Source organism: Streptomyces sp. NPDC031445 (assembly GCF_055581365.1).
Map to the genome: position 1 here is coordinate 282,602 of NZ_JBVIJO010000013.1, position 49,067 is coordinate 331,668.

At 72.4% G+C, this 49,067-nt stretch carries 39 protein-coding genes, 1 pseudogene and 2 riboswitches (1 of these 42 cut by a window edge); of the genes and pseudogenes, 20 read left to right on the forward strand and 20 right to left on the reverse strand.

Annotation, left to right across the window (positions count from 1 at the left end; translation table 11 throughout):
• The 9 genes from ACZ5DC_RS30790 to ACZ5DC_RS30830 all read right to left on the reverse strand — a co-directional run.
• On the reverse strand, positions 1–564 hold the 5' portion of the coding sequence (locus ACZ5DC_RS30790; RefSeq protein ID WP_468658076.1) for a M1 family metallopeptidase. It extends 828 nt beyond the left edge of the window; the window shows 564 of its 1,392 coding nt (coding positions 1–564); its start codon is at positions 562–564; its stop codon lies off the left edge, out of view.
• Positions 565–662: 98 nt separating this feature from the next.
• A complete protein-coding gene (locus tag ACZ5DC_RS30795; protein ID WP_468658078.1) occupies positions 663–2,453 on the reverse strand; it encodes an ABC transporter ATP-binding protein in 1,791 nt (596 codons plus the stop codon).
• Entirely contained in the window at positions 2,450–3,544 is a 1,095-nt protein-coding gene (locus ACZ5DC_RS30800; protein WP_366753810.1) for an ABC transporter ATP-binding protein, read from the reverse strand. Before ACZ5DC_RS30800 ends, ACZ5DC_RS30795 begins: the two co-directional genes overlap by 4 nt.
• Positions 3,541–4,548: an ABC transporter permease gene (locus ACZ5DC_RS30805; RefSeq protein WP_171152614.1), complete on the reverse strand. Its 1,008-nt coding sequence runs from the start codon at positions 4,546–4,548 to the stop codon at positions 3,541–3,543. Before ACZ5DC_RS30805 ends, ACZ5DC_RS30800 begins: the two co-directional genes overlap by 4 nt.
• Positions 4,549–4,620: 72 nt before the next feature.
• Positions 4,621–6,372: an ABC transporter substrate-binding protein gene (locus ACZ5DC_RS30810; RefSeq protein WP_468658081.1), complete on the reverse strand. Its 1,752-nt coding sequence runs from the start codon at positions 6,370–6,372 to the stop codon at positions 4,621–4,623.
• A 57-nt stretch (positions 6,373–6,429) separates the two neighbouring features.
• Positions 6,430–7,428, reverse strand: a complete 999-nt coding sequence (locus ACZ5DC_RS30815) for an ABC transporter permease (RefSeq protein ID WP_468658083.1) — start codon at positions 7,426–7,428, stop codon at positions 6,430–6,432.
• Positions 7,429–7,777: 349 nt separating this feature from the next.
• A complete protein-coding gene (locus ACZ5DC_RS30820; protein WP_225813401.1) occupies positions 7,778–8,563 on the reverse strand; it encodes an enhanced serine sensitivity protein SseB C-terminal domain-containing protein in 786 nt (261 codons plus the stop codon).
• A gap of 196 nt (positions 8,564–8,759) precedes the next feature.
• The gene (locus tag ACZ5DC_RS30825) at positions 8,760–9,551 is read right to left on the reverse strand and encodes an enhanced serine sensitivity protein SseB (protein ID WP_468658085.1); all 792 of its coding nucleotides are present in this window, start codon (positions 9,549–9,551) and stop codon (positions 8,760–8,762) included.
• Positions 9,552–9,617: 66 nt separating this feature from the next.
• A complete protein-coding gene (locus ACZ5DC_RS30830; RefSeq protein WP_468658087.1) occupies positions 9,618–10,286 on the reverse strand; it encodes an AAA family ATPase in 669 nt (222 codons plus the stop codon).
• A gap of 179 nt (positions 10,287–10,465) precedes the next feature.
• Positions 10,466–10,561: riboswitch (glycine riboswitch) on the forward strand.
• Positions 10,562–10,674, forward strand: a riboswitch (glycine riboswitch).
• A gap of 42 nt (positions 10,675–10,716) precedes the next feature.
• Here ACZ5DC_RS30830 and gcvT point away from each other — a divergent pair.
• The 6 genes from gcvT (at position 10,717) to ACZ5DC_RS30860 (ending at position 17,225) form a co-directional block, all read left to right on the forward strand.
• Positions 10,717–11,835 carry a glycine cleavage system aminomethyltransferase GcvT gene (gene gcvT, locus ACZ5DC_RS30835; RefSeq protein ID WP_468658089.1) on the forward strand — a complete coding sequence of 373 codons (1,119 nt, stop codon included), beginning with the start codon at positions 10,717–10,719 and terminating at the stop codon, positions 11,833–11,835.
• 137 nt (positions 11,836–11,972) lie between these two features.
• Entirely contained in the window at positions 11,973–12,350 is a 378-nt protein-coding gene (gene gcvH / locus ACZ5DC_RS30840; protein ID WP_468658091.1) for a glycine cleavage system protein GcvH, read from the forward strand.
• Between the two features lie 14 nt (positions 12,351–12,364).
• A complete protein-coding gene (gene glyA / locus ACZ5DC_RS30845; RefSeq protein WP_366753803.1) occupies positions 12,365–13,630 on the forward strand; it encodes a serine hydroxymethyltransferase in 1,266 nt (421 codons plus the stop codon).
• 62 nt (positions 13,631–13,692) lie between these two features.
• Positions 13,693–15,060, forward strand: a complete 1,368-nt coding sequence (locus ACZ5DC_RS30850; RefSeq protein ID WP_468658093.1) for an L-serine ammonia-lyase — start codon at positions 13,693–13,695, stop codon at positions 15,058–15,060.
• Positions 15,061–15,608: 548 nt separating this feature from the next.
• Positions 15,609–16,631, forward strand: coding sequence for a phosphatidylinositol-specific phospholipase C domain-containing protein (locus tag ACZ5DC_RS30855; RefSeq protein ID WP_468658095.1), 1,023 nt, complete (start codon positions 15,609–15,611; stop codon positions 16,629–16,631).
• Positions 16,632–16,667: 36 nt separating this feature from the next.
• The gene (locus ACZ5DC_RS30860) at positions 16,668–17,225 is read left to right on the forward strand and encodes a glycoside hydrolase family 25 protein (protein WP_468658097.1); all 558 of its coding nucleotides are present in this window, start codon (positions 16,668–16,670) and stop codon (positions 17,223–17,225) included.
• A gap of 32 nt (positions 17,226–17,257) precedes the next feature.
• Here the strand turns inward: ACZ5DC_RS30860 and ACZ5DC_RS30865 are convergent, their stop codons facing one another.
• Complete coding sequence (locus ACZ5DC_RS30865) at positions 17,258–17,920, reverse strand: NADPH-dependent F420 reductase (RefSeq protein ID WP_468658099.1); 663 nt, start codon at positions 17,918–17,920, stop codon at positions 17,258–17,260.
• A 184-nt stretch (positions 17,921–18,104) separates the two neighbouring features.
• Between ACZ5DC_RS30865 and ACZ5DC_RS30870 the strand changes: the two genes are divergently transcribed.
• Both ACZ5DC_RS30870 and ACZ5DC_RS30875 read left to right on the forward strand, forming a co-directional pair.
• Positions 18,105–18,299: a hypothetical protein gene (locus tag ACZ5DC_RS30870; protein WP_468658101.1), complete on the forward strand. Its 195-nt coding sequence runs from the start codon at positions 18,105–18,107 to the stop codon at positions 18,297–18,299.
• Complete coding sequence (locus tag ACZ5DC_RS30875; RefSeq protein ID WP_468658103.1) at positions 18,296–19,120, forward strand: ABC transporter ATP-binding protein; 825 nt, start codon at positions 18,296–18,298, stop codon at positions 19,118–19,120. Before ACZ5DC_RS30870 ends, ACZ5DC_RS30875 begins: the two co-directional genes overlap by 4 nt.
• 74 nt (positions 19,121–19,194) lie before the next feature.
• On the opposite strand, the gene ACZ5DC_RS30880 is transcribed toward ACZ5DC_RS30875, so the two are convergent.
• Positions 19,195–19,407, reverse strand: a complete 213-nt coding sequence (locus ACZ5DC_RS30880) for an EF-hand domain-containing protein (protein WP_366753877.1) — start codon at positions 19,405–19,407, stop codon at positions 19,195–19,197.
• 194 nt (positions 19,408–19,601) lie between these two features.
• On the opposite strand from ACZ5DC_RS30880, the gene ACZ5DC_RS30885 reads away from it, so the two are divergent.
• Positions 19,602–20,255: a GNAT family N-acetyltransferase gene (locus ACZ5DC_RS30885; RefSeq protein WP_468658105.1), complete on the forward strand. Its 654-nt coding sequence runs from the start codon at positions 19,602–19,604 to the stop codon at positions 20,253–20,255.
• Here ACZ5DC_RS30885 and ACZ5DC_RS30890 read toward each other — a convergent pair.
• The 6 genes from ACZ5DC_RS30890 to ACZ5DC_RS30915 form a co-directional block, all read right to left on the reverse strand.
• Positions 20,222–21,409: a YncE family protein gene (locus ACZ5DC_RS30890; RefSeq protein ID WP_468658107.1), complete on the reverse strand. Its 1,188-nt coding sequence runs from the start codon at positions 21,407–21,409 to the stop codon at positions 20,222–20,224. The two genes, ACZ5DC_RS30885 and ACZ5DC_RS30890, sit on opposite strands and share 34 nt — an antisense overlap.
• The gene (locus ACZ5DC_RS30895) at positions 21,409–22,197 is read right to left on the reverse strand and encodes a polysaccharide deacetylase family protein (RefSeq protein WP_468658109.1); all 789 of its coding nucleotides are present in this window, start codon (positions 22,195–22,197) and stop codon (positions 21,409–21,411) included. Before ACZ5DC_RS30895 ends, ACZ5DC_RS30890 begins: the two co-directional genes overlap by 1 nt.
• A 70-nt stretch (positions 22,198–22,267) precedes the next feature.
• The gene (locus ACZ5DC_RS30900; RefSeq protein ID WP_468658111.1) at positions 22,268–22,876 is read right to left on the reverse strand and encodes an ATP-binding protein; all 609 of its coding nucleotides are present in this window, start codon (positions 22,874–22,876) and stop codon (positions 22,268–22,270) included.
• A gap of 194 nt (positions 22,877–23,070) precedes the next feature.
• Positions 23,071–23,838, reverse strand: coding sequence for an enoyl-CoA hydratase/isomerase family protein (locus ACZ5DC_RS30905; RefSeq protein WP_468658113.1), 768 nt, complete (start codon positions 23,836–23,838; stop codon positions 23,071–23,073).
• Between the two features lie 80 nt (positions 23,839–23,918).
• Positions 23,919–25,154 (reverse strand): L,D-transpeptidase, encoded by a 1,236-nt coding sequence (locus tag ACZ5DC_RS30910; protein ID WP_468658115.1) that lies wholly within the window; start codon positions 25,152–25,154, stop codon positions 23,919–23,921.
• Between the two features lie 158 nt (positions 25,155–25,312).
• A complete protein-coding gene (locus ACZ5DC_RS30915) occupies positions 25,313–26,536 on the reverse strand; it encodes a L,D-transpeptidase (protein WP_468658117.1) in 1,224 nt (407 codons plus the stop codon).
• A gap of 229 nt (positions 26,537–26,765) precedes the next feature.
• Here ACZ5DC_RS30915 and glgX point away from each other — a divergent pair, with 229 nt between their 5' ends.
• The 5 genes and pseudogenes from glgX (at position 26,766) to ACZ5DC_RS30940 (ending at position 32,361) form a co-directional block, all read left to right on the forward strand.
• Positions 26,766–29,009 (forward strand): glycogen debranching protein GlgX, encoded by a 2,244-nt coding sequence (gene glgX / locus ACZ5DC_RS30920; RefSeq protein ID WP_468658119.1) that lies wholly within the window; start codon positions 26,766–26,768, stop codon positions 29,007–29,009.
• A gap of 113 nt (positions 29,010–29,122) precedes the next feature.
• The gene (locus ACZ5DC_RS30925) at positions 29,123–29,629 is read left to right on the forward strand and encodes a SigE family RNA polymerase sigma factor (RefSeq protein WP_468658121.1); all 507 of its coding nucleotides are present in this window, start codon (positions 29,123–29,125) and stop codon (positions 29,627–29,629) included.
• A gap of 10 nt (positions 29,630–29,639) precedes the next feature.
• Complete coding sequence (locus ACZ5DC_RS30930) at positions 29,640–30,224, forward strand: hypothetical protein (protein ID WP_468658123.1); 585 nt, start codon at positions 29,640–29,642, stop codon at positions 30,222–30,224.
• A 158-nt stretch (positions 30,225–30,382) separates the two neighbouring features.
• Positions 30,383–31,099, forward strand: a pseudogene (locus ACZ5DC_RS30935) (dolichyl-phosphate beta-glucosyltransferase); the annotation flags it as partial.
• Between the two features lie 23 nt (positions 31,100–31,122).
• Positions 31,123–32,361: a hypothetical protein gene (locus tag ACZ5DC_RS30940; protein WP_468658124.1), complete on the forward strand. Its 1,239-nt coding sequence runs from the start codon at positions 31,123–31,125 to the stop codon at positions 32,359–32,361.
• A gap of 34 nt (positions 32,362–32,395) precedes the next feature.
• Here the strand turns inward: ACZ5DC_RS30940 and ACZ5DC_RS30945 are convergent, their stop codons facing one another.
• Together ACZ5DC_RS30945 and ACZ5DC_RS30950 are read right to left on the reverse strand one after the other, a co-directional pair.
• Entirely contained in the window at positions 32,396–34,276 is a 1,881-nt protein-coding gene (locus ACZ5DC_RS30945) for an ABC transporter ATP-binding protein (RefSeq protein ID WP_468658126.1), read from the reverse strand.
• Positions 34,273–36,075: an ABC transporter ATP-binding protein gene (locus tag ACZ5DC_RS30950; protein ID WP_468658128.1), complete on the reverse strand. Its 1,803-nt coding sequence runs from the start codon at positions 36,073–36,075 to the stop codon at positions 34,273–34,275. The genes ACZ5DC_RS30945 and ACZ5DC_RS30950 overlap by 4 nt, the downstream gene beginning before the upstream one ends.
• A 206-nt stretch (positions 36,076–36,281) precedes the next feature.
• Here ACZ5DC_RS30950 and ACZ5DC_RS30955 point away from each other — a divergent pair, with 206 nt between their 5' ends.
• The 5 genes from ACZ5DC_RS30955 to ACZ5DC_RS30975 all read left to right on the forward strand — a co-directional run bounded on the left by ACZ5DC_RS30955 (position 36,282) and on the right by ACZ5DC_RS30975 (position 44,627).
• Positions 36,282–38,081, forward strand: coding sequence for an ABC transporter ATP-binding protein (locus ACZ5DC_RS30955; protein WP_468658130.1), 1,800 nt, complete (start codon positions 36,282–36,284; stop codon positions 38,079–38,081).
• Positions 38,078–39,838 carry an ABC transporter ATP-binding protein gene (locus tag ACZ5DC_RS30960; RefSeq protein WP_468658131.1) on the forward strand — a complete coding sequence of 587 codons (1,761 nt, stop codon included), beginning with the start codon at positions 38,078–38,080 and terminating at the stop codon, positions 39,836–39,838. Before ACZ5DC_RS30955 ends, ACZ5DC_RS30960 begins: the two co-directional genes overlap by 4 nt.
• A 248-nt stretch (positions 39,839–40,086) precedes the next feature.
• Positions 40,087–42,141, forward strand: a complete 2,055-nt coding sequence (locus tag ACZ5DC_RS30965; RefSeq protein WP_468658133.1) for a M4 family metallopeptidase — start codon at positions 40,087–40,089, stop codon at positions 42,139–42,141.
• 251 nt (positions 42,142–42,392) lie between these two features.
• Positions 42,393–44,033: a M4 family metallopeptidase gene (locus ACZ5DC_RS30970; RefSeq protein ID WP_468658134.1), complete on the forward strand. Its 1,641-nt coding sequence runs from the start codon at positions 42,393–42,395 to the stop codon at positions 44,031–44,033.
• Positions 44,034–44,105: 72 nt separating this feature from the next.
• Positions 44,106–44,627 carry a DUF1990 domain-containing protein gene (locus tag ACZ5DC_RS30975; RefSeq protein ID WP_468658136.1) on the forward strand — a complete coding sequence of 174 codons (522 nt, stop codon included), beginning with the start codon at positions 44,106–44,108 and terminating at the stop codon, positions 44,625–44,627.
• Positions 44,628–44,655: 28 nt separating this feature from the next.
• On the opposite strand, the gene ACZ5DC_RS30980 is transcribed toward ACZ5DC_RS30975, so the two are convergent.
• Positions 44,656–47,274, reverse strand: coding sequence for a glycosyltransferase family 1 protein (locus ACZ5DC_RS30980; RefSeq protein ID WP_468658138.1), 2,619 nt, complete (start codon positions 47,272–47,274; stop codon positions 44,656–44,658).
• Between the two features lie 677 nt (positions 47,275–47,951).
• Between ACZ5DC_RS30980 and ACZ5DC_RS30985 the strand changes: the two genes are divergently transcribed.
• Positions 47,952–49,067, forward strand: a 1,116-nt coding sequence (locus ACZ5DC_RS30985) for a maltotransferase domain-containing protein (RefSeq protein ID WP_468658140.1), incomplete at its 3' end; no start/stop codon positions are given.

Consider the following 49,067-nt stretch of genomic DNA (forward strand, 5'->3'; position numbering starts at 1 on the left):
AGCCTTGATCCGGATGTCGTACGTGGCCTTGTCGGAGGGGTGGTCGCTGGACGGGAACCAGGTGGAGGCGGCGTTGGGTTCGCAGGCGACGAAGACGCCGTCGGGGGTCTTCATCCACCCGTAGTCGGAGCCGAAGATGATCGGCCCGCCGAGGGCCCGCGGTACGCCGCCGTAGGTCACGGAGACGGTGAAGTCCCGTCCCTCGGGGAGCGGGTGGCGCGGGGTGACGGTCATCTCGTCGCCGTCGCGCGTGAACCGGGCCGGTCTGCCGTCGACCCGGACGCCGGTGACCTCCAGCTGCTGGAGGTCGAGGTCGAAGGAGGAGAGCTCCTGGGTGGCGCGGGCCCTGAGGGTGGTACGGCCGTCCAGGCGGCCGGTGTCCGGGGCGTAGGCGATGTCCAGGTCGTAGTGGCGGGCGTCGAAGCCGCCGTTGCCCAGCCGGGGGAAGTAGGGGTCGCCGATGCCGGGGGCGCCGGGGGTGGGAGCGGAGGAGGCGGCGACGACGAGAAAGGAGGCTGCCGCGGTGGCGACAGCCCCCAGACGTGCCGAACGGGAGAGTGCCATGTGTCGTCCCTTTCGAGCGTGCCGATCAGTGGTCGGACACGGACGACTCTGCACTCCCCCGCTCAGGCATGTACATGACTTTGCCTAGTTGTCATGCGCTACTTGCCGGTTGACTCCTGGGAGTCTGCGCCGGACGCCTCGCCGGTGGCCTCGGCCGCACGGCCGGTCTCCTCGGCGACGGCCACGCTGTCGCCCGAGCCCTCCGCCGGGGCGTCGGCCGCGGCGCCGGTGGCGGTGGACGCGGAGGGCTCCTCGGCGGGGGCGTCGGCCGCGGGCGCGGGCTTCCCGGCCGAGACCTTCGCACCGGGACCGGTCTTCACACCGGAAGCCGCCGCCTCGCCCTTGCCGGCCGCGTCCTCCTGGGAAGCCGCCTCGCCCTCGGCGGGCTCTTCGTCAGAAGCCGCAGCCTCGGAAGCCGGCTCGCCCTTGGCGTGCTCTTCGGAGGCCGCCTTGCCGGAAGCCGGCTCCTTGGGGGCCGCCGCCTCAGAAGCCGCCTCCTCGGAGGCCGCCTCCTTGGGGGCCGCCGCCTCAGAGGCCGCCGCCTTGGGAGCCTTGCCCTCGGAAGCCGCCGCCTCCTCGGACGCCGCCGCCTCAGAAGCCGCCGTCTCCTCGGACGCCGCCTCCTTGGAAGCCTCGCCCTCAGAGGCCGCCTCGTCGGGAGCCGCCTTCTCCTCGGACGCCGCCGGCTTCTCCGAGACCGCCGTGTCGGCCGCCGCCGTCTCCGTCGCCGTCGCCGGTTCCTCGCCGGCCGCGCCCTCGGAGAGCACCGTGTCCGGTACCAGCTCCGACGCCTCCTTCGCCGCCGTCAGCAGGACCGTGTCCTGCGGGGCCTGGTCGGCGAAGTTCTCGGGGTGGTGGCAGGCGACCCGCTGGCCCGGCCGCAGCTCCACGAGCTGGGGCTCGGTGGTCTTGCAGATCTGCGTCGCCTTCCAGCACCGGGTGTGGAAGCGGCAGCCGGAGGGCGGGGCGATGGGCGAGGGCACATCGCCGCGCAGCAGGATGCGCTCGTTCTTCTGGCCCCGGCGCTTCGGGTCCGGCACGGGCACGGCCGACATCAGCGCCTTGGTGTACGGGTGCATCGGCGACTCGTACAGCGAGGTGCGGTCGGCGAGTTCCACGATCTTGCCGAGGTACATCACCGCGATGCGGTCCGAGACGTGCCGGACGACCGAGAGGTCGTGCGCGATGATCACGTATGTGAGGCCCAGCTCCTGCTGGAGGTCGTCCATCAGGTTGACGACCTGCGCCTGGATCGACACGTCCAGCGCGGAGACCGGCTCGTCCGCCACGACCAGCTTCGGCTTCAGGGCGAGCGCGCGGGCGATGCCGATGCGCTGGCGCTGACCGCCGGAGAACTCGTGCGGGTAGCGGTTGTAGTGCTCGGGGCTGAGGCCGACCAGGTCGAGGAGCCGCTGGACCTCCTTCTTCACCCCGCCCTCGGGCTCCACGCTTTGGAGCCGGAAGGGCGCCGAGACGATCGAGCCGATGGTGTGCCGGGGGTTCAGGGAGCCGTACGGGTCCTGGAAGATCATCTGGATGTCGCGGCGCAGCGGGCGCATCTGCCCGGTGCTCAGCCGCGTGATGTCCTGGCCCTCGAAGGTGATCCTGCCGTCCGTCGGGTCCTGGAGGCGGGTGATGACCCGGCCCATGGTCGACTTGCCGCAGCCCGACTCGCCGACCACGCCCAGGGTCTCGCCCTTGCGCACCTCGAAGTCGATGCCGTCGACGGCCTTCACGGCGCCGACCTGCCGCTGCAGGAGGCCCTTCTTGATCGGGAAGTGCTTGGTCAGCCCCTCGACCTTGAGCAGCACGTCCCGCTCCTCGGGAGCCGACGCCTGCTTCGGGACCACGGCCTCGGCGACGGTGTCCGTCTTCTTGGTCTCACTCACAGCTTGGGCGCAATCTCTTCGGTCCAGATCCGCTGGCGGTCCTCGGCCGAGAGGTGGCAGGCGGACCAGTGCCCGGTGCTCACCTGCTCCAGCTCGGGGCGCACCGTGCGGGTGACGTTCCCCTTGGGGATGTCCGCGTACGGGCAGCGGGGGTGGAAGGCGCAGCCCGAGGGGACGTTGATGAGGCTCGGCGGGGAGCCCTTGACCGGGATGAGCCGTTCGGAGGTCTCGCGGTCGATGCGGGGCATCGAGCCGAGCAGGCCCCAGGTGTAGGGGTGCTGCGGCTGTTCGAAGACCTCGCCGGCCGGACCGCGCTCCACGCACCGGCCGCCGTACATCACGAGGACGTCGTCGGCGATCTCGGCGACCACGCCGAGGTCGTGAGTGATCATGATGACCGCGGAGCCGAACTCCTTCTGCAGGTCACGGATCAGGTCGAGGATCTGCGCCTGGACGGTCACGTCGAGGGCGGTGGTCGGCTCGTCCGCGATGAGCAGTTCGGGGTTGTTCACCAGCGCCATGGCGATCATGGCGCGCTGGCGCATACCGCCGGAGAACTCGTGCGGGTAGCCGTCGACGCGCTTGGCGGGCTCGGGGATGCCGACGCGGTCGAGCATCTCCACGGCCCGCGCGCGGGCGACCTTCTTGCTGACGTCGTGGTGCACCCGGTAGGCCTCGACGATCTGGTCGCCGACCTTGTAGTAGGGGTGCATCGCGGACAGCGGGTCCTGGAAGATCATCGCCATCTCGCGGCCGCGGAGCTTGCGCACCTCGTCCGGGGCGGCGGATACCAGTTCCTTGCCGTCCAGCCAGATCTCACCGGACATCTGCACGTTCTTGCCGCGGGTGCCGAGCCGGTGCAGGCCCATGATGGCCTGCGAGGTGACGGACTTGCCGGAGCCGGACTCGCCCACGATGGCGAGGGTCTTGCCCTTCTCCAGCGAGAAGCTGAGCCCGTCGACGGACTTCACCAGGCCGTCGTCGGTCGGGAAGTGCACCTTGAGGTCGCGGACCTCCAGGAAGGCTTCGGGCGCCTTGCCGGACTCGGTGGGCTCGCCCACCGCCGCGCCGGTCTTGGAGAGTTCGGTCACGAGAGCCTCACCCGCGGGTCGGCGGCGGCGTAGAGCACGTCCACCACGAGATTTGCGATCACGACGAAGAAGGCGGCGAGCAGCGTCACGCCGAGGATCTTGGGCAGGTCGTTGTCGGTGATGCCCTGGACCGCGTACTGACCGACGCCGCCCAGCGAGAAGACGCTCTCGGTGATCACGGCACCGCCGAGCAGCAGACCGAGGTCCATGCCGAACACGGTGATGATCGGGGTGAGGGCCGCGCGCAGTCCGTGCCGGACCACGACGTTGCGCTCGCGCAGACCCTTGGCGCGGGCCGTGCGGATGAAGTCCTCGTTCATCGTCTCCAGCATGCCCGAGCGGGTGAGCCGCGCGTAGATGGCGGAGTACAGCAGCGCCAGCGAACACCAGGCGGGGAACAGGGTGTTGGCCCACTGCTCGGGGTTCTCGGTGAACGGGACGTAGTCGCGTCCGAAGATCGGCCAGTTGAAGACGAAGAGCAGGATCGCCAGGTTCCCCGTGAAGAACATGGGCAGCGAGACGCCGGCGAGCGCGATGCCCATGAAGGTGCGGTCGAAGACCGAGCGTGGCTTCAGCGCGGAGATGACACCGATGACCACACCCGAGACGAGCCACAGCACGGCGGCGCCCGCGGCCAGCGACAGGGTGATCGGAATGCGCTGGGTGAGCTGCGGCCAGACCGCGACGTGGTCCTTGAAGGAGTAGCCGAAGCAGGGTACGTCGCAGTGCACCGTAGTGGGCCCGAGGTTGTAGTCGGCGCCGGCCACGATCCCCTTGATGAAGTGCCAGTACTGGACGTAGACGGGCTGGTCCAGACCGAGGTTGTGCTTGACCGCGACGATGTCCGCCTTCGACGGGCTCTTGCCGATGTACTGCTGCGCCAGCTGATCCGCTGTCTGGCCGGCGAGCCGTGGCAGCAGGAAGAAGATGGCAAAGGTGACCGCGGAGACGACCAGCAGCAGGATCACTGCCGCGAACGTCCGGCGGAGGATGTACGAGATCACGGGGATCGGCGCTGGTGCCCGCGGGCCGCGAAGCCCGCGGGCACCAATGCCTTCACCTGCCTTCCGGGGCTGCTACTTCGACGCGACGCCGATGTTGAGGTAGTCGTACTGACCGCTGAAGGCCGCCGTGGAAACCAGGTTGGTGTAGTTCTGCGGGCGGGCCAGCAGGACCTTGAAGTAGGTCAGCGGGACGAGCACGGCGTCGTCCATGGCCTTCTTGTCGATCTGCGTGTAGAGGCTGTTGCGCTCGTTGGTGTCCTGAGTGCCGATCGCCTTGGACAGCTGGGCGTTGACGTCCTTGTTGTCGTACTGCGACAGGTTGGTGTTACCGGACTGGCTGATCGCCTTGCCGTTCAGGATCTGCTGCAGGAAGCCGTAGCCGGAGGGCCAGTCGGCGCCCCACTGCATCATCTCCAGGCCGATGTTCTGCTTCTTGGTGAACTTCGGCACGCCGGCGTAGTCGGTGAAGTACTTGCCGGACGGGTACTGCTTGAGGGTGGCGTTGATGCCGACCTTCTTCAGCGAGTTGATGATCGCCGTGGCGGCGTCGATCTCCTGCGGACGGTCCGAACGGGCCGAGATGTTCGTCGAGATCGAGGACTTGCCGCAGGCCTTCAGCTGCTGCTTGGCCTTGGCCGCGTCACCCTTGCTGTCCGTGGTGGCGTAGACGTCGGACTTGGCGTAGCCCGGGATGTCCGGCGGGAGGACCGTGGAGGCGATCTCACCGCGGATCGGGCCGCCCTCGGCGGTCTGCACCGAGACCTTGTCGATGGCGTACTGGACGGCCTTGCGGCACTCGGCCTTGTCGAACGGCGCGACCTGGGTGTTGATCGCCATGTAGACCAGGCGGCCACCGTAGGTGTTGTCCGTGTTGGCCTTCTTCGACGGGTCGGTGATGACCTGGGCCTGCGTCGCGGCCTGGACGCCCGTGCCGCCGAGGTCGATCGCGTTGCCCGCGAGGACGTCCTTGTCGATCGTCTCCGGGTTGACCTTCAGCTTGACGACGATCTTGTCCGGCAGCTGCTTGCGCAGCGGGTCCGTCTTCGCGTCCCAGTTCTCGTTGCGGACGAGGACGGCCTGCTGGCCCTCCGCGTAGCTCTGGAACTTGTACGAGCCCGAGGAGACGATGTGCTTGACGTAGTCGACGCCCGTGTCCTTCGCCTTGGGCACCGGGGCCGTCTGCGGGGCGGCGACCAGGTAGTCGAACTCCTGGAAGGCCTGCTTCAGGTGGAAGACGATCGTGGTGTCGTCCGGGGTCTGGATGGAGGACAGGCCCTTGTCGCTCTTGTCCTTGTACGGGCCCTTGTACTTGTCGCCGCCGGCCAGGAACTGCTGGAAGTAGTTCGGGCCGAGGGAGAGCACGTCACGCGCGAAGTTCGAGCGCTCGACGGCGTACTTGACGTCCTTCGAGGTGATCGGCGAGCCGTCCTCGTACTTCAGGCCCGAACGCAGCTTGTACGTCCAGGTCTTGCCGCCGTCGCTCGGGACGCCCTTGCTCGCGGCGAGGTCCGGGACGAGGGCGTTGCCCTCCTGGCCGGCGCCCGGCTTGAAGGTCATCAGCGGGCGGGCCCACAGCCGGCTGAGGTTGTACATGTACGCGTAGTACGTGTTGCCCGGGTCGAACGAGTCCGGGACGTCGGACAGCTCGTAGGTGAGCGTGCCGCCCTTCTTGTCGGACGCGTTGACGACGCCCTTGGTCGCGGCGTTGGCCCCGGCCGACTTGGTGCCGTTCTCGTTCTTGTTGTCATCGGCCTTGCTGCAACCTGCAAGAAGCAGGCTGGCGGAGCCGATGGCCGCGATCGCGGCCAGCGCTGACCTTCGCATGATGGGCGCTTTCCCCTCCATTGATCGGAAAAATTTTCGGGCTCTCCGCGGCAGGCGTCAGCGGCTGCGCGGGTCGAGAGCGTCGCGGAGACCGTCACCCAGCAGGTTGAACGCCAGGACGGTGATGAAGATGGCGAGACCAGGGACGATCATGAACATCGGGTCGACCTGGTAGAAGTTGACCGCCTCCCGGAGCATGCCGCCCCAGGACGCCTGCGGGGGCTGGATGCCGACGCCGAGGAAGCTCAGGGACGCCTCGAACAGGATGTTGGTCGGGATGAGCAGCGTCGAGTAGACGATGATCGGGCCGACCAGGTTGGGCATCAGCTCCCGGAACAGGATGTACGGGGCCTTGGCGCCCATGCCCCGGGAGGCGTCGACGAACTCGCGCTCGCGCAGGGCGAGGGTCTGGCCCCGGACGATCCGGCCCAGGTACGGCCAGTTGAAGAAGCCGATGACGAAGATCAGCACGCTCAGGTGGAGCGGCAGACCGTCCAGACCGAACGCGCCGCCCTGGAGGGTGGCGGAGATGGAGATGGCGAACAGCAGGAGGGGGAAGGCGAGGAACGTGTCCATCAGCCGGCTGATGATCGAGTCCACCCGTCCGCCGTAGTAGCCCGCGATCACGCCCATGATGGCGCCGATCACGTTGGACAGGACCGTGGCGCCGAAGGCGACCACCAGCGACACCCAGGAGCCCTCCAGGATGCGGGTGGCGATGTCCCGGCCGAACTTCGGGTCCACGCCGAGCGGGTGATCCGCGCTGATGCCGCCGAAGCTGCCCTTCGGCAGCGAGGTGTCCGGGCTGATCAGGTCCTGGTTGAAGGCGTTGGGGTCGAGCCCGAACGCGGCCTGGATGGGGCGCGAGAGGATCGCGACGAGGATCAGCAGGACGACGATGACGCCGCCCGCGACGGCGACCTTGTCCTTCTTGAACCGGGTCCAGGCGATCTGGCCCAGGGAACGACCCTCGATCTGCCCCTTACCGGCACCCTCCAGCACAGCCTCCGGCTGTGCCTCGGCTGCCGCCCCGGTGGTCTCGATCGGTGCGGTCACGGTGAGCGACCCCTCTCGCCGGTGGTGACCGGCCTGAACTGCCGCGGATTGCGGCTTTGTCGACTTGCCATCGAGCATGAGGTCTCAACCTCATGTCTGAGTCGGGAGTCTTCAGCGTCTCCGCGATCACCCGCCAGAGCTGACGGCGAAAGTATGCGCAACCGTGATGCAGTCCAGGGGATTCCGTTATCCGATCAGTGGGTAACGGGCATCGGACGTGGGCCAGTTGGGACAGAACGGTGAATCTACGCGGTTCGGGGCGATCGGGCGATGTCTACGCGCGCAGAAGTGTGGTGCCCGTGTGAAATCTGCGACCCGGACTCAGAAAGCCTGCCGCGCAGTCCGGTTGTCAGTAACCGCCGTGCACGGGCGGGTAGCCGTACCCGCCGGCCGGGGCCTGCGGCGGGACCGGCGCCTGAAGCTGCGGCTGCGGCGCGGGGGCGTGTGCCTCGCGGTCGTAGAACGGGCGCGCGTTGGCCCGCATCCACATCACCACCGGGTCGTAGCCGTCCGTCATCGCGACCGTCGAGACCGGCAGCCCCTCCGGGACCGCCCCGATGGACTGCTGCATCATCGCGCGCACCGAGTCGACCGCGGCCGGCGAGGTCTCGTACACGTCCAGGCCGATGGCCAGATACGGCGCCCCGAGCGCGGGCTGGACCCAGGCGCGGCGCAGGGAGCGCAGCGCGGGGGTGCGGTGCGCGTTCTGCGCGAGCAGGGCGTAGAACTGCGGGATCTCGATGCCGGGTTCCGACAGGCGGAGCGGACCGGCGGGCTGGCGGTCCAGGCCGGTGGCGATGCGGCGCAGATCCAGCCAGGGGATGCCGACACCGCCGCCCGGGGAGTGCGGATTGAGCCAGAGGCCGTAGTGGTCGGGATAGAGGGTGCGGGCCACGTCCAGGCCGTCGACCACTTCGTACGAACGGTTCCAGCCGCTGGCCGACAGCTCCTGGGCGGAGGTGACGCAGGGGGCGTAGTGGCAGCCGTCCACCTCCATGTCCCCGTACTGGGCGTCCGGGGAGCCGGCCTGGCCGTGCCACAGGAGCATCCAGATCTGGCCGGAGGAGGGGGTGGCGAGGGCGCGGAGCAGGGCCTCGTAGGCGTCGTAGCGTCCCGGGGTGACCTGGCGCAGCATGTGCTCGACGCTGCCGCTGTGGCTCGCGCTCACCTGTTGTACCGGCCCTTCTGCTCCGTGCCCCGCGTTTGGAGACAGCTTAAGCGCCCGGAGGCTCGGGGCCTCGGGTTCGTACGCGGGTGCGGGTCGTCCGTGGCCGGCCGCGCCCCGCGGCGGAGCCGCGTAGCGGATGCGGCCCCGCGCCCTTTGGGTGCGTTCAGTGGCCGTACTGGTAGAAGGGCCGGACGTTCGTCTTCAGCCAGTCGGAGACCGGGTCCTCGGCCACGTCCATGAGGATCAGGTTGACCGGCCACGCGACCGGGACCGTGCCGAGGGCCCGGCCGAGGGCGTCCAGGGGCAGGTTCCGGACGTCGCCCTCCCACTGGGAGAGTTCCACGCCCACGAACATCACCGGGTCGGCCGTCTCGATGACGGCCAGGCAGCGGCGGGCGGTGAGGACCACGCCGGTCCCCGCGAACTCGGCGGAGGCCGCGGCGAGGAAGTCGACCGGGTCGTCCTGCCAGTCGGGTTCGAACAGGCGGACCCGGCCGCCGGCGCCGGGCCCGTCGAGCGGGGTGCGGCCGGCGCGGCACAGCTCGGCCACGGCGTCGGGCGGCAGCGGGATGCCGACCACACCGCCCGGGTTCACCGCGATGCCCGCCTGCGGCGGCAGGCCGCGCGCGAACTCCACGGCGGGGGCGATGGTGTACGACATGTGGGAACCGGTCGCCTGGCGCAGCTGCTCCTCGGAGCTGAACACCGGGACGTACACCTGGCCGTCGATCTCCAGCGTCGGCAGGTCCAGCGGGCCGCTGTGCGGGCCCCCGCCGTTGGGCAGCGGTATCCACAGGAAGCTGCGCCCGAGGACCTCGACGATCCGGCCGCCCGCCGAGGGGATGCCGAGGGAGGCCGACAGCACCTCCTCCAGCTCGTTGCCGGGCCAACCGCCGTGCGGGTGGGGGTGCGCCTGTGCCGGGAAGTCCGCGGGAACGTCCGCCGGGAAGTCCATGTGCCTACCGCCTGCTGGGAACCACTGCTGGGAGCAAGAAGGCTAGCGGGTGGCCGTGACAGTGCCTCACCGCGCGAAGCCGACCCGGCCGAGGACGTCCGCCGCGTCCCGGTCCAGCAGCACCGCCGCGCCGCAGCCGGCGGGCAGCTCCCCCTTCTCCACCGCGCGCAGCAGCCGGGCGGTGGTGCGGCGGTGGCGGCGGAAGGCGTAGCGGGAGACGCCCCGGCCGCGCTCGCGCTGGCCCGCCCGGGCGGTGTCGGGGCTGACGTCGAGGAGGAGCAGGTGCAGGGTGGCGCCGCGGCGCCGGGCCTCGCGGGCCAGCCAGGCGCGCACCCAGCGCTGGGTGCCGCAGTCGTGCACGACGACGCCCTCGCCGGTGCGCAGCGCCCTGCGCAGGGCGGCGTAGTGGGCGAGGCGGACCAGGGGGCGGTAGAGCGCGTAGGGGACGCGGCGGGGGACGCGGGCGTCCCAGCGGTCGCGGGTGTCCTGGGAGTCGACGCGGTGGCCGGTGACCGCGCGGTGCATCAGGGTGGACTTGCCGCTGCCGGGCAGGCCGGTGATCACCACCAGGTCACCGGGGCCGAAGAGCAGGGCGTGCGGGCTGCGGCCCGCGCGGTCGCGCAGGTCGCGGACGACCGGGGCGGGACGGTCCGCGCGGCGGTCGCGGGCCGGGGCGGAGGGCTGTCCCGGCACCGCGATGCCGGCGTCGGCGGCGTAGGCCGATGTCCTGTTCACCGTGATCGTCCTCCCCAGGGGGCTCGGTCATCCCCATGCCCGTTCTGTGTAAAGAGAAGGTAATGGGCAACGGTAGAGGGTTCGTGTGCGTTCTGCCACAGCCCGGTCACAAGGAGCACGCTCTGGATGGGCGGGGAGCGGCGTGCAATGATGTGCCCGCCAACTGCATACCGGCCGCTTGAATCCGCGCGGGAGAGTTCCCAGCCCCGGGCTGGGACGCCGAAGGAGCAAGTCCCTCCCTTGAATCTCTCAGGCCCCGTTACCGCGCGGGCGAGGCACATCTGAAAAGCGGGCCGCTGTGTCAGTGGCTCCACCCAAGGTGCAAGCCGTGGTCGTCCCCGTGGCGGTCGTGGCGAACCTCTCAGGTTCCGATGACAGATGGGGAGGAACGATCCTCGCCTGTCCGCTCGCCTTGGGAGACGACCGTCCGATGAGCAGCACTGAACTCCGCCACACCGCGCTCGATGCCGTGCATCGCGCGCTCGGTGCGACGATGACCGACTTCGCGGGCTGGGACATGCCCCTGCGCTACGGCTCCGAGCGCGACGAGCACCTCGCCGTGCGGACCAGGGCCGGTCTCTTCGACCTCTCCCACATGGGCGAGATCACCGTCACCGGCGAGCAGGCCGCCGCGTTCCTGAACCACGCCCTGGTCGGCGACATCGCCTCCGTCGGCGTCGGCCGCGCCCGCTACACGATGATCTGCCGGGCCGACGGCGGCATCCTGGACGACCTGATCGTCTACCGGCTCGCCGACACCGAGTACATGGTCGTGGCCAACGCCTCCAACGCCCAGGTGGTGCTGGACGCGCTGACCGAGCGCGCCGAGGGCTTCGACGCCGAGGTCCGCGACGACCGGGACGCCTACGCGCTGATCGCCGTGCAGGGCCCGGAGTCCCCCGGCATCCTGAAGTCCCTCACCGACGCCGACCTCGACGGCCTGAAGTACTACGCCGGCCTGCCGGGCACGGTCGCCGGCGTCCCGGCGCTGATCGCCCGCACGGGTTACACCGGCGAGGACGGCTTCGAGCTGTTCGTCGCGCCGGAGCACGCCGTCGAGCTGTGGCAGGCGCTGACCAAGGCGGGCGAGGGCGCGGGCCTGGTCCCGTGCGGGCTGTCCTGCCGGGACACGCTGCGCCTGGAGGCGGGCATGCCGCTGTACGGGCACGAACTGACCACCTCCCTCACCCCGTTCGACGCCGGGCTCGGCCGCGTGGTCAAGTTCGAGAAGGAGGGCGACTTCGTCGGGCGCGAGGCGCTCGCCGAGGCCGCCGCCCGGGCCCAGGAGAACCCGCCGCGGGTCCTGGTCGGCCTGGTCGCCGAGGGCCGCCGGGTGCCGCGCGCCGGGTACGCCGTCGTCGCCGGCGGCGAGGTGATCGGCGAGGTCACCTCCGGCGCCCCCTCCCCCACCCTGGGCAAGCCGATCGCCATGGCCTACGTCGACGCGGCGCACGCGGCGCCGGGCGCCGAAGGCGTCGGCGTGGACATCCGGGGCACCCACGAGCCGTACCAGGTCGTGGCGCTGCCGTTCTACAAGCGCCGGAAGTAGACACTGGGCGCGGTCGCGCCCGCCGGGGACCCCGGTCCCGTGGCCGGGGCGTGACGCTGCGCACATTCGCCCGCTCACCAGCGGTTTTCGCAGTCCCCCGTCATCAGCACCCTCGCGTGTACAGGAGAATTCAGGCCATGAGCAACCCCCAGCAGCTGCGCTACAGCAAGGAGCACGAGTGGCTGTCGGCCGCCGAGGACGGCGTCGCGACGGTCGGCATCACGGAGCACGCGGCCAACGCGCTCGGTGACGTCGTCTTCGTGCAGCTCCCCGAGGTCGGCTCCACGGTGTCCGCGGGCGAGACCTGCGGCGAGCTGGAGTCGACGAAGTCGGTGTCCGACCTGTACTCGCCGGTCAGCGGCGAGGTCACCGAGGTCAACGAGGACGTCGTCAACGACCCGTCGCTGGTGAACTCCGCCCCCTTCGAGGGTGGCTGGCTGTTCAAGGTGCGCGTCGCGGAGGAGCCGGCCGACCTGCTCACCGCCGACGAGTACACCGCCTTTTCCGCCGGCTGAGGAGTCGTAGCCGTATGACTGTCCTGAACACGCCCCTGCACGAGCTGGACCCGGAGATCGCCGCCGCGGTCGACGCCGAGCTGCACCGCCAGCAGTCGACCCTGGAGATGATCGCCTCCGAGAACTTCGCGCCGCTCGCGGTGATGGAGGCGCAGGGCTCGGTCCTGACGAACAAGTACGCCGAGGGCTACCCGGGCCGCCGCTACTACGGCGGCTGCGAGCACGTCGACGTCGCCGAGCAGATCGCCATCGACCGGGTCAAGGAGCTGTTCGGCGCGGAGTACGCCAATGTGCAGCCCCACTCCGGCGCCTCCGCGAACCAGGCGGCCCTCTTCGCGCTGGCCCAGCCCGGGGACACCATCCTCGGCCTGGACCTGGCGCACGGCGGCCACCTGACCCACGGGATGCGGCTGAACTTCTCCGGCAAGCAGTTCGACGTGGTCGCCTACCACGTGGACGCCGAGACCGGCCTGGTCGACATGGCCGAGGTCGAGCGGCTCGCCAAGGAGCACCGCCCCAAGGTGATCATCGCGGGCTGGTCGGCGTACCCCCGGCAGCTGGACTTCGCCGGGTTCCGCCGGATCGCCGACGAGGCCGGCGCGTACCTGTGGGTCGACATGGCGCACTTCGCGGGCCTGGTCGCGGCCGGTCTGCACGAGAACCCGGTGCCGTACGCCGACGTGGTCACCTCCACCACCCACAAGACGCTGGGCGGACCCCGCGGCGGCATCATCCTCGCCCGGAAGGACTTCGCGAAGAAGCTGAACTCCTCCGTCTTCCCGGGCTTCCAGGGCGGCCCCCTGGAGCACGTGATCGCGGCCAAGGCGGTGTCCTTCAAGGTCGCGGCCTCGGAGGACTTCAAGGAGCGCCAGCGTCGTACGGTGGAGGGTGCCCGCATCCTCGCCGAGCGCCTGACGGCCCCGGACGCCCGCGAGGCCGGCGTGAACGTGCTGTCCGGCGGCACGGACGTGCACCTGATCCTGGTGGACCTGCGCGCGTCCGAGCTGGACGGGCAGCAGGCCGAGGACCGGCTCCACGAGGTCGGCATCACGGTCAACCGCAACGCCGTCCCGAACGACCCGCGGCCGCCGATGGTCACCTCGGGTCTTCGGATCGGCACGCCGGCCCTGGCGACCCGCGGCTTCACGGCCGAGGACTTCGCCGAGGTCGCGGACGTGATCGCGCAGGCGCTGAAGCCGTCCTACGACGCCGAGGCCCTGAAGGCGCGCGTGAAGGCGCTCGCCGACAAGCACCCGCTGTACCCGGGCCTGAACAAGTAAGTCCCCGGTGGGGCACCCGCCGAGGGTGCCCCACCACCCCCCTGCTGTCTTGAGGAGTGACCGTGGCCATCTCGGTCTTCGACCTGTTCTCGATCGGCATCGGTCCGTCCAGCTCCCACACGGTCGGCCCGATGCGCGCGGCGCGGATGTTCGCCCGCCGCCTGCGCAACGAAGGCGTCCTGGAGCAGGCCGCCGCCGTCCGCACGGAGCTGTACGGCTCCCTGGGCGCGACCGGGCACGGCCACGGCACCCCCAAGGCCGTCCTGCTGGGCCTGACCGGCGACTCACCGCGCACGGTGGACGTGGAGACGGCGGACGCGCGCGTGGAGGCGATCAAGGCGCAGGGGCGGATCCGGCTCCTGGACGAGCACGAGATCGCCTTCGACTTCGACCGGGACCTGGTGCTGCACCGCCGCAAGGCGCTGCCGTACCACGCCAACGGCATGACGCTGTGGGCCTACGACGCCGACGGCGAGGAACTGCTCACCAAGACGTACTACTCGGTGGGCGGCGGCTTCGTCGTCGACGAGGACGCGGTGGGCGCGGACCGGATCAAGCTGGACGACACGGTCCTGAAGTACCCGTTCCGCACGGGCGACGAGCTGCTGCGCCTGACGAGGGAGACGGGCCTGTCGATCTCCTCGCTGATGCTGGAGAACGAGCGGGCCTGGCGCACCGAGGAGGAGATCCGCGCGGGCCTGCTGGAGATCTGGCGGGTGATGCGCGAGTGCGTGCAGCGGGGCATGTCACGCGAGGGCATCCTGCCGGGCGGTCTGAAGGTACGCCGCCGCGCGGCCGTCTCGGCCCGCCAGCTGCGCGCCGAGGGCGACCCGCTGGCGCACGCCATGGAGTGGATCACGCTCTACGCGATGGCGGTGAACGAGGAGAACGCGGCGGGCGGCCGTGTGGTGACCGCGCCCACGAACGGCGCGGCCGGCATCATCCCGGCGGTCCTGCACTACTACATCAACTTCGTGCCCGGCGCCGACGAGGACGGCGTGGTCCGGTTCCTGCTGGCCGCGGGCGCGATCGGCATGCTCTTCAAGGAGAACGCCTCCATCTCCGGCGCCGAGGTCGGCTGCCAGGGCGAGGTGGGCTCGGCCTGCTCCATGGCGGCGGGCGCCCTCGCCGAGGTGCTCGGCGGCTCCCCCGAGCAGGTGGAGAACGCGGCCGAGATCGGCATGGAGCACAACCTCGGCCTGACCTGCGACCCGGTCGGCGGCCTGGTCCAGATCCCGTGCATCGAGCGCAACGGCATGGCCGCGGTGAAGGCGGTCACGGCCGCGAAGATGGCGATGCGCGGCGACGGCTCCCACAAGGTGTCCCTGGACAAGGTCATCAAGACGATGAAGGACACCGGCGCGGACATGAGCGTGAAGTACAAGGAGACGGCCCGGGGCGGGCTGGCCGTGAACATCATCGAGTGCTGACCCGGCCACCCGGCACCGGGGGCACGCTGCGGCGGCCTGCCCGCCGGAGGGGGCCGGCGGGGCTACACGAGCACCCCGGCACGGGGCCGACGAAGCCGCCCCTCGACCCCGCTCCGGCCACCCGACCCCACCGCGCGGTGGACCCCGCCGCGCGATGACAGGCCCCCGTCCGTCCCAGCCGCCTCCCCCGGCACACAGCCGCCCCGCCCACCGAACGGGGCGGCGCGTCACGCCCGGCGGACCACGCCCCTCGACCCAGCTCCGGCCACCCGACCCCACCGCGCGGTGACCCCCGCCGCCCCCTGACGGGCACCCGTCCGTCCCCGCCGTCCCGCCCACCGCACGGGGCGGCGCCGTCACGTCCGGCCGGCCCCCGCGCCGTGAGCCGGTGACCCGCCCGGCAGAGGGGGCCGTACCACCGGCCCGGCGCCCGGTCGGCGGTGCCGCGGCTCTCCTGATGTTCCCTCAAGGGCTACCGCACAGTAACCGCTTGGCCCTACGCTGCCGCCAACTCGACGGCTGCGAAAGGGAGTTCGGTGATACGCGGGATGAGACGGCTGGTGGCGCTCGTGGGGGCCGCCGCTTCGTTGGTGGTGGTGCCGGGCAACGCGCACGCGGCGTCGCCGAAGTTCTCCGAGACGACGGCCATCGGCACGCACAACGCGTACGACAAGGCCAAGTACACCTACTTCGCCCAGGCGCTGGACTCCGGCGCCTCGCTGCTGGAACTGGACGTCTACGTCGACAGCATCAGCCACCGCTGGCGGGTCAGCCACAGCAACCCGCTGGGCAACGACAACAACTGCGAGGCGGCGAAGACCCCGGGCGAGCTGTACAGCAAGAGCCGCAACCAGGACCTCGGCAGCTGCCTGGACAACATGGCCGCCTGGAACCAGCTCCACCCCGACCACCCGCCGATCGTCGTCAAGGTCGAGATGAAGGTCGGCTTCAACGACAAGGCGGGCCTCGGACCGGACGAGTTCGACACGCTCGTCGCGCAGAAGCTGGGCAGCAGCGTCTACAAGCCGGCCGACCTGCTCGGCGGCACGTACGGCACACTGGACGCAGCCGCGAAGGCCAACGCCTGGCCCGCCCGGGACGCCCTCAAGGGCAAGTTCCTCTTCGACCTGATCCCGGGCACGGTGGAGCAGTCCAACCCGTTCGACAGCTACTGGACGGACGAGGAGTACGGCGACCACCTGCGCGACCTGAAGGCGGCCGGGAACATCTCGGCGGCCCAGGCCTTCCCCGTCGTCCTCGGCGCGGCGAACGGCGACCCGCGCACCAGCCGCTACGACGCCTCGATCCGCCCCTGGTTCGTGTTCTTCGACGGTGACGCGGCCACGTACGTCGACAACGGCTACGACACCTCGTTCTACTCCGCGAACCACTACATCCTCATCACCACCGACGCCCACAACGTGTCGCCGGCCATCTCCTCCACCACTCCGACGGACGCGGAAGTCGCCGCGCGCCTCGCCCTGTTGGCCGAGAACCACGCCAGTCTGATCACCTCGGACTGGTCGGCGAAGTCCGCCTCCGCCCTGAGTTCGGTGACCACCCGGAGCTGAGGTTCCACAACGGCGCCCACGGGGGACAACCTTCACATGCTGCATGGCATCGACGTGAGCGCCTACCAGTCCTCCTCCTACGCGACGAGCGGTCTCTCCTTCGTCTTCATCAAGGCGACGGAGGGCCGTTCGTACGTCAATCCCAGACTCGCGGCCCAGGCCAAGCACGGCCGTGACGCGGGCCTGGTCGTCGGCTTCTACCACTTCCTGTGGCCCGGAGACCTCACCGCCCAGGCCGAGTACTTCCTCAGTCACGCCCCGGACCGCCGCGGCGATCTCCTGGCCGTCGACTGGGAGACCACCGGCGACGGCACGCACGCGAGCAACGCGGAGAAGGACCGCTTCATCCGCAAGCTGAAGGAACTGCGGCCGGACAACCGGGTGGTGCTCTACTGCAACCGCCACTTCTGGCTGAACGTCGACACCACCTCCTACGCCGGGGACGGGCTGTGGATCGCCGACTACGTCACCGCGGGCAAGCCCCGGATCAAGGCCAGGTGGCGGTTCCACCAGTACACCAGCGAACCCCACGACAAGGACGTGGCCGACTTCTCGAGCAAGGCGGCGCTGAAGGAGTGGGCCACGAGCGCGTGACGCGCTCGTGGCCCCTCCCGCCTCACCGCCGGTCAGCCCCGGAAGTCCGCCGGGCGCTCCGGGGACGCCTCCGCGAGGGCCTTGCGTACGGCTTCCACGCCGGCGCGGAGGCCGTAGACGGGGGTGCCGGGCTGCTGGCGCCAGGAGTCGTCGATGCCGCCGGCGTCGACGGTGTCGAAGCCGAGTTCGTCGATCAGGTCGCGCACGACGCGCTTGGCCGCCTCGTCGTCGCCGGCGACCGGGAGGGCCATGCGCTCGGGGTCGCCCGAAGGGCGCGGCCGGTCCAGGATGTCCTGGGCGTAGGTGCCGTTGAACGCCTTGACCACCGGGTGGCCGAGGTGCCGCTCGGTCCAGCGGCTCTCGGTGAGGCCCTCGTCCTCGATGGCCGTGATCCGGCCGTCCCGCTGCTGCGGGTAGTAGTTGCCGGTGTCGATCACCGCGACGCCCTCGGCCGCGCCGTCCAGCAGGCCGGCGGGCAGGTCCGGAACCGCCTTCAGCGGCACCGTGACGACCACGACCTGGGCGTCCTTGGCGGCGTCCTCGGCCCGGACGGGGGTCGCGCCGGTCTCCTCCGCCAGGTCGCGGAGCGTCTCGGGGCCGCGGGAGTTGGCGACGGAGACGTCATGGCCGAGGGCGGTGAGCCGCCGGGTGAGGTTGCCGCCGATGTTCCCCGCGCCGATGATGCCGATCTTCATGGCTGACCCTCCGGATGGTCTATGCGCATGCATGGGATGTTCTCCGGACAACCTCACCGGGTCCCGGCCTATTCCGCGCCGTGCGCCGAATCGGTGACGGCCGTCCGGCCGGCGCCCTGGGCGCCCGCCGGACGTGGAGGGCCGCCTGTCCGGCAACGGTGAGCGCACCGGTAACGTCGACCGGGTGACCCTCGCCCCGAACCTCCACGCCCGAGGGGCCGGCCCCGTGGCCGGCCCCGGCGACACCTGGCCCTGCGACCGGCTTCCCGCGCGCCCGCGGCCCCCCTACGCCGGGGAACCGGTCCCCACGGCGTTCTCCGCCGGCCCGCTGACCGCCTTCGCGATGCTGTCCGCGGGGAAGCGGGCGGTGCGGCGATGACGGAGACGACGACGGAGGTGCTGCGCGCCGAGGACGTGCACGTCGTCCGGGACGGGCGGCCCATCCTCCAGGAGGTCTCGCTGACCGTCCGGGCCGGTGAGCACTGGGCGCTGCTCGGCGCCAACGGCGCGGGCAAGTCCACGCTGCTGGGGCTGCTCGGCGCGGTGGTCCATCCGACCCGGGGCGCGGTGGAGGTGCTCGGGCACCGGCTGGGCCGGGTGGACCTGCGCGAGTTGCGGACCCTGGTCGGGCACGTCGACCCGCGCCATCCGCTGACCTCGCCGCTGCGGGTACGGGACGTGGTGCTCACGGGGGCGACGAACTCGGTCGAGCCGGTCCCCCGGTGGCGGCCCACCCCGGAGCAGACGGAGCGGGCCGAGGCGCTGCTGGCCACGCTGGGGCTGGGGGCGCTGCGGGACGCCCGGTGGCCGACGCTCTCGCAGGGGCAGCGCGGCCGGACGCTGATCGCGCGTGCGCTGATGCCCGAGCCGCGGCTGCTGCTCCTGGACGAGCCGGCGACCGGCCTCGACCTGCCCGGCCGGGAACAGCTGATCGACGCGCTGGAGGAACTGCGGGCGGCTCATCCGGCGCTGGCGACGGTGCTGGTCACCCATCATCTGGAGGAGCTGCCGGCGGGCACCACGCACGCCGTGCTGCTGCGCGACGGACGGGTGCTGGCCTCGGGGCCGGTCGCGTCGGTGCTCACCGGTGACCAGGTCGGCAAGTGCTTCGACCTGCCGTTGACGCTGGAGCGGCACGAGGGGCGCTGGAGCGTGCGCATCCGGCGCGGGGCGCGACGGCACGACGGCACGAGTGCGTGACTGCGTGCCTGCGTGCCTGCGTGACGAAGGGGGTGCCCGGGCCGCTCGGGGCGGGCACCCCTGTCGCCGGCGGGTCACTTGTTCAGGTAGGCCCAGAACTCGTCGAACGACAGCACCTTGTCGCCGTTGAGGTCACGGGTCTTGATGACGGCCTCCGCGACCGTCTCGGTGACGTTCCAGTCACCCTGCTGCGCGAGGGCGGACTTGAACTCCGCTGCGGTGATGAATCCGTCACCGTCCGCGTCGATCCGCTGGAACTGCTTGCGTGCTTCCTCGATGTCCGCCACCGATCCGCCCCTTTTGTTCGTGTTTCTCATGCCGTGCTGGCGTACTGACGCTGGTCAGGTTAACGGCCCGCACGAAAGCGGAGTGCGGCGACCACCCAGGCGCGGTCCCCGCCGACGCTGAGAACCCCGGTGCCGTCCTCGATCATGTCTGCGAGTCTGGGCCTTTCAGTGGGCGGCGACTCAAGGAGCGGGCCTTGGAGACCTTGCGGGACATCCTCGACGCGGCGGCGGCCGGTGTCTTCCCGCCGGCGGACGGCGGTACGACGGTCGTGGCGCAGCCCTCGCCGCGGGACGCCGGGGTGCTGTCCTTCACCGCGCACTCGGTGGTCGTCACCGACGAGGACCCGGGGTGGGTGTACGAGACGCTGCGCGGCCTGGACTGCGATCCCCTGGCGGCCACGCTGAACCCGCGCTTCCTGACCGCCCTCCTGGACCGGACCGGACGCCGGGCCGAGACCGTCGACGCGGTGCTGGTGGGCGACCCGCTGCCGGGTGGACCCCCGCTCGCGCTGACGGAGATCGAGGACGCCGGGCACCCCCGGATCCGGTACGCCCGAGGGCGCCGGGACGAGGTGCGGGCCTGGGTGGCCGACGGCGGGGTGCTGGTCATGGGGCGCGGGTTCGCCGGGCGGCTGGAGGTGTCGGTCGAGGTGGCCGAGGACGCCCGGCACCGGGGGCTCGGACGGCTGCTGGTGACCGCCGCCCGGCAGCTTGCCGCGGAGCCGCTGTGGGCCCAGGTGGCGCCGGGGAACGCCCGCAGCCTGCGGGCGTTCCAGGCCGCCGGGTACCGTCCGGTGGGCGCGGAACTGCTGCTTCAGCGGAAGATGCCGGTGTGCCCCAGTGAGTAGCGGCCCGGCTGGGGGTAGACGGCGAGGCCGTGCGGGCCGCTGCCGACCTTGATGCGGGCCACCTGCGCGCCGGTGCGGGTGTCGATGGCGTACACCTCGGCGTTGTAGCGGCCGGAGAGCCACAGGACCTTGCCGTCGGCGGAGACCCCGCCCATGTCGGGGCTGCCGCCGCCGGGCAGGCGCCACTTCTTGGTGAGCCGGTTCCGGGTGAAGTCGAAGATCGAGATGGTGCCCTCGCCCCGGTTGGAGATGTACATCTCGCGGGAGTCGCGGCTGACGTAGAGGCCGTGGGCGCCCTTGCCGGTGGCGAGGAACCGGGGCCGGGTGAACTTGTCGCCGTCCAGGATCCACAGGCCGTCGGCCATCATGTCGGCGATGTAGAACAGCTTGCCGTCCGGGGAGATCTTGACGTCCTGCGGCATGGCGCCTTGGAACGGCAGCTTCTCCTGGGCGACGACCTTCATCCGTGCCGTGTCGACCTTGAGGATCTCGCCGCTGAACTCGCAGGAGACGATGAAGTAGCGGCCGTCGATGGAGAAGTCGGCGTGGTTGACGCCGTAGCAGCTGACCGGAAGGGCCTTGACGACCTTCATGGTGTGCGCGTCGCGGAAGACCAGCTGGCGGTCCATGGAGGCCATGACGACGGCGTACTTGCCGTCGGGCGTGAAGTACAGGTTGTACGGGTCGTGCACGGCGACCGGTTCGCCGGCCCGGCCGGTCCTCGGGTCGATCGGGGTGAGGCTGTTGCCGAGGTCGTTGTTGACCCAGAGGGTCTTCAGGTCCCAGGACGGCACGACGTGCTGGGGCTGGCGGCCGACCGGGATGGTCTCGACGATCCGGTAGGTGGCGGGGTCGATGACGGTGACGGTGTCGGAGTTGGTGTTGGGGACGTACACCCGGGAGGGGAAGCCCTTGACCGCGGGCGAGAGCCGGTTCGGCCGGTCGGCGGCGTAGAGGTCGGCCGGGTCGTCCACCGGTGGCATCCCCGGCAACACGTCGACCAGCGGCTTCTTCACCTTCGGCTGGACCGGCGCCTTGCTGCCGGCGGGCTCGTCCGCGTGGTCGTGGGACCCGCCGCCGCACGCGGAGAGCAGGGTCAGGGCGGTGACGGCGGCACCGGCGGCCAGCAGCCGGGCGGCTTTCGTGGTTCGCATCAGCTCAGCAGCTCCGTGGTGGTGACCGCGCGCAGTCCGCGGCGGCCGAGTTCGGTCAGGACGTCGGGGAGGGCGGCGACGGTGTCGGGGTATCCGAAGTGCAGGCTCACCACCGATCCGTTGCGCGCGCCGGCGAGGACCTCGCGGATGACGGCGGCGGCGCCGGGGCGGGTGTAGTCGAGCGAGTCGACGTCGTACGACAGCACGTGCGGGTAGCCGGCGGCGCGGGCCAGCCGGGCGACGAGCGGGGAGGCGGCCGGGGCGCGGGAGGGGCGGAACCAGGTGCCGATGGAGCCGGTGAGCCGCTTGAGCCGCGTGGCGCAGTCGGTGATCTCCCGGCGGGCCTCCGCCTCGGGCAGGGTGTTGACGCCGATGTGCCGCTGGGTGTGGTTGCCGAGGTCGTGGCCGCCGTCGAGGATGCGGCGGGCGAGGTCCGGGTGCTGGTCCAGCCAGGTGCCGACGGCGAGCACGGTGAGCCGCGCGCCGCGCCGTTCGGCGGTGTCGAGCAGGGCGCGGGCCAGGGCGGGGTCCCCCTGGCCGTGGAAGGTGAGGGCCACCTGGGGGCGGGTGCGGGGGCCGTGGGTGATCTGGGCCGGGAGGCCGGGGTAGGCGCGGGGCCCCGGCGGCGGTTTCGGCGGGGATTGCGACGGGGACGGCACGGGGGCGGCCGGGACGGGGGGCCGGGCGGCGTGTCCGGTGCCGCATCCGGCGGCGAGCGCACCGCCGGCGACGATTCCGGCGCCGGTGCGCAGCACATCACGGCGGTGGGTGGGGGTCACCTGCACCATTTAAGGGGCGATCGGTAAGAAACCGGGCGATTGGCGCCGCGGATGGCGCAACCGGACGCCCCGCCGGGTCTCAGCGGTCGGCGACCCGCATCTCGAACCACGTCGTCTTGCCCCGCGGCAGCAGGTCCACGCCCCAGCGGTCGGCCAGTTTGTCGACGAGGAACAGTCCGCGTCCGCTGACGTCCAGTTCCTGGACCGGCATCAGGCAGGGCAGCCCGCGCGAGGGGTCGCGGACCTCGACCCGGATCCAGCCGGTGCGGCGGCGCATCCGCAGGCCGAAGACACGGGCGCCGGTGTGCCGTACGGCGTTGCCGACGAGCTCCGACACGAGCAGGACGGCGTCCTCGGCCAGTTTGGGGGTGAGCCGCCAGGTGCGCAGGACGACGACCTGGGCGAGCCGGCGGGCGGTGGCCGCGGACTCCGGGCGGGACGGCAGCGGGACCTCCGCCTCCGTCGGGTTCCCGAACAGTTCGAGCGCCTTGAGCCCCTGTTCGTCCTCGACCGCGGGTGACCAGCGCGCCGCGGCCGCACGGCTGTCTCCCCGCGGCTGTTCGATGCCCTCCAGCCCCGCCATGCCCCCATGATGGCCGTCCGGAGCCGTCTTGGGGGCCGTTCCCGAGGAATACGCCCCCCGCACGCCCCCGCCCCGCACCCGCCGTTCGGCATATGCCGTTGGCATGTCGATGTCTGGCACCGCCCGGTTGACCTGCGGCGACGATTCACTTCCGGGCAATCGTCGGACCCCCTCGACGAGGCAGGCTCAAGGTTCCGTCAAGGCTCCCATAAACCGCCCCATCGAGGGACCCGAATGAGACGACGCGTCAATTGCAAGACCCCGCGCGAAAGTCGGCGGGGTGTTCACTCGGTTGACGGTCAGACGAACTTGGCCTTGCCCGGCCCCTCCTCCACGAAGCTGCGCATGCCGCGCTCGCGGTCCTCGGTGGCGAACAGACCGGCGAACCAGTTCCGTTCGACGGCGAGCCCGGTGTCGATGTCGGCCTCCAGGCCGGTGTCGACGGCCTCCTTGGCCGCGCGCAGCGCGATGGCCGGGCCCTGGGCGAGCCGCGCGGCCCAGGCGTGCGCCTGCTCGTACACCTCGGCGGCCGGCACGACACGGTCCACCAGGCCGATGGCGAGGGCCTCGTCGGCCTTGACCTGACGGCCCGTGAAGATGAGGTCCTTGGCCTTGGAGGGGCCGATCAGCCGGGGCAGCCGCTGGGTGCCGCCGGCGCCCGGGATCAGGCCGAGCAGGATCTCGGGCTGGCCGAGCTTGGCGTTGTCGGCGGCGATGCGGTAGTCGGCGCACAGGGCCAGCTCGCAGCCGCCGCCGAGGGCGTAACCGGTGATGGCCGCGACGACGGGCTTGGGGATGCGGGCGACGGCGGTGAAGGAGTCCTGGAGGGCTCGGGAGCGCCGGACCATCGCCGCGTGGTCCATGGCCTGCATCTCCTTGATGTCCGCGCCCGCCGCGAACACCCGCTCGCCGCCGTAGATCACCACGGCGCGCACGTCGTCGCGGTCCGCGGCCTCCTCGGCCAGCGCCTTCAGCCGGTCCTGGGTGGCGATGTCCAGCGCGTTCATCGGCGGCCGGTCGAGCCGCAGGGTGCCGACGCCTTCGGCGACTTCGAGAGTGACGGTCATGGGGGTCAGGTTAACGGCCACTAACGACAATGGGCCCGGTGCCGTAGGTCACAGCTCCGGGCCCGTGTGTCGGACGGGGCTCACTTCTTCCAGTCGGCCCACGACATGTTCCAGCCGTTGAGGCCGTTGTCGGGAGCCACCGTGGCGTCGTGGGAGTTCTTGACGACGACCACGTCACCGATCATCGAGTGGCTGAAGAACCAGGCGCCCGGGACGGACCTGTCGGAGCCGCCGCGCACGTCGCGCAGGCCGACGCAGCCGTGGCTGGCGTTGTAGTGGCCGGGGGCGTCCGGTGCCCAGTAGTTGCCGTGGATGAAGGTGCCGGAGTTGGTGAGGCGGATGGCGTGCGGGACGTCCTTGATGTCGTACTCGCCGCCGTAGCCGACGGTCTCGCCGTTCATCCGGGTGACGGTGAGCTTCTCGCTCATGACCATCTGGCCGTTCCAGGTGTCGTAGCCGGGCTTGCCGGTGGTGACGGGGAGCGTCCTGACGACCTTGCCGTCCTGGGTGACCTTCATCGTGTGCTTCTTGGCGTCCACGACGGAGACCTGGTTGCGGCCGATGGTGAACTTCACGGTCTTGCGCTGCTTGCCGTAGACGCCGTCGCGGCCCTCGACGCCGTCCAGGTCGAGGTCGACGGTGACCTTGGTGCCTGCCTTCCAGTACTTCTCGGGGCGGAAGTCCAGGCGGTCGTTGCCGAACCAGTGGCCCTCGACGTCGACGGCCGGCTCGGTCTTGACGCGGATGGCCTTCTCGACCGCGTCCGGGCTGGTGATGCCCCGGGTGAAGCGTATGGAGAACGGCATCCCGACGCCGACGGTGGAACCGTCCTCGGGGGTGAAGTAGCCGACGAAGGTGTTCTTCGGGGTCAGCGTCGTGAAGGTGGAGTCCTCGGCGGCCTCGCGGCCCTCGGCGTCCTTGGCGACCGCGTGCACCGTGTACCTGGTGCCGGCGGCCAGATGGGTCGACGGCGTCCAGGAGGCGCCGCCGCCGGATATCGCGCCCTCGACCTTCCCGCCCTTGGCGTCCTTGACGGTGACCTCGGTCAGCTTGCCCCGGGCGACGGCGACCTTGAGCGCCCCGCTGGTGTCGACGCCGGTGGCACCGGACGCGGGCGCGATGCTGACCGCGGCCGTGGACTGCGCGCCCTTGCGGCCGCCGGCGTCCTTGCCCTTGCCGTCCGCCGAACCGGAGCCCGAGTCGTCGCCCCCGCCGCACGCGGCGAGCGACAGCGCCAGGGCGCCGGCTATGACCGCCAGTACCCCACGGCCTCGTCGCCCCCGAGCCGACGCCCCCGCCACAGGCCGCGTGTTCACGTTGTTCTCCCCTCCAGCGGCCCTGGTCAGGCCCGCTCCCCACCACGTTGTGCGCGCATATTAACTGCCAGGATTTGAGCGGGGTGTCAGGCGAATGTCACCGTTCCGTCGCAACTTCCGCCCGGCACCCGCGCCGCGCGCCCCGCCCCCTCACCCGGTTACTTCACCGCGCCGCCCGCCTTCCATTCCTTCCAGCCCATGTTCCAGCCGCCGAGGCCGTTGTCGGGGGCGACGGTCTTGTCCTTGCTGTTGACCACCTCGATGACGTCGCCGACGAGACTGCGGTCGAAGAACCAGCCCGCCGGGGTGTCCGAACTGCCGCCCTTGACGTCCATGAGGCCCACGCAGCCGTGGCTGACGTTGACCTGTCCGGGGGCGTCCGGCGCCCAGTAGTTGCCGTGCAGGAAGGTGCCGGAGTCGGTGAGCTTCATGGCGTGCGGGACGTCGGGGATGTCGTACTCGGCGCCCAGCCCGACCGTCTGGCTGTTCATGCGGGTGACCTCCAGCATGTCCATCACCACCATCTTCCCGTTGTACGTCGGGTGCTTGGGCGCGCCCGCGGTGATGGGGACGGTGGCGAGGAGGTGCCCGTCGCGCCGGACGTCCATGGTGTGCCGGGCCGCGTCGACCACGGAGACCTGGCTGCGGCCGACGGTGAAGGAGAACGTCCTGTCCTGGAGGCCGTAGATCCCGCGGGCGCCCTGGACGTCCCGCAGGTCCAGGTCGACGGTCACCTCGGTGCCGGGTTTCCAGTACCGCTCGGGACGGAAGTCCAGGCGGTCCTTGCCGAACCAGTGCGGGCGGATCTCCACCGGGGGCCGCGCGCTGATCCGGACCGCGCGCTGGACGGCGGCACGGTCGGTGATCTGCTGGCTGAAGGCGAGCGAGACGATCATGCCGGTGCCGACGGTGGCGCGGTTCTCGGGGCTGACGTAGGCGATGAACCGCTTGTCGGGGACGTAGGTGGTGAACGTGGTGTGCCGGGCCGAGCGGCGGCCGTGGGAGTCCAGCGCGACCGCGTCGACGGTGTACCTGGCGGCCAGCGCCAGCCGGTCCTCGTCGGGCCGCCAGGTCAGCCCGTCCTCGCTGATGCGCCCCGGGACCGGGGTCTGCTGCGCGTCCTGCGACCTGACCACGGTCACCTTCTCCAGGCGCCCGCCGGGCACCCGTACCTGTAGCCGGTCACCCGGACGCACGGCCTTGCTGCCGTCGTCGGGGGTCACCCGGATGACGTCCTCGGGGGCCGGGGGCCTGCCCGGCTGCCCGCCCATGCCCAGGGGGCCCGAGCCGTCCATGGAGCAGCCCGCGAGCAGCCCCGCCCATGTCAGTACGGCGGCCAGCGCGGCCCCCGCGCGCCGTGCGCGTCCAGTTGCGTGCCTCACGCGAGACCCAACGACCGGGCCCGCTCCGGGGAAACGTGAGTGCGAGCCACGCGCTGGGCAGAACAGAGGGAAGGACGACACATGGGGGGTCTCCCCGCAGGGGATCCCCGGCCCGCGTCGGAGCCGTCGGGGCGCGGCCGGACCGGGTGGCCGGGGTGCCGGGAGCGCCCCGGCCACCCGGCGCGGCCGGCCGCGCCCCTCGGGCGAGCCACTGGGAAGAGGGGCGACAGTGACGAGCGCAGCCGAGCAGCGGGCACCGGCCGGGGTGCCGGCCGCGGGGAGCGGGCAACCGGCGGCGGTGAACGGCGCCCGGCGGGCCGTACCGCCCGTCCCGGCCGTGTGGCCGGGTGCGCCGACCCCGCTGGGGGCCCGGTTCCGGGTCGGCCCGGACGGGGTCGCGGGCACCAACTTCGCGCTGTGGGCGGCCGGTGCGGAGGCGGTCCGGGTGTGCCTCTTCGACGAGGGCGGCCGGGAGACGCAGATCCCGCTGACCGAACTGACGCACGAGATCTGGCACGGCTTCGTGCCCGGTGTGATGCCCGGCCAGCGCTACGGCTACCGGGTGGACGGCCGCTGGGACCCGTGGACCGGCGCTCGCTGGAACCCGGCGAAGCTGCTGCTGGATCCGTACGCGCGCGCGGTGGACGGCGAGTTCGGCCTCCCGCCGGAGGTGTACGGGCACGTGCGGGACTGGCCGGACCAGTCGGTCGCCGACACCGTGCGCGACGAGCGGGACTCGGCGCCGCACGTCCCGAAGGGGGTCGTCGTCCACGACGACGACGACTGGTCCGACGACCGGCGCCCCAAGACGCCCTGGGCCGACTCGGTGATCTACGAGCTGCACGTGCGGGGCTTCACCAAGCTGCACCCCGGCATCCCCGAGGAACTGCGCGGCACCTACGCGGGACTGGCGCACCCGGCCGCGATCGACCACCTCGTCGGGCTCGGCGTCACGGCCGTCGAGCTGCTGCCGGTGCACCAGTTCGCGCACGAGGACCACCTGCTGCGCCGGGGCCTGAGGAACTACTGGGGCTACAACTCCATCGGCTACTTCGCCCCGCACGCGGCCTACGCGGCCTCCGGTACGACCGGCCAGCAGGTCGGCGAGTTCAAGCGGATGGTGCGCGCGCTGCACGCGGCCGGCATCGAGGTCATCCTGGACGTGGTCTACAACCACACCGCGGAGGCCGGCGAGCTGGGCCCCACGCTGTCCCTGAAGGGCATCGACAACCGCGGCTACTACCGGCTCCAGGACGACGCCCGCCGGTACGCCGACTACACCGGCTGCGGCAACACCCTGCACGTGGTCCGCCCCCACGTGCTGCGCCTGATCACCGACTCGCTGCGCTACTGGGTGACGGAGATGGGCGTGGACGGCTTCCGCTTCGACCTCGCGGCGGCACTGGCCCGCTCGATGCACGACGTCGACATGCTCTCCCCGTTCCTGGCGGTCATCGCCCAGGACCCGGTGCTGCGCCGGGTGAAGCTGATCGCGGAGCCGTGGGACATCGGCTCCGGCGGCTACCAGGTGGGCGCCTTCCCGCCCCTGTGGACCGAGTGGAACGACCGCTACCGCAACGCGGTCCGGGACTTCTGGCGGCACGCCCTGCCCGACGTGCGCGAGATGGGCTACCGCCTCTCCGGCTCCAGCGACCTGTACGCCTGGGGCGGCCGGCGCCCCTACGCCTCCGTCAACTTCGTCACCGCCCACGACGGTTTCACCCTGCGCGACCTGGTGTCGTACGAGAGCAAGCGCAACGAGGCCAACGGCGAGAACAACCGGGACGGCACGGACGACAACCGCTCCTGGAACTGCGGCGCCGAGGGCGAGACCGACGACGCGGACGTACGGGCCCTGCGCCGCAGGCAGCTGCGGAACCTGCTGACGACCCTGCTGCTGTCCACCGGGGTGCCCATGCTGGTCGCGGGCGACGAACTGGGCCGCACCCAGCGCGGCAACAACAACGCCTACTGCCAGGACAACGAGATCAGCTGGCTGGACTGGTCGCTGCTGGAGCAGCCCGGCTGGCGGGCGCTGTACGACCTGACCTCGCGGCTGATCGCGCTGCGCCACCGGCATCCGGTCCTGCGCCGGCGGGCCTTCTTCTCCGGCCGCGCCCAGACCGCGGACGGGCTGCGCGACCTGGCCTGGTTCACCGCGCGGGGCGCGGAGATGACCGAGGGCGACTGGTACGCGCCCGCCGCCACGCTCGGCATGTACCTCTCCGGCCGGGACATCCCGGGCCGCGACGAGCGGGGCGCGCATGTGGTGGACGACAGCTTCCTCGCCGTGCTGCACGCGGGCGAGGGGCCGACCGGCTTCGTGCTGCCCGGCCCGCCGTGGGCGCAGCGGTACGAGGTGGTCGTGGACACCTCGGCGGAGGAGCAGGACCGGGCGCCGGGCACGGTCCACCGGGCGGGGGCGCGGATCACGGTCCCGGCGCGGACGGTGCTGCTGCTGAGGGTCTGCTGAACCCGTACGGGAGCCGTGCGTGACGCGGATCACGCCCGCCGGGTGCAGCGCCGCCGGGGGCCCAGTGCCTTTCCCCTGGTGGAGGAAGAGCCGGCGAGGACGGGGACCGTGGGATGGAGCAGACGAGGGCCGGTGAGTACGACGCGTTCGTGGCGGCCCGCTGGTCGGCGTTGTTCCATCTCGCCCGTCTGCTCACCGGCGGGGACCGGCACCGCGCCGAGGACCTGTTGCAGGAGTCCTTGGTCAAGCTGTGGTTCGTCTGGCCGAGGGTCGCCGACGAGGCGCCGGAGGCGTACGTGCGCAAGGTGCTGGCGCGGGCCGCGGCCCGGTCGGCGCGGCGGCGCTGGTGGGGCGAACGGCCGGTGGAGGAGCTGCCCGAGGTGGCGGCGAACGGCGACGTGTCGGCGACCGTGGCCGAGCGGTCCCGCCTGGAGGCCGCGCTCGCCCAGCTGACGCCGCGGCAGCGGGCCGCGGTGGTCCTGCGCTACTACCAGGACCTGCCCGACCGGCAGGTCGCGGAGGCCCTGGGCTGCCCGGTGGGCACGGCCCGCTCCCATGCCGCGCGCGGCGTGGCCCGGCTCCGCGGGCTGCTGGCCGACGTCATCGAGCCGGTGGGGTGAGGGAGGACCCATGGAGGGCAGGGACCGCACGGATCACGGGGAGGACCGCATGGCTCCGCCGGACGGCACGGATCCCTTCGAGCGGGAGCTGACGCGGCTCATGCACCGGGCCCGGCAGCCGGTGCCGTTCGAGTTCCGGCACCGGGAGGCGCTGCGCGCGGGCGTGCGCGCCCGGCGCCGGGTGCGCACGGCGCGCCGGGCCGCCGGTTCCGTCCTGGCGGTGGCCGGGCTCGGCCTGGGCCTGTTCCTGTGGCCGCACGGCCACACCGCCGACCGGCCCACCGCCCCGCGCCCCCGGCCCGCGGTGAGCCCGGCGCCCGCGCCGAGCACCTCGCCGTCGCGGTCGCCGTCCGGGACGCCGGGTCCGCCGCCGTCCTCGTCGTCCACGCCGACGTCCACGCCGACGTCCACACCGTCGTCCACACCGACGTCGACGCCGGAGGGCCTGCCGTCACCGGGCGACACCGCGACCGCCTCCGCCCCGCCCACCGCCCCGGAGGGTCCGGCGACCGCCACGCAGCGGCCGCCGACGGCCACGGCCACCGCCTGGGGCGACAGCACCACGCCACCGGCCACCGCGACGGCGAGCGACTAGCCCCGCCTTCCGGCTCCTGCCCGCGCATGCCCTTCCGCGCGCCCTGCCCACTGGAACAAACAGGTACTTACGTGACATACATCCGACCGAGCCGACCGGTCCGACCGCTCCGACCGAGTGCGTCACCGGCCGCGGCACCCCGGCGCACCCCCGTGCCGATGCCCCAGCAAGACCCCGTCCTGGACGTGACCGTGCCGGTGTACAACGAGGAGAAGGACCTGGAGCCCAACGTCCGGCGGCTGCACGCGCACCTGAGGGACGGCTTCCCCTACCCGTTCCGGATCACCATCGCCGACAACGCGAGCACCGACCGCACCCCGGTCATCGCCGCCCGGGTCGCCGGCGACCTCCCGGAGGTGGTCTCGCTGCGGCTGCCCGAGAAGGGCCGCGGCCGGGCACTGCGGGCCGCCTGGTCGGGCTCCCGGGCGCCCGTGCTGGCGTATCTCGACGTGGACCTGTCCACCGGGCTCACCGCGCTGCTGCCGCTGGTGGCCCCGCTGATCTCCGGCCACTCCGACCTGGCCATCGGCACCCGGCTGGCGCCCGGCGCCCGGGTCGTGCGCGGGGCCCGGCGCGAGGTCATATCCCGCTGCTACAACGCCCTGCTGCGCCACACGCTCGCCGTCGGCTTCTCCGACGCGCAGTGCGGGTTCAAGGCGGTCCGGCGGGAGACAGCCGAGCGGCTGCTGCCGCTGGTGCGGGACGGGGAGTGGTTCTTCGACACCGAGCTGCTGGTGCTCGCCGAGCGGGCCGGCCTCAGGATCCACGAGGTGCCGGTGGACTGGGTGGACGACCCGGACAGCAGCGTCGACATCCTCGCCACCGCCCTGGCCGACCTGCGCGGGATCGTACGGATGCGGCGCACCCTGAGCCGCCGCCGGCCCGGACCGGCGCTCCGGTGACCGCGACCCTGCCCGGCGTCCGCACGCCGGCCCCCGAGACCGCGCCCGTCCCCCGGGCGCGGGCCGCCGTCCGCCGCCACGGACCGGTCCTCGCCCTGTTCGGCACGCTGAAGCTGGCCGGTTTCTGCTCGTTCCTGTACCTGCTGTCCTCCGCCGGGGACTACCGCACCAAGCACCCCCGGTTCGGCGGCGGCGCACGCCCCTGGGACGTGCTGGCCACCTGGGACGGCTGGTGGTACCAGCAGATCGCGCTGCACGGCTACGACCCGAAGCTCGTCCCGGTCCCGGGCGCCACCGGCCTGATCACGCTGGAGGGCAACTCGGCGGCGTTCTTCCCGCTCTACCCGGCCCTGATGCGGCTGGCCTCGGCCGTCACCGGCCTCGGCCCCTACGGCGCCGGGCTGCTCGTCTCCGTCGTCGCCTCCTTCGCCGCCGCCCTCGGCGTGTACGCCGTCGCCGAGCGGTTCGGCGGCCGGCGGGCCGGGCTCGCGGCGGCCGGGCTGTGGGCGGTGTGGCCGGGCTCGGGGGTGGAGTGGGCGGTCTACTCCGACTCGCTGTACGTGGCCCTGGCCGCCTGGACCTGCCACGCCGTCCTCACCCGCCACTGGCCGACCGCGGGCGTGCTCGCCTTCGCGGCCGGTCTCAACCGGCCCACGGCCGCCGCGCTGATCGCCGCGCTCGGCGTGGCCGCGCTGCTGTCGCTGCGCCGGCGGGAGGACGGCGCCCTGCGCCCGCTGCTGGCCACGGCCCTCGCCCCGCTGGGGCTGCTCGGCTACCTGCTCTGGGTCGGCGACCGCATGGGCGACCTGGGCGGCTACTTCCGCCTTCAGTCGGGCGCGTGGGCGCACAGCTTCGACTACGGCGCGCAGACCCTGGACGTGCTGACGTCCGTGCCCGTGGGCAGGTTCGACTACCTCTTCGCCTACCCCTTCGCGGACGTCATCTCCGTCGCCGTCATCCTGCTGGCCTGCGCGCTGCTGCCGCTGCTGCTGCGGCTGCGCCCGCCGGCGGTGCTGGTCGTGTACACCGTGCTGACCCTGGCCCTGGTGCTCGGCAGCCAGCAGATCGTCGCCAACATCTCCCGCTACCTGCTCCCCTGCTTCCCGCTGTTCCTGCCGCTCGCGGTCGCCATGCGCCGGCTGAGCCTGCCCGTGCAGTGCACGCTGCTGGGCATCGCGGCCCTGGCGTCCGGCTCGTACGCCGGGTACGCCCTGTTCGAACTGGGGGTGCCGTGATCCGCCCGGCTGCGACGTCCGGGTCCCGCGCGCGTCAGGCCAGGCTGTCCCGCCACGCCTTGTGGAGGTCCGCGAACCGGCCCGTGCCGCCGATGAGTTCGTCGGGGCGGCCGTCCTCGACGATCCGGCCGTGTTCCATCACCAGCACCCGGTCCGCGATCTCCACCGTGGAGAGCCGGTGCGCGATCACCACCGCGGTACGGCCGCGCAGCACCGTCGCCATGGCCCGCTGCACCGCCCGCTCCCCCGGGATGTCCAGCGAGCTGGTCGCCTCGTCCAGGATCAGCACGGCCGGGTCGGCGAGCAACGCGCGGGCGAAGGCGACCAGTTGGCGCTGCCCGGCGGAGATCCGGCCGCCGCGCTTGCGGACGTCGGTGTCGTAGCCGTCGGGCAGGGCGCTGATGAACTCGTGCGCGCCGATCGCCTTCGCGGCCCGCTCGATCTCCTCCCGGGTGGCGTCGGGCCGGCCGAGGGCGATGTTGTCGGCGACCGTGCCGGAGAACAGGAACGCCTCCTGCGTCACCATGACCACCCCGCGCCGCAGTTCGGGCATCGGCAGCTCGCGCAGGTCCACGCCGTCCAGCAGCACGCGCCCGGCGGAGGGGTCGTAGAACCGGGCGAGCAGCTTGGCCAGGGTCGACTTGCCCGCGCCGGTGGAGCCGACGACCGCGACCGTCTGCCCGGCGGGCAGGGTCAGGTCGAAGCGGGGCAGCACCTCGCCGCCGGTGCGGTAGGCGAACCGGACCCCGTCGAAGACGACCTCGCGTCCCGGGAACCCGCCCCGCCGGGGCGGCAGTTCGCGCGGGTGCTCCGGTTCCGGCACGGACGGCGTCTGCGCCAGCAGCCCGGCGATCTTCTCCAGGGAGGCGGCGGCCGACTGGTAGGAGTTCAGGAACATGCCGAGCCGGTCGATGGGGTCGTACAGCCGGCGCAGGTACAGCACGGCCGCCGCCAGCACACCCAGCTCCAGCGAGCTGGACGCCACCCGGTGGGCGCCCCAGAGCACGATCCCGGCGACCGCGGTGTTGGCCACCAGCCGGGAGCCGACGACATAGCGGGCCATCTCCAGCAGCGAGTCGCCGTTCGTGCGTTCGTGCCGCGCGTTCAGCACGGCGAACTCGGCGTCGTTGGCGGCCTCGCGGCGGAAGGCGCGCACCGGCCGGATGCCGTTCATCGTCTCCACGAACTTCACGATCACCGCCGCGATGGCCGTGGACCGCGCCCCGTACACCCGCGCCGCGCGCCGCCGGTAGAGCCGGACGAGCAGGTACAGCGGCAGGAAGGACGCCACCGCGACCGCGCCGAGGCCGGGATCGAGCCAGAGCAGCGTCGCGGAGATGTAGACGAAGGACAGGATGACGGTCACCAGTTCCTGGAGACCCTCGTCGAGGAGTTCGCGCAGCGACTCGACGTCCGTGGTGGACCGGGAGATCAGCCGGCCCGAGGTGTACCGCTCGTGGAAGTCGACGCTCAGCGCCTGCGCGTGCCGGAAGATCCGTCCGCGCAGGTCCAGCAGCACGTCCTGGCTGACCCGGGCGGAGGTCTCGATGAACGCGAACTGGAGCGCGCCGGAGGCGAGGGCGCACAGCAGGTAGCCGGCGGCGACCGCGAACAGCGGCCCGTTGCGGTCGTCCCGGAACGCGGGGACGGCGGTGTCGATGGCGTACGCCACCAGCAGCGGGCCCGCCTGCACCGCCGCCTGCTGGAGCAGCAGCAGGAACGTCGTGAACGCGACCCGGGCCTTCATGGGCGCGAGCAGCGAGCGCAGCAGGGCGGCGGTGGCGCCGGGCGGGCTGGGCAGGACGTCCCGGTCGAACTGGTCGCCCGCGCCGCCCGGGTCGTCCGCGTCCGGGCGACGGGCCGGTCCGTCGCCGTCGTCGTCGACGGCGGGGGTGGAGGGGGTCGTGGTGGTCAACGGGAGTCCTCCTGTTCCCCGGACATCAGACGGGCGTACTCGGCGTTCTCCCGCAGCAGTTGCTGGTGGGTGCCGACGGCGGCGATGCGGCCGCCCGAGAGCAGGGCGACGCGGTCGGCGAGCAGCACGGTGGACGGGCGGTGGGCCACGATCAGCGCGGTGGTGTCGGCGAGCACCTGGCGCAGCGCGGCCTCCACGGCGGCCTCCGTGTGGACGTCCAGGGCGGACAGCGGGTCGTCCAGGACCAGGAACTCCGGCCGGCCGACCACCGCACGGGCCAGCGCGAGGCGCTGCCGCTGGCCGCCGGACAGGCTCAGGCCCTGCTCGCCGACGCGGGTGTCGGTGCCTTGCGGCAGCGCGTGCGCGAAGTCGGCCTGGGCGATGGCGAGGGCCCGGTCCAGTTCCGGTTTCCCCGCGGCGTCCCGGGCGCCCATGAGCACGTTTCCACCGACGCTGGCGGAGAACAGGGTGGGTTCCTCGAAGGCCACGGCGACTCTGCCGCGCAACTCCGCGCGGGACATGGCGGCGATGTCCTCGCCGTTGAGGGTGATCCGCCCGGAGGTCACCTCGTGCAGCCGGGGGACGAGCGCGGTGAGCGTGGTCTTCCCGCTGCCGGTGGCCCCGACGAGGGCCATGGACTCACCGGGGCGGATGTGCAGGTCGACGGCGGACAGCAGGGGCGGTGAGCCGGGGGGCGCGTCGGGGTAACGGAACGACACGTCCTCGAACCGGAGTCCCGGTGCGGCGGCGGGGTCCGCGGCACCGCGCGGGCGGGCGCCGCCCGCGCCCCCGTTCCCGTCCAGCCGGTCCTCCGGCGCCTCGTCCATCACCTCGAAGTACCGCTCCGTGGCGGTCGCCGCCTCCTGGCTCATGGCCAGCAGGAACCCGATCGAGTCCACGGGCCACCGCAGGGCGAGCGCCGTGCTCAGGAAGGCCACCAGCGTCCCGGCGGACAGCTCCCCGTCGGCCACCCGCAGCACCCCCAGCACCAGCGCCGCCCCGATCGCCACCTCCGGCAGCGTCACGATGACGGCCCAGATCGTGGCCAGCAGCCGGGCCTTGCGCAGCTCCGTGCCCCGGAGCCGGCCGGCGAGTTCGCGGAAGGCGCGCGCCTGGCTGCGGTGGCGGCCGAAGCCCTTGATGACGCGGATGCCGAGCACGCTCTCCTCGACCACCGTCGTCAGGTCGCCGATCTGGTCCTGGGCGCGCCGCGCCACCTGCGCGTACCGCCGTTCGAAGACCACGCACGTCCACATCACGGGGACGGCGGGGCCGAGGATGACCAGTCCCAGCACCCAGTCCTGGAGCAGCATGATGACCAGGCCGACGAGGATGGTGACGCCGTTGACGAGGAGGAACGTCAGCGGGAAGGCGAGGAACATGCGCAGCAGCATCAGGTCGGTGGTGCCGCGCGAGAGCAGCTGACCGGACGCCCAGCGGTCGTGGAAGGCCACCGGCAGCCGTTGCAGACGCCGGTACAGCGCGGCGCGCATCTCCGCCTCGACGTGCGACAGCGGCCGGGCCACGAGCCAGCGCCGTATGCCGAACAGGACCGCCTCGGCGATGCCGAGCAGGAGCAGGCAGAGCGCGCCGAGCCATACGCCGGCCGGGTCGCGGCCGGCGACCGGCCCGTCGACCATCCACTTCAGGACGAGCGGGATCACCAGCCCCGTACAGGAGGCGACGACCGCGACGAACGCGGCGGTGAACAGCCGCGCGCGCACGGGACGGACGTACGGCCACAGCCTGAGCAGGGTCCGTACGGCGGATCGGTCGGTGGTTTCACGTGTCGTGGCCATCAACCGCGAGCGTACGGACCACCACTGACATCGCCCACCGAGTTTCGGCCCGGCTCCGCTCGGATCCCGCTCCCGGCGCGGGTCCGGCCGGCCGCCGTCGGCGCCGGCCGGCCCTCACCCGGCCGGGTGACCGTGTTCCGCCGGGCGGGGCGCCTCGGGGAAAATGGGCGGGCGCCGAGGGGGACGGCCGGCGGATCGGGGGATGGATGATCGACGCGTACGAGGACCCGGGCACGCCCGACGCCCGTGGCGGCTGGCGGTTCCTGTGGTGGCTGGTGCGGTGTCAGGCGGGGCGTTCGGTGGCCGGGGCGCTGCTGGCCAGTACCTGGATGGTGCTGCTGGCCGCACAGCCGTACCTGATGGCGCGGGCCGTGGACGACGGGCTGCTGCCGGGGCGGCTCGGGGTGCTCGCCGGGTGGGCCGGGGCGATGTTCGCCGTCGGGGCGCTGAACGCGTGGGTGAGCATCCTGCGGCACCGGGTGATGACGCGGGTCCGGATGGACGCCAACTTCCGCACCGTCAAGGTGGTGATCGGACACGTGGTGCGGCTGGGGGCCGTGCTGCCGCGCCGGGCCGGGGCCGGTGAGGTCGTCACCATCGGGGTCGGGGACGTGCAGACCCTGGCGACCGCGCTGACCGTGGTGGGCCCGGGAGTCGGCTCGCTCGTGGTCTACGCGGTGGTGGCCGGGCTGCTGCTGGCGATCTCCGCGCCGCTGGCCGCGGTGGTGCTGCTCGGGGTGCCGGTGATCGCACTGCTCACCGGGCCGCCCGCACGGCGGCTGCAGGGCGCGGAGAGCGGGTACCGCGAGCTCCAGGGGATCCTCACCGCGCGCATCGCCGACCTCGCGGGCGGGCTGCGCGTCCTGAACGGGCTCGGCGGCAAGGGGCTGGTCGCGGACGCGTTCCGGAACGACTCGCGGCGGTTGCGGGCACAGGGCTACCGGGTGGGCGCCGTGGCCAGCTGGGTGCAGGCGCTCGGGGTGGGCCTGCCGACCGTGTTCCTCGCCGTGGTGACCTGGCTGGCGGCCCGGCTCACCGCCGAGGGCTCCCTGTCGGTGGGCGAGCTGGTCTCCGTCTACGGCTATGTGGCGGTGCTGGTCGGACCGGTCTCGTTCTTCATCCGGATGGCCTACGACCTCAACCGGGGCGTGGTGGCCGCGCGCCGGGCGGTACGGCTGCTGCGGCTGGAACCTGAACCGGACACCGGTACCCTGCCGGCGCCCGCCGGACCGGCCGAGCTGCACGACCCGGCGTCCGGGGTGCGGGTGGCGCCGGGCCGGCTGACCGCCCTGGCCGCCGTCCGGCCCGCCGAGGCCGCCGCCGTGGTCGACCGGCTCGGCCGGTACGGGCCCACCGACGCGACCTGGGGCGGGGTACGGCTCGACGCGGTCCCGCTGCCGGACGTGCGGCGGCGCGTCCTGGTCGCGGACAACGAGGCGGACCTGTTCGCGGGGGCGCTGCGGGAGGTGCTGGCCGCCGCGCACCCGGCCGACGAGGCGGCACTGCGCCGGGCGGTGCACGCGGCGGCGGCCGAGGACGTGGTCCGGGGCCTGCCGGACGGCCTGGACTCGGCGGTGGCCGGGCAGGGCCGCAGCCTCTCCGGCGGCCAGCGGCAACGCGTGCGCCTCGCCCGGGCGCTGCTGGCCGACCCCGAGGTGCTGCTCGCCGTGGAACCGACCTCGGCGCTGGACGCCCACACGGAGGCGGCGGTCGCCGACCGGCTCCGGGCGGCACGGGAGGGCCGCACCACACTGGTGACGACGACGTCCCCGCTGGTCCTGGCCCGGGCGGACACGGTCGTGTTCCTGGCCGACGGCAAGGTCGCGGCGACCGGCCCGCACCCGGCCCTGCTGGCGGAGCAGCCGGCGTACCGGGCGCTGGTCGCGCGCGACAGCGGGGGGCTGGGGGAGACCCCGGACGGAGAGGACACGCCGGACCCGGCGACCACCGCCACCGCGCCCCCGGCGGGTGCGGCGGCCCCACCCGCGAAGGAGCCCCGCGCATGACCACCGGCGATGCCCTGCTGCCCGTCGCCGACCGGGCCGCCGTGCGGCGGGCCACGGTGCGGCTGGTGTCGGCCGACCGGCGGGCGTTCGCCGCGGCGCTGGGCCTGAACGCGCTGGCCGCGGCGGCGGGGCTGGCCGGGCCCTGGCTGCTGGGCCGGATCGTCGACGAGGTGCGGGCCGGGCACGGGGCCGGCGCGGTCGACCGGCTGGCGTCCTGGATCGTGGTGTGCGCGCTGGCGCAGCTCCTGCTGGCCCGCTGGGCGCGGTACGTCGGGCACCGGTTCGGGGAGCGCACGCTGGCCCGGGTCCGCGAGGAGTACGTCGAGCGGGTGCTGGCACTGCCCGCGTCCGTGGTCGAGCGGGCCGGTACCGGTGACCTGACCGCGCGGGGCACGGCGGACGTGGCGACCGTCGGCACGACCCTGCGGGACGCCGGCCCCGAGCTGCTGGTCGACAGCGTCCAGGCGGTCTTCGTGCTGGGCGCGGTCTTCGCGCTCGACCCCCTGCTGGGGGCGTTCGGCCTGCTCGGTCTCACCCCGATCCAGCTGGCGCTGCGCTGGTACCTGCGGCGCGCCCGGGACGGCTACCTCGCCGAGGGGGCGGCGACCTCGCAGGTCGCGGAGACCGTCGCGGCGACGGCGGCCGGCGCGCGGACCGTGGAGGCGTTCGGGCTGCGGGAGCGGCGGATCGCGGCGAGCCGCGACGCGCTGGAGGCGTCCCGCCGTACCCGTCTGTACACCCTGCGCCTGCGGTCGGTGTTCTTCCCGGCGGTCGAGGTGACGTACACCGTCCCGGTGGCCGGTGTGCTGCTCCTCGGCGGCTGGCTGCACGCCCGGGGGGCGGTCGGGGTGGGCGCGGTGGTGGCGGCGGCGCTGTACCTGCGGCAGTTCACCGAGCCGCTGGACCAGATCCTGCTGCGGGTGGAGCAACTGCAGAGCAGCGGCGCCTCGTTCGCGCGCGTGGAGGGGCTGGCGCGGGCGCCCCGGGACGAGGGCGAGGGGGTGTCCGCGGTGCCGGCGGACGACCGGATCGAGGTGCGCGGGGTGCGGTACGCGTACGAGCGCGGCGGTGAGGTGCTGGGCGGGGTGGACCTGACGGTACGGCCCGGGGAGCGGCTCGCCGTGGTGGGGCCGTCCGGCGCCGGCAAGACGACCCTGAGCCGGCTGCTCGCGGGCGTCGACCGGCCCGGTTCCGGCACGGTGACGGTGGGCGGGGTGCCGGTGGCCGGGCTGGCGCCGGAACTGCTGCGCCGGCAGGTGGTGCTGGTCACCCAGGAGCACCACGTCTTCTTGGGCACCGTGCGGGAGAACCTCCTCATCGCCGAACCCGCCGCCGACGACGCCGCCTTGTGGGCGGCGCTCGCGGCCGTGGGCGCCGACGACTGGGTGCGGGACCTGCCGGACGGGCTCGACACCCGGCTGGGCGAGGGCGGCCGGCCGACGGACGGTTCGCAGGCCCAGCGGCTCGCCCTCGCGCGCGTGGTCCTGGCGGATCCGCACACCCTGATCCTCGACGAGGCGACGGCCCTGCTGGATCCGGCCACCGCCCGGCACACCGAGCGCGCCCTCGCCTCGGTGCTCCGGGGCCGTACGGTCATCGCCATCGCCCACCGCCTGCACACGGCGCACGACGCGGACCGGGTGGCGGTCATGGAGGGCGGCCGGCTGACCGAACTGGGCACGCACGAGGAGCTGGTGGCGGCGGACGGCGCGTACGCGGCGCTGTGGCGGACGTGGCACGGACAGGCGTCCGCATAACGGACTCGCACATCCGGACAACGAACCGTTTCCGGCCAAATTGGTGACGCGGTCCTGACAAGCAGTGAGATCGCCTGCCACTCTTCCCTGGCCGACTCACAGCGGCCCCACAGTTTCCGCGCCTTCTGTGTGAGCCGGCTCCGCACCTGCACGTGGCTTTCGCGTACCGCCTTGTTCTGCCCGGACGCCCCAACCCATCGTCCGGTCTCCCCGGCCGCGCGACCCGCGGTCACGCAGAAGGAGTCAGTGTGAGAAGCAATTCCTCCCGCGGACGCACCTCCCACACCCCGCACCGCCCCACCGCGCACCGCCGTGCCGCCGCCGTCGCCCTCGTCGGCGTCGCCGCCCTGATCGCCGCCGCCGTCCAGTCCGGCGCGGCCACCGCCGCCCCGGCGACCCCGCGGGCCGGCAAGGCCGGCCCGGCCCACGCGGCGGTCAGGCTCACGCCCGCGCAGCGCGCCGAGCTGATACGCCACGCCGACGCCGGCACCGCCGCCACCGCCCGGCAGATCGGCCTGGGCGCCCGGGAGCAGCTGGTCGTCAAGGACGTCGTCAAGGACGCCGACGGCACACTGCACACCCGCTACGAGCGCACGTACGGGGGCCTGCCGGTGCTCGGCGGCGACCTGCTGGTGACCACCGACAGGTCGGGCAAGACCATGGAGGTGATCCGGGCCACCGGCGCCACGCTGAAGGTCGCCGGGCTCACCCCGGCCGTACCGAAGGCCGCCGCCGAGAGGCAGGCCGTCCAACGGGCGAAGGCGCTCGGCGCCACGAAGCCGGCCGCGGACGGCGTCCGCGAGGTGATCTGGGCCGGCTCCGGCAAGCCCGTGCTGGCGTACGAGACGGTCGTCGGCGGCCTCCAGGACGACGGCACCCCGAACCAGCTGCACGTCGTCACCGACGCGGCCACCGGCAAGAAGCTCTTCGAGTACCAGGGCGTCAAGAGCGGCATCGGCAACACCCAGTACAGCGGGCAGGTCACGCTGACCACGACCCAGTCGGGCTCGGCGTACACGCTCACCGACGGGGCGCGCGGGGGCCACAAGACGTACAACCTGAACCGGGGCACCTCCGGCACCGGCACCCTGTTCTCGCAGTCCTCCGACACCTGGGGCAACGGGAGCACCTCCAACGCCGCCACCGCCGGCGCGGACGCCCACTACGGCGCGGCGCTCACCTGGGACTACTACAAGAGCACGTTCGGCCGCACCGGCATCAAGAACAACGGCGTCGGCGCCTACTCCCGCGTGCACTACGGCAACGCCTACGTCAACGCGTTCTGGGACGACAGCTGCTTCTGCATGACCTACGGCGACGGCTCCGGCAACGCCAAGCCGCTGACCTCGATCGACGTGGCCGGCCACGAGATGAGCCACGGCGTCACCTCCGCCACCGCGAACCTCACCTACAGCGGTGAGTCCGGCGGCCTGAACGAGGCGACCAGCGACATCATGGCCGCCGGCGTGGAGTTCTACGCGAACAACTCCAGCGATCCCGGCGACTACCTGGTCGGCGAGAAGATCGACATCAACGGCAACGGCACCCCGCTGCGCTACATGGACAAGCCCAGCAAGGACGGCGCCTCCAAGGACACCTGGTACTCGGGCATCGGCGGCGTGGACGTGCACTACTCCTCCGGTCCCGCGAACCACTTCTTCTACCTGCTCAGCGAGGGCAGCGGCGCCAAGGTCGTGGGCGGCGTGAGCTACGACTCGCCGACGGCGGACGGGCTCGCGGTCACCGGCATCGGCCGGGACAAGGCGCTGCAGATCTGGTACCGGGCGCTGACCACCAAGTGGACGTCCACGACCAACTACGCGGGCGCCCGCACCGGCACCCTCGCGGCGGCCGGCGAGCTGTACGGCACCACCAGCGCCGAGTACAAGGCCGTGCAGGACGCCTGGGCGGGCGTCGGGGTCGGCTCGCGCTCCGGCGGCGGGACCGGCGGCGGTACGTCGTACGAGAGCACCACGCCGGTGCCGGTGCCGGACAACGGCCCCGCCGTCACGTCGGACATCACCGTCTCCGGACGCACCGGCAACGCGCCCGGCAACCTCCAGGTGAGCGTCGACATCACCCACACCTGGCGCGGTGACCTGGTGATCGACCTCGTCGGCCCGTCGGGCACCGCCTACCGGCTGAAGAACTTCAGCTCCTCGGACTCGGCGGACGACGTGAACGAGACCTACACGGTCGGCGCCTCCGCCGAACCGGCCAATGGCACGTGGAAGTTGCGGGTACAGGATCAGGCCACGTACGACACCGGAACACTCAACGGCTGGAAGCTGACCTTCCCGTAAACCGCACGCCAGGCGCCCGGGGCCACGGGGCTGTCCGGGGGTCGAGCACCCCCGGACGGCACCCGGTTCACATGCCCGCAACGTTTCTCGGACAGCGTTTTTCGGCCAACATCACGTCAGGGTCCTGACATGTACGCGTCCTTGATGTCACTCTCTCTCCACCCGCCGCAGCAGCACCGCAACTTCACAACGCCACCTCACTCCGGCAGTAACCCCACACTGCCCGGACTCCCCCACCAGAAGGAGCTTCTGTGAGCCCCCTCTACGCGCGTCACAAGCGCACCACTCTGGCCATCGCCACCGCTGTCGCCGCCGGAGCGCTGCTCGCCACCGGTGTCACCACCAGTGCCACCGCCCAGCCCGCGGCCAAGCCCCTCGCCGCCGCCCCGACCGCGCTGTCCGCGGCCGCGCGCACCACCCTGATCCAGCAGGCCCAGGCCGACGCGGCCGGCACCGCCCGGAAGATAGGCCTCGGCGCCCAGGAGAAGCTGGTCGTCAAGGACGTCGTCAAGGACGCCGACGGCACCGTCCACACCCGCTACGAGCGCACCTACGCGGGCCTGCCGGTGCTCGGCGGCGACCTGATCGTCCACACGGCCAAGTCCGGCAAGACCCAGGGCGTCACCAAGGCGACCAAGTCGGCGATCAAGGTGGCCTCGCTCAAGCCGCAGATCACCGCCGCCAAGGCCGAGAAGCAGGCGGTGTCCGCCGCCAGGACGCTGGGCTCCGCCAAGACCACCGCGGACGGCGCCCGCAAGGTGATCTGGGCCGGCTCCGGCAAGCCCGTCCTCGCCTACGAGACCGTCGTCGGCGGCCTCCAGGACGACGGCACCCCGAACCAGCTGCACGTCATCACCGACGCGGCCACCGGCAAGAAGCTCTTCGAGTACCAGGGCGTCGAGACCGCGACCGGCAAGACGCTGTACTCCGGCACGGTCACCCTCAACTCCGTGCAGTCGGGCTCGACCTACCAGCTCACCGACAGCGCCCGGGGCAACCACAAGACCTACAACCTGGCCCGCAAGACGTCCGGCACGGGCACCCTGGTGGCCAGCTCCACCAACGTCTTCGGCACCGGTACCGCCTCCAGCTCCTCCTCCGACCAGACCGCGGCCGCCGACGCCGCCTACGGCGCGGCCGAGACCTGGGACTTCTACAAGAGCACCTTCGGCCGCAACGGCATCAAGAACAACGGTGTCGGCGCCTACTCCCGCGTGCACTACGGCAACGCCTACGTGAACGCGTTCTGGGACGACAGCTGCTTCTGCATGACCTACGGCGACGGTTCCGGCAACGTCGACCCGCTGACCTCGCTGGACGTGGCCGGCCACGAGATGAGCCACGGCGTCACCTCCAACACCGCGGGCCTGAACTACTCGGGTGAGTCCGGCGGCCTGAACGAGGCCACCTCCGACATCTTCGGCACCGGCGTGGAGTTCTTCGCGAACAACGCGTCCGACCCCGGTGACTACCTCATCGGCGAGAAGATCAACATCAACGGCGACGGCACCCCGCTGCGCTACATGGACAAGCCCAGCAAGGACGGCGGCTCGTCCGACTACTGGTCCTCGTCCGTCGGCAGCAAGGACGTGCACTACTCGTCCGGCGTCGCGAACCACTTCTTCTACCTCCTGTCGGAGGGCAGCGGTTCGAAGACGATCAACGGCGTGACCTACAACTCGCCGACCTACAACGGCGCCGCCGTCACCGGCATCGGCCGCGCCAAGGCACTGCAGATCTGGTACAAGGCGCTGACCACGTACATGACGTCGACGACCAACTACAAGGCCGCCCGCACGGCGACCCTGAACGCGGCGTCCGCGCTGTACGGCTCCGGCAGCGCCGAGTACAACGCGGTCGCGGCGGCCTGGACGGCGGTCAACGTCAGCTAGTCCGCGCCGGCTCGTGAGGGGGGCGGCACCCGGGAAGCGGTTCTTCCGGGTGCCGCCCTACCCTTGTGACCCATGTCCTCGGCGACCTTCACCTACGAGCCGGTCGGTGCGACCCGCGACGATCTCACCTTCTGCCCGCCCGGCTTCCACCCCATGCTGGTCCGCACCCGCCTCGGCGAGGGCCAGGAGGTGTTCCAGCGAGCCGCCGAGGCGGTCCTGACCTGGGAGATGCACCGCGCGCTCGGCGTCGGCATAGACGCCGGCGCCGACCGCGCCGCCCCCGGAACCGACGTCACCGTCACCCTGGCCGGCGTCATCAGGGCCCCCTGCCGCATCATATGGACGGCCGAGGAGCACCGCCGGGCCGGCTGGGCCTACGGCACCCTCGAAGGCCACCCCGAGTGCGGCGAGGAGGCCTTCGTGGTCGACCGCACCGGCGACGGCACGGTCTGGCTGACGGTGGCGGCCTTCAGCAAGGCCGCCAAGTGGTACGCCCGCGCGGGCGGCCCGGCGACCCGCGGCCTGCAACACGCCTACGCGCGGCGGTGCGGGGCCGTGCTGAGGAAGTTGTGCGGGGCGCTGCCCGAGGCATGACCGGGCCGCGGAGCGCTCCGCCCCCAGGTCACCGCAACACCATCCCCGCCCCCTCCACCACCTCCTGCGACGGGAGCGTCAGGAGGCCCAGTTCGGCGGCGGAGGAGAGGAGGGGGTGGGTGGGAAGGATGCGGACCGTGTAGCCGTAGGGGCCGGTGCGGTCCAGGGAGAGCGGGCCCTCGTAGAGGAGGCGGCCCTCCAGGTCGGGGGCGCCGGCCGGCTTCAGGGGGACCACCGTGGCGTCCGCGATGCGGTCCTCCTCGTCCACCCGCCCGGACACCGCCTGCACCTCCACGTCGTCCGGTCCCAGTTCACCGAGGCCGACCCGGACCCGCAGGCCCACGGTGCCGCCCAGTTCCGCCGTGGCCGTCGTCGCCGTCGTCTCGACGTGGTCGACGCTCACCCCCGGCCAGGCGGCCCGCACGCGCGCCTTCCACCCGGCGAGGTCCCGGGCCGTGTCCGGGGTCAGCGCGCGGTGCGCCCGCGCGGCGGGGGCGTAGAGCCGGTCGACGTACTCCCGGACCATGCGGCCGGCCAGCACCTTCGGGCCGAGCAGGGAGAGGGTCTGGCGGACCATCTCGATCCAGCGGTCGGGCAGGCCGGCGCGCCCGCGCTCGTAGAAGCGGGGGGTGATCCGCTGCTCCAGCAGGTCGTACAGGGCGGCCGCCTCGATGTCGTCCCGCCGGTCGGCATCGGTGCCCGCGCCGTCCGCGGTCGGGATCGCCCAGCCGAAGTCCGGCTGGAACCACTCGTCCCACCAGCCGTCCAGGACCGAGAGGTTGAGGCAGCCGTTCAGCGCCGCCTTCATGCCGGAGGTGCCGCATGCCTCCAGGGGGCGCAGCGGGTTGTTCAGCCAGATGTCACAGCCGGGGTAGAGCTTCTGCGCCATCGCCATGCCGTAGTCGGGCAGGAAGACGATCCGGTGGCGGACCCGCGGGTCGTCGGTGAAGCGGACCAGCTCCTGCACCAGGCGTTTGCCGCCGTCGTCCGCCGGGTGCGCCTTGCCCGCGACCACGATCTGCACCGGCCGCTCCGGGTGCAGCAGCAGCTCCATCAGGCGGTCGCGGTCGCGGAGCATCAACGTCAGGCGTTTGTACGACGGGACGCGGCGCGCGAATCCGATCGTCAGGACGTCCGGGTCCAGCACCCCGTCGACCCAGCCCAACTCGGCGTCGCCCGCCCCGCGTTGCCGCCAGGAGGCGCGCAGCCGCTCCCGTACCTCCAGCACCAGCTGTTCGCGCAGGGTGCGGCGCAGCTCCCAGATCTCCTGGTCCGGGATGTCCGCGACCGCGTCCCAGCGTTCGGAGCGGCCGACGCTCAGCGCGTCCTCGGCCCGCTGGGCGCCGATCTGCCGGACGCCGAGCCGCAGCACCTCCGGCGCCACCCAGGTCGGCGCGTGCACCCCGTTGGTCACGGAGGTGATCGGCACCTCCTCGGCGTCGAATCCCGGCCACAGCCCGGCGAACATGTTCCGGCTGACCTGCCCGTGCAGCAGCGACACCCCGTTGGCCCGCTGGGCCAGCCGCAACCCCATCACGGCCATGTTGAACAGGTTCGGCTCGCCGCCCGGGTAGGTCTCCATGCCCAGCGCCAGGACGCGCTGCACGTCGATGCCGGGCAGTTCGGCGTCCGGGCCGAAGTGCCGGCCCACCAGCTCCCGGTCGAAGCGGTCGATGCCGGCCGGGACCGGGGTGTGCGTGGTGAACACCGTCCCGCCCCGCACGGCCTCCAGCGCCGAGTCGAAGTCCAGTCCGTCGGCGCACAGTTCGGCGATCCGCTCCAGGCCGAGGAAGCCCGCGTGCCCCTCGTTGGTGTGGAACACCTCCGGTTCCGGGTGCCCGGTGAGCCGGCAGTACGTCCGTACGGCCCGCACACCTCCTATGCCGAGCAGCATCTCCTGGAGCAGCCGGTGCTCGCTGCCGCCGCCGTAGAGCCGGTCGGTCACCCCGCGTTCGCCGAGCTCGTTCTCCTCCACGTCCGAGTCGAGCAGCAGCAGCGGCACCCGGCCCACCTGGGCGAGCCAGACCCGGGCGCGCAGCGCCTTGCCGCCGGGCAGCGCGAGGGCGACCTGCGCCGGGGCGCCGTCGGCCTCCTTGAGCTGGGTGAGCGGCAGTTCGTTCGGGTCGAGCACCGGGTAGTGCTCCTGCTGCCAGCCGTCCCGGGAGAGGGTCTGCCGGAAGTACCCGTGCCGGTACAGCAGTCCCACCCCGATCAGCGGCACCCCGAGGTCGCTGGCCGCCTTCAGGTGGTCGCCGGCGAGGATGCCGAGGCCGCCGGAGTACTGCGGGAGCGCGGCCGTGATGCCGAACTCGGGTGAGAAGTAGGCGACGGCGGCGGGCAGGCCGGCGGCCTGCTCCTGGTACCACCGGTCGCCGGTGAGGTAGTCGTCGAGGTCGTCGGCGGCGGCGGTGAGGCGGCGCAGGAACCGCCGGTCCCCGGCCAGCTCGGCCAGCCTGGCCGGCCGCACGCTGCCCAGCAGCCGCACCGGGTCCCCGCCGGCCCCGGCCCAGCCCTCGGGGCTGACGGACTGGAACAGGTCGCGCGTTTCGGCGTGCCAGGACCAGCGCAGATTGCGCGCCAGGTCGCTCAGGGGCCGCAGGGGGTCGGGGAGAACAGGTCGGACGGTGAATCGGCGGATCGCCTTCACATTCCACCTCGTCGCATGCGGAGGGGGACGCACCGCTGTGTGCGCCCTGTCATCACTGTCGACGGTAGTGGTTACTTCGGGGTTGGCCCGGCTTGTCCTTACCGAACGGCGGGTTCTGTGAACTCCACGTCCTCCGGGAGGACGTGCCCCAGCTGTCCGAGCCGGCGGGCGACGGCGGAACACGTCGTCCTGCTGCGTCCAGTCAGCGGCCAGGGGCTCCGGGGTCACGTCGTCACCGCAGCGGGCCAGGCGCTCGACGACCCCATCCGTCGTTCCGGCGCCCGTGGCCCGGTCGTGATCAAGAACATCGGCCGGAAGAGGGGGTCGCCAGCAGCCGCCGCGCGGTGCGGACGTGCCGGCCGCGCGCCGCGGCGGACTGCACCTGGTAAGTGAGTTGACGAGCCGACGCGGCCCGGTGCGCGGTACGAACGGCCGTGCGGGGTTCTGCCCTGGCAACGGGCGTCAAGACCCGGTCACCGGGCACTCGGGAAAAGGGGCCGGTCTTGTGGGTGGACGTACGCGTGAGTAGTTAACAAAGTGCCGGATTGCCCACCCGAACCGGGTGGGAAGGCTCCTCCGGTACACCCCACAGCAGCACCACAGCACCACAGCACCTCGCAGGACCCACCTCCCCATATCCATCCGCCATACCCTCGTTGAAGCGGACAGGAGCGGTCATGCCCGCCACGCACCACTCGTCAGCACCACCGACAAGCAGTAAGGACAAGGCCACAGGAAAGAGGACGACGGGCAGGAAAGGCACGGCGCCGGCCGGCGCCGACGCTCCGTCCACCGCCGTCGCCGCCAACGCCGCCGCCACCGGGGAGCGGTCCTCCCCGGACACGGCCACCGCCGTGGGCCGTATCCCCGTCCTCGACGTACGCCCCGTGGTCCAGCGCGGCCGCCGGCCCGCCAAGGCCGTCACCGGGGAGTCGTTCGAGGTGTCGGCCACCGTGTTCCGCGAGGGTCACGACGCCGTCGCGGCGAACGTGGTGCTGCGCGACCCGGCGGGCCGGCCCGGCCCCTGGACGCCGATGCGGGAACTCGCCCCGGGCACCGACCGCTGGGGAGCCACGGTCACCGCGGGCGAACCCGGCCACTGGACCTACACGGTGGAGGCCTGGTCGGACCCGCTGGCCACCTGGCGGCACCACGCCCGGATCAAGATACCGGCGGGCATCGACACCGAACTGGTCCTGACCGAGGGCGCGCAGCTGTACGAGCGTGCGGCCGGCGGTGTCCCGGAGGACCGGCGCCAGGCCGTCCTGGACGCGGCGGCGGCCCTGCGGGACGACGGCCGCCCGGCGGCCTGGCGGCTGGCCGCGGCCCTGGCGCCGGAGGTGGAGTCGGTGCTCGCCCGGTATCCGCTGCGGGAGCTGGTCACCGCATCGGACCCGATGCCGCTGCTGGTGGAGCGCGAACGCGCGCTGTACGGCTCGTGGTACGAGTTCTTCCCGCGCTCGGAGGGCACCGCCGAGGAACCGCACGGCACCTTCCGCACGGCCGCGCGCCGCCTCAAGGCGATCGCGGACATGGGCTTCGACGTCGTCTACCTCCCGCCCGTCCACCCCATCGGCACCACCTTCCGCAAGGGCCGCAACAACACCCTCACCGCCGGCCCGGACGACGTCGGCGTGCCCTGGGCGATCGGCTCGCCCGAAGGCGGCCACGACGCCGTGCACCCCGCCCTGGGCACCATCGAGGACTTCGACCACTTCGTCGCCGAGGCGGGGAAACTGGGCCTGGAGATCGCCCTGGACTTCGCGTTGCAGTGCTCCCCCGACCACCCCTGG

What these genes read in the sequence shown, in the direction of transcription:
- ACZ5DC_RS30820 (WP_225813401.1), bottom strand. Translation starts at nt 8,563, where the DNA reads ATGCTGCGCCAGGTCACCCCGGGACGCTACGACGCCTACGAGGCCCTG.
- ACZ5DC_RS30975 (WP_468658136.1), top strand. Translation starts at nt 44,106, where the DNA reads ATGTCCTCGGCGACCTTCACCTACGAGCCGGTCGGTGCGACCCGCGAC.
- ACZ5DC_RS30955 (WP_468658130.1), top strand. Translation starts at nt 36,282, where the DNA reads ATGATCGACGCGTACGAGGACCCGGGCACGCCCGACGCCCGTGGCGGC.
- ACZ5DC_RS30865 (WP_468658099.1), bottom strand. Translation starts at nt 17,920, where the DNA reads ATGAAGATCGGCATCATCGGCGCGGGGAACATCGGCGGCAACCTCACC.
- ACZ5DC_RS30930 (WP_468658123.1), top strand. Translation starts at nt 29,640, where the DNA reads ATGGAGGGCAGGGACCGCACGGATCACGGGGAGGACCGCATGGCTCCG.
- glyA (WP_366753803.1), top strand. Translation starts at nt 12,365, where the DNA reads ATGACTGTCCTGAACACGCCCCTGCACGAGCTGGACCCGGAGATCGCC.
- ACZ5DC_RS30855 (WP_468658095.1), top strand. Translation starts at nt 15,609, where the DNA reads ATGAGACGGCTGGTGGCGCTCGTGGGGGCCGCCGCTTCGTTGGTGGTG.
- ACZ5DC_RS30925 (WP_468658121.1), top strand. Translation starts at nt 29,123, where the DNA reads ATGGAGCAGACGAGGGCCGGTGAGTACGACGCGTTCGTGGCGGCCCGC.
- ACZ5DC_RS30860 (WP_468658097.1), top strand. Translation starts at nt 16,668, where the DNA reads ATGCTGCATGGCATCGACGTGAGCGCCTACCAGTCCTCCTCCTACGCG.
- ACZ5DC_RS30950 (WP_468658128.1), bottom strand. Translation starts at nt 36,075, where the DNA reads ATGGCCACGACACGTGAAACCACCGACCGATCCGCCGTACGGACCCTG.
- ACZ5DC_RS30890 (WP_468658107.1), bottom strand. Translation starts at nt 21,409, where the DNA reads ATGCGAACCACGAAAGCCGCCCGGCTGCTGGCCGCCGGTGCCGCCGTC.
- ACZ5DC_RS30960 (WP_468658131.1), top strand. Translation starts at nt 38,078, where the DNA reads ATGACCACCGGCGATGCCCTGCTGCCCGTCGCCGACCGGGCCGCCGTG.
- ACZ5DC_RS30905 (WP_468658113.1), bottom strand. Translation starts at nt 23,838, where the DNA reads ATGACCGTCACTCTCGAAGTCGCCGAAGGCGTCGGCACCCTGCGGCTC.
- ACZ5DC_RS30810 (WP_468658081.1), bottom strand. Translation starts at nt 6,372, where the DNA reads ATGCGAAGGTCAGCGCTGGCCGCGATCGCGGCCATCGGCTCCGCCAGC.
- gcvT (WP_468658089.1), top strand. Translation starts at nt 10,717, where the DNA reads ATGAGCAGCACTGAACTCCGCCACACCGCGCTCGATGCCGTGCATCGC.
- ACZ5DC_RS30895 (WP_468658109.1), bottom strand. Translation starts at nt 22,197, where the DNA reads ATGGTGCAGGTGACCCCCACCCACCGCCGTGATGTGCTGCGCACCGGC.
- ACZ5DC_RS30875 (WP_468658103.1), top strand. Translation starts at nt 18,296, where the DNA reads ATGACGGAGACGACGACGGAGGTGCTGCGCGCCGAGGACGTGCACGTC.
- ACZ5DC_RS30900 (WP_468658111.1), bottom strand. Translation starts at nt 22,876, where the DNA reads ATGCCAACGGCATATGCCGAACGGCGGGTGCGGGGCGGGGGCGTGCGG.
- gcvH (WP_468658091.1), top strand. Translation starts at nt 11,973, where the DNA reads ATGAGCAACCCCCAGCAGCTGCGCTACAGCAAGGAGCACGAGTGGCTG.
- ACZ5DC_RS30825 (WP_468658085.1), bottom strand. Translation starts at nt 9,551, where the DNA reads ATGGACTTCCCGGCGGACGTTCCCGCGGACTTCCCGGCACAGGCGCAC.